Genomic DNA, 57,671 nt, shown 5'->3' on the forward strand with positions numbered 1-57,671 from the left:
ATGCCGAATTCGCCCTCACCTCCACCCACCGCTTCCACCTGGTATCAGTCGTCCAACTCTACAAGGCCCTCGGCGGCGGCTGGGCAACACAGTGAATCGGCTTCTGTAGAAGATGAGACCCGGCCAGGCGGTCAAGGCGGTGAGCTCAGAAATTTGATCGCTTTCGCCGGCCCATCAAATCTATTTTTGTTCGAACAATGCTTGCAGAGCACGGAGGACCTCCGCCTGCAGCCATGGCATAATAGGGGCCGCGTCTGGTCGATAACAGACCGCCTCGTACTCGACCGACTGGTCGAAATTTGATGAACACCGCTGGGACGTGCCGGAGCTTTTTCCAAGGATGAGCATATTGTTTGACGGTCGCCTTGTCCCTTGTCTTAAGTGCCTCCTGATAACCTCGCGGCACATCAAGGCCCCCCAATCCGCGTCACCAACGATAACAAATTTTTATGCTGTTTTCCCTGCTGTTTTCCCCGTACTACCGGTTTTTTTAGCGGATGCGTGCCACCCGTTTGGAAAAGCCGCCCGCTAGTCGCAATGACTGGAAAACCATCCGCTCCTTGCTGCCATACCTTTGGGAGTTCAAAGGCAGGGTAGTGCTCGCGTTGGCGCTGCTCGTCATGGCCAAGCTCGCCAATGTTTCCGTGCCGCTGGTTCTCAAAGAAATCATCGACACACTCGACCAGCCGCGCGCCATGCTGACACTGCCGGTCCTATTGCTGGTAGGTTACGGGGCTTTGCGCCTATGCAGTACGCTCTTTGGCGAATTGCGCGATGCAGTATTTGCCAAAGTAACGCAACGCGCCATCCGCCGGGTGGCCATCCAGGTATTCGGCCATCTGCACGCCCTGTCCCTGCGCTTCCACTTGCAACGCCAGACGGGCGGGGTGTCACGGGACATAGAGCGTGGAACCAGGGGAATCTCGTTCCTGCTCAATTTCATGCTGTTTAATATTCTGCCGACTCTGCTGGAAATCAGCCTGGTGGCGATCATTTTAATCTCTCGATACGACATCTGGTTTTCGGTGATCATCTTCGCTACATTGGCCGCCTATATTGCCCTTACGCTCACCGTGACGGAGTGGCGCATGATTTTCCGGCGCACGATGAACGACATGGACTCGAAAGCGAATACCCAGGCCATTGACAGCCTATTGAACTATGAGACGGTCAAGTACTTTGGCAACGAATCATGGGAAGCGCGACGCTATGACGCGCACATGGAGAAGTGGGAAGCCGCGGCGATACGCAACCAGACTTCCCTCGCAGCGCTGAATTCCGGGCAAAGCGCCATCATTGCGGTAGGCGCCACTTTATTGCTTTGGCTGGCGGCTGATGGGGTGATCGAAGGCACCATGTCGCTGGGCGACCTGGTGCTGGTCAATGCGTTCATGCTCCAGCTATACATGCCGTTGCACTTTCTGGGCTTCGTTTACCGCGAAATAAAACATTCCCTGGCTGACATGGAAAAAATGTTCAGTTTACTCGCGGAGAACGAGGAAATAAAAGACAGACCAGACGCGGCCGAGCTTGTCCTGCGGGATCCGGCCGTCCGTTTCGAACGCGTGAACTTCGGCTACGAGTCCAACCGCCAGATCTTGTATGACGTGAGCTTCGAGATTCCGGCGGGCCGGAATATAGCAGTGGTAGGGCACAGCGGATCGGGCAAGTCGACATTGGCGCGACTGCTTTTCCGCTTCTACGATGTTACCAGCGGCCGCATCCTGATAAGCGGACAGAACATAAGCGAGGTGACACAGAGAAGCTTGCGCGCTGCCATTGGTATCGTTCCCCAGGACTCGGTCCTGTTCAATGACAGCATTTATTACAATATCGCCTACGGGCGCCCTGACGCGACCAGAGAAGAGGTTTTCGAAGCGGCCAGGTCGGCGCATATTTACGATTTCATCGAAAGCCTGCCCGAAAAATATGAAACCATGGTGGGAGAACGCGGATTAAAGCTTTCGGGGGGAGAAAAGCAACGTGTGGCTATTGCACGCGCCATCCTGAAAAAACCGGCAATTCTCATCTTCGATGAAGCCACCTCAGCGCTGGACTCGAAATCGGAAAAACTGATTCAGGCAGAACTGAAGCGCATCGCTTCAACACGCACCACCCTCACAATTGCCCACCGGTTGTCCACAATCGTCGATGCGGACCAGATTCTGGTAATGGACAAGGGGCATATCATCGAACGAGGCGCGCATAGAGAACTTCTTGCGGCGCATGGAACGTACGCCCATATGTGGGAACTGCAGCAGCAGGAAGAACAGACTCAGCTAAAGTTAGAACATGACGTGTTAGTGCCCCAGATTCCGCTGTGAGCCCGCGCCCGAGTCAGAATTTTATCCCTCACCTGGTATCATCGATTGTATTAGCTTGTGAATGGTTTCGGCGTCGACCGGTTTGACCAGATGATGAGCGAAGCCTGCCTTCGTTGTTTTCTCAATATCCTCCTGCCGCCCGTAGCCGCTGTAAGCGATCAGCAGCGTTTTTTTTGTCTCTGGCATCTGCTGAAAATGCTCCGCCAGCGACATGCCATCCGGTTCAGGCGTGCTCAAGTCGAGCAAAGCGACCTGCGGAACAAATGCTACGGCCTCGGCAATGGCTGACGCGGAATCATAGGCTGTCCGCACTTCGTATCCAAACGAGGCCATTATTATGCCCATAGTATCAGCGCTGTCCACATTATCATCAACGATCAGAATACGCCCCTCCCCGGACGCAGGCGCGGATCGCTGGACTTTGGGTCGTTCGGCCCCTATATCAAGGGCGGGAAGCCGAAATGTGAACGTACTGCCCTGGCCCGCACCGGCGCTGAAAGCATCAATCGAACCTCCGTGCAGCGACACGAGCTGAGATACCAGCGACAGGCCGATGCCAAGGCCGCTGCTCGACTTTCGCACTGCGCGCTCCTCCTGCGTAAACAGCTCGAAGATTCTTGCAGCATGCGGGCGGGTATGCCGATTCCGTTGTCCTTCACCTGTAACACCAACTCCTGACCCTCGCGGCGGGCGTCCAGCAAAATTTTGCCCCCTACGTCTGTGAATTTGGCCGCGTTGGTGAGAAGATTTTCGATGATCTGGGTAAGGCGGACAGCGTCGCCCTGAATAAGAAGCGGCGCATCCCCGAGTGACGTAATCAACTCATGCCGCCGTTCATCCATTAACGCTCTCGTCGAATCCACGGCATGACGGATGACCTCTCCCATATCCACGGTTGCCATCCGTAAACTGAGCGTCCCCCGGGTGAGCCGGGCAACATCGAGCAAATCGTCCACCAGATGGGTAATATGATCCACCTGGCGGGTGATCGTCGCCCCAGCCGAAGCAATGCGGGGATCATTGGAGTTAACCAGCTGCAAGGCCTGTGCCGCGTTGCGTATGGGAGACAACGGGTTTCTCAGCTCATGCCCGAGGGTGGCAAGGAATTCATCCTTGCGTCTGTCAGCGTTACGCAGCTTTTCTTCCGCGTCTTTGTGGTATTGAATATCGACACTCGAGCCGACGAAGCCCGTAAGTTGTTCGTCCTCGAAGCGCGGCACACCGACAAAGCGCATCCAGCTATAGCTACCGTCGGCCTTTTGCAATCTCAACTCATGGTCATATCCCTTGCGAGCGGCTTCCGCCGCGGCGCAGGCCCTCAGGTAACCCGGCAGATCGGCCTTGTAAAGGAGCCTGTGCCATTTTACGCCGAGCAAATTTTCTTCACTTTGCCCGGTCTCATCGATGAAACGCCGGCTCACGAATTCCAGCGATGCCTTGAGACCGCTGATCCAGATAAACACGGGTGCAGTATCAGCAAGGGTACGGAAGCGTTTCTCGCTTTCCCGGAGCTCTTGCTCCGCCTGTTTGAGCATATCGACCGGGGCAAAGGTAATCACTACTCCGCTCACATGATCGTGCTCGAGGAAGTAGGGCAAGATCCGGCGCAGGTAAAAATGCCCGTCGCGGGTATGAACTTCGGTTTCGGTTGCTACCCGGGACGACTGAACCTTCCGCGCCAGGGTAACCATATCGCCGGGTTCCAGCGCTGAAGCAAGATCACCAATCGGACGCCCTATATCTGATGGGATGAGATTGAACAACTTGCGGGAGGCAGGCGTGAACCGTTTGATTTTAAGTTCGCTATCGAGAAAAAGAATGGGAAATTCGCTACTTGCCAGCAGATTGGCCAGATCGTCGTTGGCTATCTGGAGTTGTCCGACGGTTCGCTCCAGATCAGAATTGACGCTGCTCAGCTCTTCATTGACCGATTGCAGTTCTTCTTTCGATGTCTCCAGTTCCTCGTTGGCGGACTGAAGCTCCTCGTTCATTGATAACGCCTCTTCATGGGCGATCCGAAGCTCGACATTATTCGCCTCGAGTGCCTGTATGGACGCTTCCAGGTCCAGCCTCGTCATGCGCAGGTCGTCCTCAAGCTGACGCCTTGCCCACGACTCCGTATCGCTGACCGCCTGGTTCGACGCCATGCCCACATTCTCATGCTCGAACGTAATGAGTACCAGACCCCCGCTCTCTTCCCCCGCCTTGATGGCTCTGATACGCAACTGACGCTCGATTCCTTGCGGCCCCGGATTCGGCGGTAGCACGATCTCGCCGGGTTTGTCTTCTTTGCGCACGGAGTGAATGATCGCCCGCAGAGCCATGCGCATCTCGTCGGATACCATCGAGAGTAAATCCCGCGTTGCTGTCCCTTCCGGGTGCCATATGAATTCACGCGTCGGACCATAAAAGTACAACACCTGCCCGTCCCGATCGATCAGAACTGCTGTCGCCGACCGCTGCTTAAGCAGGAGTTCGCGCACCAGTTCAGCATGAGCCACCCGAGGCGCCTGCCCCTCTGCAATGCTGGGCCGTGTGGGGGAGGTCTCAGCAATCAGCGGCAGCTTGACAGGCACCTTGCGCTTCATTGGCAAGGCGCGGTAGATCCGATGCTGCCGGTCCATCGGTGTAAAAAGCTCGTGGCACTCTCCAACTGTTTCGGATTTTCCGAGAAAAAGATATCCCTCCGGATTTAGCGCGAAATGAAACATGCGCAGCAGTTTGTCCTGAACTTCGGGCTTGAGGTAAATCAGGAGATTTCGGCAACTGATCAAGTGCATATGGGAAAATGGCGGGTCGGCGATAATGTTGTGCTGGGAAAACATGACGCGTTCCCGCAGTTCTTTTCGCACTGCGAACCGTCCTGTCTCGGTTCTTACGAAATACCGCGCCAGGAGGTTCGGCTTTAAAACCGTAGTAATGCTTTCCGGATAGCTGCCGCCCCGCGCCGCCTCAAGTGCAGGGTAGTCGAGGTCGGAGCCAATGATATTCACTTTGATGTCCAGCCCCCCCTTGCTTATGAATTCGAGCAAGGCGATGCCCATGCTATACGCTTCTTCACCGCTGGCACAGCCCGCTACCCAGATCCGCAGGGGCTGGCCGGGGCTTAAAGTTTCCACTATCTTTGGTATGACCTCTTGCTCCAGCGCGTTCCATGCCGCGGGTTCGCGAAAGAATTCTGTGACCTTGATCAAAAAATCCTCTCCCAGCGCGAGGACTTCGGGGGGATTTTCTTTAAGGAAGGCTGTATAGGCGTCCAGCGAGGGCAGCCCCAACAATGCCATACGCCGCTTAGTGCGCCGCATTAGCATGCCCTCCTTGTATCCGCGGAAGTCACCTCCGCCTCGGGACGATAAAAGAGAAATAATTTCTTTCAGAACCTGGACTTCTTCCGCTGGCGGTTCGTGAAACGGCGGAGTTTGCCACAGCCGGGATCGACTGATATAACCCTCGAGTGCTTCCCCCATCTTTTCGATTGGTAATACATAATCGACGAGCCCGGTATCAATAGCGCTCGTCGGCATCGACGGGTGTTGCGCGGTTCCAGGGAGTTGGGCGATGACCATACCACCGGCCGCTTTAATGGCTTTTAGGCCGACGGTGCCATCATGGTCAGCCCCCGTTAGTACTATGCAGATGGCCCTGTCCTGCTGTTCTTCGGCAAGCGATATGAAAAGGCGGTCGACTGCCCGCGGGTGTGGGCGAGGCTGGGGCATTAGCTCGAGATGTAAGGTATTGCGTTGCAATATCAGGTAATGATTGGGCGGAATAACGTATACCATGCCCGCCTCGACGGTCATGTCGCTTACCACCTGTACAACGCTCATCGTGGTGCTTTTTGCCAAAATACTCGCCAGTTGGCTCTCGTGATCCGGAGCGAGATGCACCACGACAACGTAAGCCGCCTCGATAGTCGAGGGAAGAGAACGGCACAGAATCTGTAACGCTTCCACCCCTCCCGCAGAAGCACCCACCCCAATAATGGGAAACAGTGGCTGTTCAATTGCTTTGGCGGGGCCTTCCAATAAACCCGCGTCTGGTAGTTCGCTTTCCGTGAACCAGGAATCGGAGCGCGGCGAACCATCATCCCGCGGGGATTTTTCTTCATCGGATCGTGTCATAAATCCAGGTTAACAGCACAAGAGGGTTAGGAAAGCGCCTAGCGGTGCGTGAGGGTTGGCCGCACAAGGGGGTAACGGGGTATGGGACCAGATTACCACTTCGAAATAGGGTCATTCAACCTTTCTAGTGAATGTTTCATCCATCAGGGGTCAAGACGACCGCAAGCCAAACCATTATAATGCCCCGTATTTAACGGATGCCTAAATTGTCCAGCCCTTCCTTCTCCGTTTTTCCGCAATACCTGATGCCAAAGCGGGCCATGACCGCATTGGCCGGGCAAATTGCGAACGCTGATGCCGGTCGAATTACGACTTTCATTATCCGGAGGTTCGTCGAGCATTACGATGTGGATATGGAGGAAGCGGTCAATCCCGATATACACAGCTATCGGACATTTAATGATTTTTTCACGCGCGCATTACGGGCAGAAAAGCGCCCTATCGCTGAGGCCGACTATATATGCCCGGCGGACGGGATAGTAAGCCAGCTTGGCGTCATCTCGGGCGATCAAATTTTCCAGGCGAAAGGCCACAATTATTCCACCACCGCGCTAGTGGGCGGCGATAAGGAACTCGCGGCAAATTTTTACGGGGGGAATTTCGCAACCGTATATTTGAGCCCGAAGGACTACCATCGAGTGCACATGCCGTGCAAGGGCAGACTGATCCGCATGGTGCATGTTCCGGGTTCGTTGTTCTCGGTAAATCCGATCACAGTTCGCGGCGTCCCGGGTCTCTTTGCGCGCAACGAACGCGTGATCTGCGTATTTGAATCAGATGAGGGGCCATTTGTAATCGTCCTTGTGGGCGCAACGATCGTAGGCAGTATATCAACTGTGTGGCATGGCGTCGTAAACCCTCCCCGTTCAGGCGAGGTACGGCAGTGGCAATACGGCTCTGATTCTCAGAATGTGGTGCTTGAGAAAGGTGAAGAAATGGGTCGGTTCCAGCTCGGCTCAACCGTGATAATGTTGTTTCCCAAAAACAAGCTGGTTTTCAATCGGCTTTGGAAACCCGGCCGACCAGTCCGTTTCGGAGAGATGATGGCCTCCAGAATCGGGGTTGAAAGTCCCCAAACTACAAGTAACACTAACGCAGGCGGCTGAACCGCGGGAGCGTGAGGGCTTTTAAGCTAAGCCACGCTATTGAGTTATCTCAGATCGTCCTCGGGGCGGTCTGTGCTCCGACCGCGCCCCGACTAGACTTGGAGATTCATTTTCACGCGGTTTTCAATATGGCTGGATGCGCCTCGACCTCGTCGACGAAATCAGAATTGCTCGGCTCTTCTTGCAAAAGCTGACGACCCATTCGAAGCAATATGTCACGAAACTCGCTGCCTACTTCCGGATGCTTCAGGCCGAACGCTACTGTCGCCTCTAAAAACCCCACCTTGCTTCCGCAATCATAATGCTTGCCTTGATAACGGTAAGCCATCACCTGTTCCAATTTTAGAAGACGCGCGATTCCGTCGGTAAGCTGTATTTCTCCTCCTATACCTGGATCCAGGCTCTCAATGCAATCGAAGATTGTGGGGGAAAGGATATACCGCCCGACGATCGCCATGTTAGAGGGGGCTGCTTCAGGTGAGGGTTTCTCCACTACGCCGCGGATCTTCATACTGCGGCTACTACCATCCTCACCATAGGCGTCGACTATCCCGTAACGGCGAGTCTCTTCCCGCGACACGGTCCGCACCGCCACAAGGCTACTGCGAACTTGCTCATACTGGGAGATCATCTGGGCCAGCACTGGAGGCTGCCCATCCATCAAATCGTCCGGAAGCAGCACCGCGAAGGGTTCGTTGCCCACCAAATGACGCGCACACTGAATAGCATGTCCCAGCCCTCTTGGCTCTTCCTGGCGGACAAAACTAAAACGGACGCCCTTGGGCATCAGCTGCCTCAACATTTTCAACGAGGCATGCTTCCCCTGTGAGGCCAACTCGGTTTCGAGCTCCATTGACCGGTGAAGGTGATCTTCAATGCTCCGCTTGCTGCGATGAGTCACAAAGATGATCTCTTCAATACCGGCTGCCGCCGCTTCATCGACAGCGTATTGAACCAAGGGCCGGTCTACGATGGGCAGCATCTCCTTGGCCACCGCTTTTGTCGCGGGGAGGAAGCGGGTGCCCAGACCGGCCACAGGAAAGACCGCCTTGCGCACCACTTTGGGTGATTTGCGGATGGATGACGTAGTATTGATTGAAACGACTTCTTTTCGGTCTGCAGCTAGAGGTGTGGCGGAATTGCTCATGGGTGATCTCTCCTGATTTGGTCGTACGACTGATAGCCTTGTAATGCGTCGATTTGCGGCGCTGATGCTCTGCAAGAACTGGTTACTCACTAGAGTTGTCGCATATAGGCAACCAGTTCCGCTTTCTCCTCATCCGTCAGCTTGAGCTGTAGCACCAGGTTAAAAAATTCAACGGTATCTTCGAGGGTGAGCAGGCGGCCGTCATGAAGATACGGCGGGCTGTCCTTTATGCCGCGCAATGTAAATGTTTTCATCGGTCCATCTCCTGGCTCGTTCACGAAACGTTCGAGTTTCAGGTCGTGCATTTGATGATCAAGAAACGCCGGGGGCTGGTGACAACTTGAACACTGCCCTTTACCGAAGAAAACCCTCTCGCCTCGCAGTTCCTTTTCCGTGGCTTTGGTGGGGTCGAGCCGTCCTCGGCTGTCCAATTTTGGCGCAGGCGGAAAATCCAGCATATTCTGGAACTGCGCCATATGACTGACGTGAATGCGATCAATCACCGGAAAGCCTTTTTTCATGGCGTGGATTGGATCGCCGTTGAAATACGCAGTGCGGAACTCAAATTCGGTGAAATCTTCCACCGAACGCAAGCTTCGCTTAGAACCATGGATTTGCTGGTTGAACAGCCCGCGCAAGCTGGTTGTGTCCAGGCGAAAACGCCGTTCCTGCGGCCGGATATCGGGGCTGAGGTGAAACTGCCCCGTGGTATGACCGTTCACATGGCAATCAAAACATGTTACACCCAGGCTGGCTTGCGCGCTTTTGCGGTCGTCGGTAGGATTGAATTCCTCCTGCGGCAGGGGCGTAAGCAGCATCTGGAGTCCGTTGAGCTGGACCGGGGTGACAATATCCTTGAAGAGACGGTAGAAATTGTTTATGGATACAACCTCGCCCCGTGAAACGTCGCCGAGTTCAGGACGGTTCTGAAGAAAGATAGCAGGAGGAAATTCCGGCAGGAATGCGTCCGGCAGGTCGAATTCAACATCAAATCGCTCCAGCCGTGGGAACATTTTGGTTTGCATCTGGGGAAAGACCTGGCCGCCGGTGGCCTGCTTCGGGTGCGGTAGAGACGGATAAGGGAATACGTTCTTGCTGCGTATTTCCGCAGGCGACATGGCGGCCAGTCTTTCCCAGCTCAGTCCGGCCGATAGCCGCGCAGTGGGCCCCACCGGCAACGGCTTGCCGCGCGTCATCTTGGCCTCTTTATCCAGCCGGGGAGTCAGGTCATAGCGCCGGAGGAGCAGCTCCTGCTGAGTTTTCATGACCTTGGGGCGGTCGGCGATGTCGGCCTTCATCGTTTCTTCGAAAGTCTGCATCGGCTTCTTTGCATTTAATGGGTCGCGAACGAAATCGAACCCCGATACCTTTCCCTTATCGGGTTGGTTATTGAACGCAGGGGAGGAAGGCAGGGCATTCTGAGCGTCAAATGCGTTCGAACGGTCGTGCTCATTTTTTTTCTGCTCCGGCCGCGTCGCGGGTACCTCACGAACCGTTTGCGCGTTGAGAACCGCGTCGCTGGATGACGTACTCGCTCCCGGAGCGTTCTCGTTCTGGCCGGTTTGACTTAAGGCACTGTTCATTCCCGTGCCAAGGCCAGCCAGCCCCATACTTAGTATCAGGACATTTATTTTTTTCATGGTTTCTCCATATCTGGTCTTGAACACCGCTGCTCCCATGCTAATTACGCCAGACCTTGAGCTTGCGCTCGGTCGGAATGTAGCGAGACGGGGCCGATGTTCCGAATAATCGCACGTACGAGCAAAACCAGTCTGTTCGCAAGCGCACACTTTAGTTTCCCAAACCCGCGTTTCGAACTACTCGTACTGGTTATAGGTGGCGGGGCTTAAACTCGACGTAATGCGAAAGAGACGAAGGCAGCGGGTGGGTGGCTTATTGCACACATCTCTTTAATGCGCTTCCGTCCGCTTGAGATAACTGACCTCCGGACGAGGCGTAAAATTCGAGCAGATGCTCGTACTCCCTCTTTACCACTTGGTAATTCTCGCCCGCGCTGGCCTCGATCTGCCGTCTGTCCGATACCGCGAGATGGCCGCGTCTGCAATTGATGGCGCCGGCCAGCTGAAGCTTTTGCGCAGCCACCGTCACGCTTTCCCTCCGCACTCCCAACATAATCGCGACTTGTTCATGCGTTATATGCAGTTCATTGCCTGACAAGCGATCCAGACTCATCAGCAGGAAATGGCTCAACTGCTCGTCTACGGTATAGTATCTATTAGAGACTGCCAGTTGCTCCGTCTGAACCATTAACGCGAGCGTGAAACGCAAGACAAGACTGCGCAACTCCGCGCACCCGTCGAACTCGCTCTTTATCAAAGCTGTTTTGATGCGAAAAGCGTTGCCCGTACTCTGCACCACTACGCGCCCAGGGCTCGTTTCATCGCCAAAGAGCGCAAAAATGCCCGTCAACCCTTCACTGCCAATGATTCCGGTCTGGGTGGAGGCGCCGTTTTCCATTTCATACAACTGCGCAACAATGCACGACGTGGGGAAATATAAATACCGGATTGGGCGAGCCGGATCATAGACCACGTGACCCGCGGGCATCGACACATAATCGAGAAGAGGCAGCAAGCGCGTGTAGCTCAGAAGAGGCAATGCGGCCAGCACTCTATTCTGCTTTGGACTCTGAGGTGGACTCTGAGGTGGACTTCGAGGCGGACTGTGAGGCGGTGACATTGCTGGACCTAAATATCAGCCGTAGCACATATGCAGTCACCAACGGCGAAAGTGCTTAAATAATGATACTTCCCTCCGGTTCTCCAGAGCCTTCGTTAGCCTTCATTCCCGCGAAAATGAAGATAAGAAGAATTTTAATGAGAATTAGTTTTGCGGTCTGTTCGGGGCTTCACATAAGGGTGCACCAAGCTATGACGCAGAGCAGGCAAAATAGAAAAGACGCGGAATGGTGGGGGCGAAGAAGGCATCGCCCTGTGGCGTAACTGTCGCGAACAGCTGGGGCAGTCGGATGAGATGAGTTCAGACCGGCATGGGTTTTCCGTCAGTGAGTGCCATCCATCCGCGCAGGATGCGGTATGTCACCCAGATTCCCGCGCCCACCAACAGAATATACCCAAGCGGAATGCCGATCACAGTGGCGAAAAGCATGGCGGCGATCACCAGCCAAAGCAAGGTGTACCAGAATGTTCTTATCTGCCAGCCAAAATGCGAATCGAGGTAGGTGCCGCGCACCTCATCGCGCTTTACGTAGTTGATGATCACAGCGATGATGGATGGCCAGCCGGTGAGAAACGCGGTAATGATGAGCGCCGGCCCCAGTATGCCCATTAAGATGCTGAATGCATGCAAGAGATAAATGAAATGCGTTAGACGAACGAGACTGGGCGCGGGGAGGGTAGACACAACTCGTGAGTCGGGTTCGGTCATGTTCGTACTCGTCAATTCGTAACATTTATTACAAAAGCAACACGATCACCCCCGCCGGCGCAAACGGAACTATCTAAGCTGCGAACTGATTATTAACGATGTACGTACTTTTACCGAGCTTTTGGCCCCTCATTGAGTCTTGACATCCGAGAACCCGCCGGGAGCAGCTTCCTCCGCGGGATCGTCGTAAACGTCGGGCGGCGGGTTTCCATCATAGATCAAATGCTTGCGCTGTTGCAGGTAAGCATCGCGCACGAACAGATAGGGCTCCAAGGCGGCTTCGTCACGGATGCGCATGGGACCGGATAGCCTCGCGCGCTTGTCAATGACGCCGAGCACGGAAAGCGGTATGGTAACCGGCGCACCTACACCTGCTGCAAACCAGCCGGCCCAAAACAGGGGATTAGCAACTACAGCGACGGGAATACCAGACACGTCCCGGTCACTGCTGGGCCCGAGCAAAGGGATAAATATATAGGTTTTGGCGTCCATACCCCATACCCCAAGTGTTTGTCCAAAATCCTCGTCGTGGGAGGGCAGACCCATGCGCGAAGCCACATCGAAGAGCCCAGCCACACCGACGGAAGAATTGACCAAAAATCGCAGGGTATCCTCCATCCCCTGCCGCATCTTGCCCTGCAAAAACACGTTCAGAACCACGTTGGGGTAGAGAAGGTTGTCGTAAAAATGACCAATCGAGCGTCGCATGCGATCAGGCACATACTCGATGTAGTAATCCGCTATTGGCTCAAGGATTTTCCGGTCAACGACATCGGTGAATATATAGGACTTACGGTTGACGTTCTCGTAGGGATCAAGCGTCTCGAACGACTCGGCGTTCTTGTCGTTGGCGCGCATGGTGGCGCAACCCGAAAACAGCATTACGCAGAAAAGAAGCAAGGCCGTTGTAAGATAGTTGTTTTTCAACATGGCTCAAGGGAAATGGTGCAGCGGAGCACATCGTCTTACGGCTCGTAAGAGGATGTGCGGAAAATACCTCGATATTACTTGGAGACTATTTAAAGAGTAAAGAGATAATCGCGTCTTGGCAGCAAAATCACCTGCAGATGCTATCTAACAGCCGGCTGGCGATGTGCCGGGGCAGGCCCGTGCTATGGCCCAGTATCAAACCGTGACCGAGTTCATTCGCCTCAATTCCTGTGCCACACTGCTTACAGCATGAATGAAACTCTCCACCTGCGCCGGGGAGTTGCTGTTGCCCAAGCTTACGCGAACCGCACAACGTGCGAGGTCCGGTTCCACCCCCATAGCTTCCAGGACGTGGCTGCGGCCGGGATTCACGCTTGAGCATGCGGCGCCGCTCGCTACCGCGAAACCGGCCTTGTCAAGACGAACGACCAGCGTGTCGCCTTCAATCCCGGGCAAGGCGAAATAACAAGTGTTGGGTAAACGGGAGGCGCCCAGGCCGAAGATTACAGCACCCATCTCCAGCAAGCCCTGCTCCAACCGCCCATGGATTTCCGAAATTCGTGCGGCCATTTCAGCCATTCGTTTTTTCGCCAGGCCGCAGGCAACGCCGAAACCGACAATGGCCGGAACATTTTCCGTGCCCGACCGCATGCCGTGCTCGTGCCCGCCCCCGTGGATGAGCGGCTTGAGCAGGAGCCGTTTATCTATGATCAGCGCCGCGGCGCCCTTGGGTCCGTAAATCTTATGCCCGGAAATCGTCATCGCATGGACCCTGAGCGAAGAAAAATCCACTTGAATTTTTCCTAATGCCTGCACCGCGTCGGTATGTACCCATGCCCCTCGCACCCGGAATTTCTCTGCAATCGCGGCCACATCCTGAATAACGCCGGTCTCGTTGTTCGCTAGCATGATGGATACCAGACCCGGCTGTTCTTCGAGTATAGCCCGGTCAACATCTTCCGTATCCACAAGTCCCAGCTTATCAACGTCCAGGCGGCGTAAATTCCAGCCTCTATCGCGGCCACGCGCAAGATCCTGAGCCGTTCGCATCACGCACGGGTGTTCGATTGAACTTACCACGATGCGCGTCGGCTTTAGGTACCCGGCGGCGCCTTGGATAAACAAGTTGTTGGCCTCGGAGCCGCCACTGGTAAAGATGACTTGTGACGGCTGCACCCCGACCGAATCCGCCACCTGCTCACGCGCAAGATCGACCGCGAGACGCGCCGTCCTGCCGTGCGCATGGCGACTTGAAGGATTGCCGAAATCATTCTGGAAATACGGCATCATCGCCTCCAGCACGGCGTCATCCACCCCGGTTGTCGCGTTGTGATCAAAATATGCGTAAGTCATCGCCCTGTCCACCTGCTGCCGTCGCGCTGTCATCGCGTCTGCTACTCTGGGATAACTATGCAAGCGAAACTTGATTTCTGGTATTTCATACCCTGTCAATCAAGCCAAAGCCGTTTCATCGGGCTTGCATGCTCTCATATCCTGTAATACAGCAATGTCCTGCACCTTGGGGTTCGAAACCAACTGCTCGAGCGTTACCAGCGCAAGATAATCTCTTATTCTGGCATTGAGATTCGCCCATAGGTCGTGAGTCATGCACCGCTGGTCATTTAGACAATTTTCCTTCCCCCCGCACTGAGTCGCATCAATCGGCTCATCCACGGCGAGGATGATGTCTACGACCGACACTTCATTCATCGGTTTTGTCAGGCAATAGCCGCCACCAGGCCCTCTGACACTGCCCACCAGCTTGTTGCGCCGCAACTTGCCGAATAGTTGTTCCAGATAAGATAGCGAAATTTTCTGCCTTTCGCTTATACCCGCCAACGTTACTGGCCCATCGGCACTGTGCAAGGCAAGATCAATCATTGCAGTTACCGCAAAACGTCCCTTGGTCGTCAATCGCATTTTACGCTCCAATAAGTATTCATACCGTGCTCTCGTGAAATATGGCTGGAAAATACCGGATCAGTGGCTTAATACCCGACAAGGCTAGTCAAGTATATAAAGCCCCTCTACGACGGTCAACTATTTTGTTCAGGAAATTGAACTGGATCCGGGCGTAGGGTTAACTTTCTTGTAGCTTCCCGCCTTTATGCGCACTAGACTTGATCGAACTGCCCTTTGCGACAGGCTCGTGGGCTCGCATACGGTTTTCACATGCACCGAGAACCCCGCGCAAAATGTTCACTTCTTCTTTTTCGAGCCGGGCGCGGGCGAACAATCGACGTATCCGCTGCATCAAACGCTTGGGCTCGCGAGGATCGAGAAAGCCGGTGCTAATCGCGACTCGCTCAAGGTGCTGGTAAAGCAGTTCGATCTCTTCGAATGCCGCCGCCGGGCCAATGGATGGAGAAAAAGAGGCAGGCTGCGCCAGCGCCATCCGCAACTCGTACGTCATTACCTGCACTGCGCAGGCGAGGTTTAGCGAGGAGTAGTCTGGATTGGCGGGAATATGCACGACAAGGTGGCATTTGGTGACTTCGGAGGTGGTAAGTCCGGACATTTCCGTGCCGAAAACGACTGCCACCCGGCTTTGCCGCGCGTGACCGATCAATTCCAGCGCCCCGCGGCGAGCATCGAAAACCTCATGGGAAAGATCGCGGGGACGAGCAGTAACCGCCGCTGCGAGGACAGTGCCACTCAAAGCCTGGTCAAGATTTGCGCAAACAGTCGCGCTGTTAAGTATCTCCCACGCGCCGGCAGCTCGCCGTTCCGCTTCCTTGTCGGGGAAAGTCTTGGGATTCACGAGGTAGAGAGAATCCAGGCCCATCGTTTTCATCGCGCGGGCCACGGCACCGATATTGCCCGGATGGCTGGGATGGCTTAACACTATGCGGACTTTATCAAGCGGATAGGAGGGATTCATATTAAAATTCGCACTCCTTTAAAATTTGAAGCCAGCCAATGCATCCTATGCTCACCATTGCGGTAAAAGCCGCACGTCGCGCCGGCGGTATTATCAACCGTGCTGCGCAGAATCTCGATTTGCTGCATGTATCGCGCAAAGCGCACAGCGATTTTGTCAGTGAGGTGGACGGAGCGGCTGAAGAAGCCATTATTGACATCCTGCGCGATGCCTATCCGGATCATGCCATTTTAGCAGAAGAGAGCGGCGCTCAAGGCGATGCGAGCAAGTCGGAGTACCAGTGGATTATCGATCCACTCGACGGCACGACGAATTTTCTTCATGGCTTTCCTCACTATTCGGTCTCGATTGGGCTAATGCACAAAAATCTCCTGACCCAGGCGGTGGTTTACAACCCTTCCGCGAACGAACTATTTACTGCCAGCCGCGGACGTGGGGCATATCTGAACGACCACCGTTTGCGCGTAAGTAAGCGCGACAAACTCGGCGACTGCCTGATCGGCACCGGATTTCCGTTTCGCGATTTCACGCATGCCGAAGCCTACCTGTCCATCTTTAAGGACATCATGCCTAAAGCCGCCGGCATCCGGCGTCCCGGCTCTGCCGCACTGGATCTGGCCTACGTAGCGGCCGGACGTTACGACGGTTTCTGGGAATTCGGGTTATCGCCATGGGATATGGCTGCCGGTTGCCTGCTCATTACCGAGGCTGGAGGCTTGGTGGGCGATATGGAAGGCAATGATACTTACATGCGCAACGGAAACATCGTGGCGGGCAACCCGAGAATCTTCGGCCAGTTGCTGCAAATCATTGCCCCACACTTGACGGAAGTCTTGAAGGCAAGCAGCGAGCAGCATAATTAGTAGCTTCAGGCTCGGCCAAAGCTTGGCCGGGCAGTTTGCCTGGCGGTTCACGATCGGCTCATGAATCGCAAGCAGCGTACACGCGCCTAAAGCGTGGCGGGCGCACCAACTTCCGGGTCAACTGGTGCGGAGACAGAACCGGCAAGACCAAAGAGGAGAAACCAGGTAATGACCACTCAGCCGAATGCGGAACGGCAAAGGCTGAAGAATCAGCGATACCATGCTGAGAACTGGCGCCTGTGGGGACCCTACCTCTCCGAGCGCGCCTGGGGCACCGTTCGGGAAGACTACAGTCCCGATGGCAATGCCTGGGGCTATTTCGATCACGACCAGGCCCGCTCTCGCGCCTATCGCTGGAATGAAGATGGCCTGGGCGGTATTTCGGATGAGTCTCAACGGCTCTGTTTCAGCCTGGGGTTGTGGAACGGCCATGACGCCATCCTTAAAGAACGCGCCTTCGGCTTGACTGGCAAGCAGGGGAACCATGGGGAGGACGTGAAAGAATGCTATTTCTACCTGGACGCCACCCCCTCGCATGCATGGCTGCATTATCTTTACAAATATCCTCAATGCGCCTTCCCCTACGAACGGTTAATGGAAGAAAACGTGCGCCGTTCCCGTCGCGATCCGCCGTTCAGCATGATTGACAGCGGGTCGTTTGCTGAGGGGCGTTACTGGGACATCGAGGTTTTTTACGCAAAGGCATCCACCGAGGAATTATGTATTCAAATCGTGGCCACGAACCGGGGACCTGATGAAACCTCCCTATGGCTATTGCCCCAGTTATGGTTTCGCAATGACTGGTCGTGGCGGGAAAAAAATGCGGAGAAGCCGCTCCTAAATGCCATATTACCGCCGGATGGCGCGGCTTGGGCGGTTGCGGCGGCACACCCGATGCTGGGCCGGTACCATCTCTACGGGGCGCAGCAGGCCGACCTGCTCTATACCGAAAATGAGACCAACAATGAGCGGTTGTGGGGCTTGGCAAACGCGGGGCCTTATGTGAAGGACGCGTTTCATCGCTATCTCGTCAATGGAGAGCGGACTGCAGTCAATCCGCAGCAGCAGGGAACCAAATTTGGCGCCGCTCACAAACTCACCGTCGCGCCGGGTCAAACGGGTGCCATCACATTGGTCTTGTCAGCTCTACCCAAGTCGGAGCCATTTGCTTTTCATGAAGAAATTTTGGCCCAGCGCCTCAGTGAGGCAAATGCTTTTTTTACGTCACTGCTGCCCGAAGCCACGGCTCAGGATCACCGCATTCTCCGCCAATCGCTGGCGGGAATGATCTGGAACAAGCAGTTCTATCATTATGATGTATCCACGTGGCTGAAAGGCGACGAGGCGACGCCGCCATCTTCGAGACAATATGGGCGCAACCACGACTGGCGCCACCTCAATGCCAAGGATGTCATTTCGATGCCCGACGCATGGGAGTATCCCTGGTTCGCTGCGTGGGATCTTGCGTTTCATTGCACTGTTATGGCGCTCATCGACATCGACTTTTCGAAGGATCAGGTTGAGCTGCTGCTACGGGAAAATTATCTGCACCCGGACGGACAGATTCCTGCCTGCGAGTGGGCATTCGGCGACGTGAACCCGCCTCTGCATGCAATGAGTGCGCTCAAGGTGTTCCGGGCGGAGCGGGTGCAGCGCGGCAAGGGCGACACGGCTTTTCTCAAGCGCGTGTTGCACAAGCTCTTGCTTACCCATACCTGGTGGATCAACCGCAACGACGTCACCGGCATGAATGTATTTGAGGGCGGATTTCTCGGGCTTGACAATATCTCGGTGTACAACCGTTCGCAGCCGTTGCCGGCGGGCTACACGCTGAAGCAAGCCGATGCCACCGGCTGGATGGCGATGTTTTCGCTGCAGCTCACCTTGATCGCGCTTGAAATCGCGGTTGATGACCCAGCCTACGAGAGTATCGCAGTCCAATCCTACAGCCAGTTCCTGGCAATCGCCAATACGCTTGCGGGCCATACCGGTGCGGGCGTGCCCATCTGGGACGAGGCCGATGGATTCTTCAAGGATATCGTGGTCCAGCCGGATGGTTCCGCGCGGCGCATCAATGTTTTTTCCTGGGTTGGCATCATTCCCCTGTTCGCATGCGAAGTGGTGGATGCGCGCCTGCTCGCCGGTTGCCCCCGTTTTAATGAACTGCTTTGGAAACACAAGGGCGGCATGTTCGATGGCAGCGTCATATGCGCCTGCCCCGTGGATACCAACGAACGAGGAGAGCATTTGTTGTCACTGGTCACTCCCGCCATGCTGGTGAAAATCCTTGTACGTATTTTCGATGAAGACGAATTCCTTTCGCAGTTTGGCGTACGCAGCGTGTCCAAGCGCCATGCCACGGGGCAAGATCTCGGGCATATCCCAGGCATTGGCAATGCCATCATCCAGTACGTGCCAGGTGAATCCGATTCAGCGCTATTTGGAGGAAATTCCAACTGGCGCGGCCCAGTCTGGATGCCAACAAACTATTTACTGGTTCAGGCAATCGAAAAAATGCATCGTTACCTGGGCGATGCTTTCACCTTTCCCGCGCCTTGCTTGAACGGCTACGAAATTAATCTCAAATACGCATCCACCATGCTAGCCGAGCGGCTCGCAGATATTTTTCGCCGCGACGAAACCGACGTAATACCGAACTTCCCCATTGATAGTCCTCATCAGACCGATCCACACTGGGGCAACCTCCTGCTGTTCCATGAATACTTTCATGGCGAAACCGGCCAGGGTTTAGGCGCAGCGCACCAGACTGGCTGGACCGGGCTGGTGGCCAATTTGGTAATGCGCCGGTATCGGACCGAGATTCCGGAGTACTGGCGAAACCCGGAGGGCAATACGGGGCCCTGATGCCTGAACGAGGGCAGATACGAGCGCTAATACTAGCGTATAGCCGGCTCCGCCACAGCATTTGAAAATGTACAGGAGAGACATCGCCGCGCACACTCCCATGATGCAGCAATACCTGCGCATCAAGGCGCAGCACCCGCACATGCTGATGTTCTACCGCATGGGGGATTTCTACGAGCTTTTTTTCGACGACGCGGAGAAAGCCGCCCGGCTGCTTGACATTACTCTCACCCGGCGGGGCACGTCCGCCGGAGAGCCAATCAAGATGGCAGGCGTGCCTTATCATTCAGCCGATCAGTATCTGGCGAAACTCGTCAGGCTGGGGGAATCGGTGGTGATCTGCGAGCAGATCGGCGACCCGGCAACCGCCAAGGGTCCCGTTGAGCGGCAGGTCACGCGCATCATCACCCCTGGGACGCTGACCGATGCCGCCCTGATGGAAGAAAAACGCGAAAGCGTTATCGTTGCGTTGCACCTGCACGAGTCAATCCTGGGGCTGGCCTGGCTCAATCTGGCGGGTGGCAAATTTTGCGTGATGGAAACCAAACCCGGTAACCTAGCAGGGGAGCTAGAGCGCCTGAAGCCTGCGGAAGTTCTCTTGCCAGATTCACCCGATAGCGTTGACATGCTCAATCGCGACGGCGTGTTCAAGAAAATGTGCCTTAAACGCCTGCCCTTCTGGCAATTCGATGTCGAGGCGGCCGAGCGCATTCTCTCCCGGCAATTCGGCACGCATGATCTTTCGGGTTTCGGTTGCGAGGGTTTGCATGCATCACTGGGCGCTGCAGCCGCGTTGCTTGAATACGCGCGCCTCACGCAGGGTACCAGCCTTGCGCACATTTCCGCACTGCGGGTGGAGCGGGAGAGCGCCTATCTGCGCATGGATGCCGCCACTCGCCGCAATCTCGAAATTTCCGAAACCATACTCGGCGATCCTTCGCCCACCTTGCTAGCGCTGCTCGATACCTGCTCGACCAATATGGGCAGCCGGTTGTTGCAGCACTGGCTGCATCACCCACTTCGCGACCGGGCAGCGATCCAGAACCGGCTGGAGGCCGTGTCGTATTTAATGGGCGAAGCAGGGTCCGGGCCGTATCTCGGTGTGCGTGCTTCCCTTAAACGGGTAGCGGACATTGAGCGCATTACTGCCCGCATCGCGCTGAAATCGACTCGGCCACGAGATCTGTCGGGATTGCGCGAGAGCCTCAAACAGTTGCCTCAAACGGCCGCGATTATTGCCGAAGTCAGGGGTTCCGCCAGCGAACATATCACCATGCTGGCGAAAAAAATGATGCCTGAAGCGGTGCTGCCGGCGTTACTGGAAAAAGCTTTGCGCGAGGAGCCAGCGGTCGTGCTGCGCGAAGGCGGTGTAATTGCTGATGGCTATGATGCGGAACTGGATGAACTGCGCGCGATACAAAACAACTGTGGTGAGTTTCTGCTTCAACTTGAGGAGCAGGAAAAGACGCGATCCGGAATACCCAGCCTAAAAGTGGAATATAACCGACTGCACGGTTTTTATATCGAGGTAACGCACGCCCACAGCGATAAAATTCCAGCCGACTATCGCCGAAGGCAGACACTGAAGAATGCAGAACGCTACATCACCCCCGAGCTCAAGGCCTTCGAGGATAGGGCGCTGTCGGCCCAAGGTCTTGCTCTGGAGCGGGAAAAATACTTATATGGTGAATTGCTGAACCTGCTTACGCCCCACATCGCCCATTTGCAGGAGGTAGCGCAAAGCGCCGCAGAACTTGATGTCCTTGCGACGTTTGCCGAGCGCGCGCTTGCACTGGATTACACCTTGCCGGTATTTACTGATGATACGGTTATTGAAATTGAGGCGGGCCGACATCCTGTAGTAGAAAGACAGGTGGAGAACTTCGTCGCAAACGATTTACGCCTTGGCGCCTGCCATGGCAATCAGGCACGGCAGATGCTCGTCATTACCGGGCCCAATATGGGCGGAAAATCGACGTATATGCGGCAAGCCGCGCTGATTGCACTACTCGCCCATTGCGGTAGTTTCGTTCCTGCAAGGAGCGCCCGTTTCGGCACGCTGGACCGGATTTTTACGCGAATCGGAGCCTCCGATGATCTGGCTGGAGGACGCTCCACCTTCATGCTGGAAATGAACGAGGCCGCCAACATCCTGCACAATGCCACCTCACAAAGCCTGATATTAATGGATGAAGTGGGAAGAGGCACATCCACCTTTGACGGCTTGGCGCTTGCTTTGGCAATTGCCCGGTATCTGCTGGAAACGAACGGAAGTTATACGCTATTTGCGACACACTATTTTGAACTGACCCAGCTTGCCGAGGAGTTCGCGCAAGTGGCCAACGTGCATCTGCGCGCGGTCGAACACAAGCATCATATCGTGTTTCTGCATGCGGTGAATGAGGGCCCCGCGAGCCAAAGCTACGGTCTTCAGGTGGCTGCGCTGGCTGGCGTGCCGGCTCCGGTCATCAAAATGGCGAGACAATATCTTTCAAAACTTGAGAAAGAAACAATTGGAAGGCATCCGCAGAGAGATTTGTTTTCGGATGCCGCGCCGGCTGGCTTTGAAACAGGCAACACTTTGGAAACCCGGGAAACGCGTCCACAGCATCCGGTTCTTACGCTACTGCGCACGGTTATCCCGGACGAGTTGAGCCCGAAGCAAGCGCTGGACACCCTCTACGCCCTAAAAAACGCAGCAGAAAAGGACCCACCGTAGCGGGATTATCTTACCTCTGCATATGTCGGCGACGATTTTTCCGGACGCCCGGGGGGAACTATCAATGCTCGTGCCCATGTGCGCCATGGACATGACCATGTGCCAGTTCTTCAGCTGTGGCTGGGCGTACTTCCGTAACGGTACAGTCGAAACGCAAGGTGATCCCCGCTAACGGGTGATTGCCGTCCACTACCACTTTGTCTTCCGCAATATCCGTCACGGTATAAATCAACGCATCATCTGAACCTTCTTCACCGCCTTCAAACTGCATCCCGACCTCCACATTATCGGGAAAAAGACTGCGAGGCTCCATCCGCACCAACTCGCTGTCGTATTCGCCAAATGTGTTTTCCGGCTCCATTAAAACCGAGCAGCTGTAGCCTACCTCTTGGCTATGCAGCTTTTCCTCGACCATCGGAAAAATGCCGTCATATCCCCCGTGTAAGTAACTGATCGGGGAGCCGGGTTTTTCCATCACCTGGCCGGTCAAATCGGATAATTCATAAGTTAGCGAGACCACGGTATCTTTTTCGATGCGCATATATATTTTATTTAGCTTTTAATGGGTTACAGCGATATAAATAAGGTCGCAAGACTTCCTGCACGCCACCAAGAAGGCTGCAGACCCGCCATTTTAACTTCAGTCCAACTCCTGAAGTGCCAATCACTTGTTAGTGATTATGGTCTAATATTAGTTCCTTTCCAGTTTTTTGCCCCGCTCCAGTGATTTCACCGTGGCCGGAATGCTATTACTTGTCCAGGGCATATGAGCCCGGTTAGCGCACTGACACGGAGTCGATGAAAGAATATCGGATGAGCGGCGGGTGCCGAGAAATTCGCGCGATCATCTACGACCCGCCCGAAGCCCCGAAGTTTGTTATCGATTCCCTAACTGGCGCGAAACTTCGGCGATGTACTTCGGAGATCCCATGAACCCGTAATGCGGCAATGTGTTGCTCGGTCGAATACCCTTTGTGGCGGTCGAATCCGTAATGCGGGAAACGCTCGTGCAACGCCACCATTTCCGCATCGCGGGCGGTTTTGGCCAGAATGGAAGCAGCCGAAATTTCCGGTACCAGGCTATCCCCTTTGACAATGGTGGTGACCGGGCACTTCAGACGAGGGCTTTGGTTTCCATCTACCAGTACCCTGGCGGGAACGAAAGACAAGCTCTCAACGGCACGTTTCATCGCCAGCAAACTTGCCTGAAGAATATTCAGCCGATCGATTTCACGGACCGACGCGACCCCGATCGCCCAGGCAATTGAATTTGCCTTGATCGCGAGGGTCAGCTTGTTGCGCTTATCTTCACTTAATGTTTTCGAGTCGGCCAATCCATCGATCCGGCGGGCCGGGTTGAGTATAACGCAAGCCGCGAAGACCGGGCCGGCTAATGGGCCTCTGCCGGACTCATCCACGCCGCACACCCAGTTGAACTCGTCTGATAGCATGCCTTACGATTCCTTGTTTCCTTACTTTGCTACTTTAAAGGCGGGCTTTCTGGCGGTTTATTCTGCTCACCCTGGCTTTTCGTTCTCATCGTGCACATCAATTCGGCCTCTGTAACAACGCGTCCCTCCACCTCCGCCTGAACCGAATATTTCCAGATCCCGATTCTCTCACGCAGAATCGTGGCCTTGAGGATAAGCTGGTCACCAGGCTGTACGGGCTTCTTAAAGCGCGCGCCATCAATGCCGACAAAATAATAGAGCGAATCGTCATTGGTCGTCATATTGGCGGTCTTGAGTGTCAGGATCGCTGCTGCTTGCGCCAGCGCTTCGATGATCAACACTCCAGGCATGACCGGGTAATGCGGAAAATGGCCTGAAAAGAAGGGCTCGTTCATGGTCACATTCTTGAGAGCGGATATACTTTTTCCTGGTTCACAGGAGATCACCCGATCAACCAGCAAAAAAGGATAGCGGTGGGGGAGATACTTCAGTATTTCATGGATGTCCATCGGGTTCACACTTCCGTTTCTTTTAATATTTAACATACCGGGGTTGCTGTCGCGCCCAGGGCTTTCCGACCAGCGCTGCGCTACTTGTCAGCCAGGGCCTTAATCACTTTTTCGGTAATATCGATGCGCGGACTGCGGTAAACCAGATCTCGTAGGGGCAGTATCAAATCGTATTTTTCTGTTTCCGCGATGACTTGAATCACTTTAGTGGCCGTTAATTGCAAAGTCGCAACTTCGTCGTTCTGTCGCAGGCTCAGGTCTTCGCGCATCTGGCGTTGAGCCCGCTGATATTCCCGGTTGAGTGTCGCAAGGTCGCGCTCCTTGTTGCGGCGTTCGGCCTCGGGCATGCTTTGCCCTTCTTTTTCCAGAAGATCCTGAAGCGTCTTGGCCTGCGCGGCCATCTTCTTAAGTTCCTGGTCTCTTGGAAGAAACTCCTTCTCTATCTTCCTTAGGGCTCTTACCGCAGGCGCTGACTCAGCCAAAACTCTTTCGGTATCGACGACGCCGATCTTGATCTCATCCGCATGTGAAACAGCGGATCCCCAGGTGGACACAAAAATGATGCACGCGGCCATTAATACCCGACGCGAATGTATCTTGTGCTTCAATTTAATCTCCACGTTTTGGTCGCCTAGAATTGCTGCCCGAATTGAAACTGAAACCGCTGTAAATTATCGCCAGGGACGTTATTCAACGGTTGTGCGACGCTGATTTTTAGGGGGCCCATGGGGGAAATCCACGTCACGGCCACGCCCGCGGAATAACGCAGTCCTTCCAGTTCGGGCCTGACACCCCCGGGGCCCCAGACCGTGCCCCCGTCCAGAAACGTGCTCAGGCGAACGGATCGGTCGTTCCTCATGCCGGGCATTGGAAACAGTATCTCAATGCTGCCCACTAAACGTTTATTACCCCCAAGGGTTCTGTTATTCACATCCCGCGGCCCTAACGAGCTAATATTGTAGCCGCGAACGGAAGTATTGCCTCCGGCAAAGAAGTTCTTGAAGAACGGAAGCTCATGTCCACGGTAGCCATCGCCGTACCCCGCTTCTCCATTCAGCATCAGCGTAAAGGTGTCGGTAAGAGGATAATACCATCGAAGGTCGTAGCTCACTTTGTAATAAGTCAGATCGCCCGCCGGCAATCCTGCCTCGGCAAATATACGCTGAGTTGTGCCAGAAGTGGTCCAGATGGCGCTGTCGCGGCCGTCGCGCCGCCAGCTAAGTGTTACTGGAATGTTGATGGTACTGGTGCCGAATTCATTCACAAAATCGATATTTCGTTGCGGGCTGTTCGGGCCGAGCTCGATCTTCGTATTCTCAATTGCGAGCCCCGTCTGAATGCTGTCATTCTCATTCACCGGGATACCGAAACGCAGACCCGCTCCCGCGGTATCGGTATTAAAACTGTTCACCGATACCAGCGAACTCGTGTTGAGTACACGCTTATATATGTCGAACCCAGCGGTGATGCCGTCTTTGGTAAAGTAAGGATCGGTATAAGACAGGGAATAGGTTTTGTTGACCCTGCCGGTGTTGACCATGAGATTGACGAATTTACCGGTGCCAAATATGTTGTCCTGAGCAATCGAACCGCTCAATATCAACCCTTCCATATTGGAATAACCCGCGCCGAACATCACGGCGCCGGTTGGTTTTTCCTTAACCTCAACATTCACGTCAATCTGATCGGTGGTGCCCGGAACCGCCGGCGTTTCAACATTGACGGCATTGAAAAAATTCAATCTGTCTACGCGCACCTTGGAGCGGTTTATCTTGGTCGTTGAATACCAGCCCCCTTCGAATTGACGCATTTCCCGGCGGATGACTTCATCCCGGGTACGCGTATTGCCGGTTATATTGATACGCCTGACGTAAACACGGCGCCCGGGGTCGATAAAAAAAGTGAACGCAACCTCACGTTTTTCCTTGTCGAGTTGCGGTGACGCGTTGATATTGGCGAACGCGTAGCCGTCGTCGCCCAAGCGGTCAGTAATGAGCTTGACGGATTCCGTCAGCTTTTCGCGCGCAAACACCGCGCCCGGCGCAATCTTGATGAGCTTGCGCAATTCCTCTTCCGGCAGCAGCAGTTCACCCGCGAGCTTGACCTCCGATACCTTATATTGTTCGCCTTCGGATATGTTTACGGTGATATAGATATCCTGCATGTCCGGCGTGATGGATACCTGGGTGGAGTCGATATTGAATTCGAGATAGCCACGATTGAGATAATACGATCGCAACGCCTCCAGATCGGCGCCGAGTTTCTGCTTTGAATACTGATCTTCCTTCGTGAACCACGTGAGCAGACCTGGCGTCCTCAATACGAATGCAGTGAGCAGTTCCTTTTCCTTAAACGCCTTGTTCCCGACAATATTGATCTTGCGTATTTTGGCAGTTTTACCTTCATCCACATGGAAATTGATCGCTACCCGATTGCGTTCCATCGGGGTAGTGGTAGTCGTGATTTTCACGGCGTATTTGCCGCGGCTGATATACTGCTGCTTGAGCTCCTGCTCCGCCCTTTCCAGCATTGAGCGGTCGAAAATACGTGATTCGGCCAGACCGGCCTGTTTCAGGCCTTCCTTCAGCTTATCTTTTTCGAATTCCTTTGCGCCGATGATGCTGATCTGCGCAATTGCGGGACGCTCCTCCACCACCACCACCAGGACGCCGTCCTCTGACTCCAGCCGCACGTCCTTGAAAAAACCCGTCGCATAAAGCGCCTTGATTGCGGCTGCAGCTTTTTCATCGTCCAGCGTATCACCCACTTTCACCGGAAGGTAACTGAATACTGTGCCTGCCTCCGTGCGCTGAATTCCATCCACCCGTATGTCTTTGACTACGAATGGCTCGCGTGCCCACGAAGCTGAAGCGCAAACGAGAGACACGAGCGCGACGAGATAGCGAGCTTTCATACTTTAACTGGGGATAAGCCGGACGACGTCGTTATAGATGGCAAAAGCCATCAGGGCAAATAACAGCGCCATCCCCACCTGTTGACCTATCTCGGTGGCTTTTGCAGAAAGCGGACTGCCCTTTACAATTTCGATCACATAATACATCAAATGGCCGCCATCCAGTACCGGAATGGGCAACAGGTTCAGTACGCCCAGACTGATGCTGATGACCGCCAGGAAGCCGAGGTACGATGTTATGCCCATCTGGGCCGATTTGCCGGCATAGTCCGCGATTGTTATCGGCCCGCTAACATTCTTCCACGATGCTTGTCCGACCAGCATCTTCCCCAGCATCTGCAAGGTGAATACCGATGTTTCCCACGTTTTGCTGATTGCCCTGATCACGGCCGCGCCCGGCGTATAGCTGATCTCAACCATCAGTTTTTTGAATTCGGCTTCATCTATTTTCGGGGCGATCCCTATCTTGCCCACCTTCCCGCCATTTTCGGTCGCCGTATCCGGAACAACTTCGACTCCCATCGTCTCATTGTTTCGCCGGATTTTCAGCCTGAGCAATGCCCCAGGATGAGTCCTGATCTCTTGGACCAACTCTTCCCACAACGCGATCTGTTTATCATTGACTTCCAGAATCTCATCCCCCGGATGTAGGCCCGCACGACTCCCGGGGCTTTCCGGCGTAACATGAGCAATGATGGGTTTCATGTCGGGCTGATAAATGCTCAGGCCGACTTTTTTTAAAAAATCACTATCGAGATCGTCGGCATGAATGCCTGTGAAGTCCAGCTGCCGCAGATGGACGTGCCCCTGCGGGTTATGCGTTTCTACCGTCACGGTAGAAGATCGTTCGACCGCATGCGGCAAAAGCAGCCAGCGGGCGTCCTGCCAGGTGGCTACCGGTTCCCCTCCTATCTTCGTAATCGTCTCACCTCGCTCGAAACCCGCAAAGGCGGCGGGCGTCGCCGGCGCTACCGTGCCGATCACCGGCTTCATGGCGGCCATGCCGAGCATGAACAGCACCCAATAGAGCACGATTGCCAGCAAAAAATTGGCAAGCGGTCCAGCGGCGACGATCGCAAATCGCTGCATCACCGGCTTCCGGTTGAAAGACTGCGGCAAATCCTGCGGCGCAACGCTGCCTTCGCGCTCGTCCAGCATCTTGACATACCCTCCAAGCGGAAAGGCAGCGATCACCCATTCCGTCTGGTCTTTTCCCCAACGCTTGGTCAGCAAAGGTCGCCCAAACCCGATGGAAAACCGCAGCACCTTTACGCCGCACCAGCGCGCCACCTGATAGTGCCCAAACTCATGAAATACGATCAGGAGCCCGAGGGTCACAACAAAAGCGAGGACAGTGGAGAAGAAGGTCATTGCAACGTCGGCTGGGTATCGCCACCCCAGGGAAAGCTGGATTTTCGGAAAAGTTGATTTGCCGCCGGGGAGGGCGCAGGGTAAGGACACCGGAAAGACGAAGACAGAAGCCAGGACCAAGCTCCCCCTCGGCGCATGCCCGGGGAACTTGTCATCCGCAAGGAATGGTATGACCGGCTTGTTTGACCCATACCAACAGCCGGTAATTCGAGCTGGTTATGCTAGACACGCCAGCCACTCATGCGCCGCTTCGCGCGCCAGGCGATCGGCCGCCAACACATCATCCAGCGTAGTCATATCTCCGTGGCCCACCGTATGCATGACCTCCTCTATCATCGCCGGGATCGCCGTAAACGGCATGCTGCAGTCAAGAAAAGACTCTACGGCAACTTCGTTGGCCGCATTGAGCACAGCCGGAGCACTTCCGCCCGTCTCCAAGGCTTGATAGGCAAGCCGCAGACAAGGAAAACGCTTGAAGTCAGGCGCCTCGAAGTCAAGCCGACCCACTTTGAACATATCCAGCGGCGTGACGCCGGTTTCAATCCGCTCCGGAAAACCCAGAGCATGTGCGATCGGCGTGCGCATATCGGGATTGCCCAGCTGAGCCAGCACTGAACCATCGACATATTCAACCATCGAGTGAATGATGCTCTGCGGATGAACCACAACCTGAATTTGTTCGGGACCGGCTTCAAACAGCCAATGTGCTTCAATCACCTCCAGACCCTTGTTCATCATCGTGGCCGAATCTACGGAAATCTTCCGCCCCATCACCCAATTGGGATGTGCGCAAGCTTGTCCCGGCGTTACCTCCTCCAGTAAACTCAGCGGTGTTTGCCGGAATGGCCCTCCCGACGCCGTCAATAAAATACGACGTACCCCAACCGCCTTCAAATCCCCGGCGAAACCGTGGGGCAGTGACTGGAAGATGGCATTATGCTCGCTGTCGATCGGCAGTAACGTCGCCTTGTTTTCTTTGACGACATCCATGAAGATGCGTCCAGCCATTACCATCGTTTCCTTGTTTGCAAGCAGGATCTGCTTGCCGCTGCTGGCTGCCGCAAAGGTGGGCCGGATGCCCGCAGCACCGACAATTGCCGCCATGACGGTATCGACATCCGGCAACGATGCGACTTTCTCCAGTGACTCGACCCCGCACAGGACTTCGGTAGGGATACCCGCCGCACGGATCTCGGCTTGAAGCCATCCCGCACTGGCCTCGTCCAGCAACACCGCATAACGCGGCTGAAAACGGAGGCATTGCTCCAGCATTTTGGGAGCGCCCTTATTAGCAGTGAGCGCGACCACGCGGAACCGGTCTGGATGACGTGCAACCACGTCCAGCGTGTTTTCCCCGATGCTGCCGGTAGAGCCAAGGATGGTGAGATTACGGACAGATCTCATAATTCGGACTGTAAAATTAGAAGGGATAAAATGGCAAGGGGCAGAGTCGAAGTAAGCGCATCAATCCGGTCAAGTATACCACCGTGGCCCGGCAAAATATTCCCGCTGTCCTTGACCCCGGCCTGACGTTTCATAAGAGACTCAAACAAATCGCCAACAATTCCCATGACGGCGAGCAGAAGCAACAGCGGCACAAGCAAGCTGGCATGCGCTTCATTTCCCGAACTATTGCTCCATATCAGGGCATAAACCAAGACCGCCGCGAGCGCACCCGCTGCACCCTCCCACGTCTTACCCGGGCTGATCGAGGGCGCGAGCTTGTGTTTTCCCCAGGCGCGCCCGGAAAAATACGCTGCGATATCTGATATCCAGATGGCGGACATGAAGCCGAGCAGAAGAAGCGGATCGATTGCGCGCAACTGGTATAAGGCAAGACTGGTGGGCAATAGCACGAGCCAGCCCATCAAAGCCAGGACGGCCGGATTGCCAACCCGATGCTTCGTCTTCAAAAACCATGGGGCATACAATATCCAGAATGCTAATGAGGTGAAATAAAGCGGTTCCAAGGCGGTGCTGTATGGATTGGTCAGGACCGCGTCCGCCAGTACGAATAGCAATTCTCCGGCCAGAAATATAGTGAATAAAAGATAAATTATGGAGGAATTCAGAGAAAGACGGGCCAGCCTGCTCCATTCCCACGCCCCTGCGGCGGTCAAGGCGAGCAATAGCACCATCCAGAAAACCGCGGATAAATAAAACAGTGCTGCCAGAAACAGACACAACACGATGACGGCGGTGATAATCCTGGCCTGGAGCATGACTATAGCTATAAAGGGGGAAACAGGCCACGTTTGAGCAGTGGCAAGCTAAGCCGTTCTCTTGACGGCCGCTTCTCTGCTGTGTGGGGACTGTACCAGTTGCTCGCTGGTGCGCCCGAATCGGCGCTCGCGCTGCTGATAAGACTGAATGGCAAGGTCGAGTGCATTCGCATCAAAATCCGGCCACAGCGTCTCGGTAAAATAGAGCTCAGTGTAAGCCAGTTGCCACAGAAGAAAATTGCTGATGCGCTTTTCTCCACCGGTCCGAATAAATAGATCGGGTTCGGGCGCGAAGTTCAACGCAGAATGCTGCATTACGTCTTTCTCATCGAAACACGTCGCAAGATCGGGACGCTGCGCGAGCATCTTCCGGACTGCCTGCATGATATCCCACCGCCCCCCATAGTTGGCCGCGACGGTAAGAGTGAAGCGGTCGTTCGCCGCCGTAAGCGCTTCGCCGTTGCGGATGAATTCAACGATTTTGGGCTCGAACTTTGATAAATCGCCGATAACTTTAAAACGGATCCCGTTCTCGTGCAGCTTGCTAACTTCCTGTTCCAGCACATTTATGAATAGCTGCATGAGGAAGGCAACTTCGTCCGGCGGCCTGCGCCAATTTTCACTGCTGAAAGCAAATAATGTCAGGTATTCAACGCCGCGCTCGATACATGCTTTTATCGCGGTGCGAACTGTCTCCACCCCGCGCTTATGCCCTGCCATTCGTGGCATGAAGCGGTTTTTTGCCCAGCGCCCGTTGCCGTCCATGATAATGGCAATGTGGCGGGGAATGATGCGTGACTCGGGTATTTCCCGGGTTGAGCTGGTGAAACTCGTGATAGCGGGCATGAGAGGATATGGTTGAGTTAAGGATGGTTCAGGAATTTTTAGGGAATTTAATCATTCATGAGCATCCGCGCTTCGCAGATCATCTGGCTTTCCCCCCGTATTTTACGGTATTTTGCCCTAGGTTATATTGCCATCAATTCGGCTTCCTTGGTTTGCAGGGTTTTATCTATTTCCGAGATGTAGCGGTCGGTGAGTTTCTGGATTTCTTCCTGACCGCGACGTTCTTCGTCCTCCGCGACCTTCTTCTCCTTGAGCAGTTCCTTCAGATGAGCATTGGCGTCTCGCCGGATATTTCGCATCGCCACCCGCGCATTTTCCGCCTCATGCTTGACAACTTTGGTGAGGTCTCGACGGCGCTCCTCCGTAAGCGGTGGCATCGGCACCCGAATCAACTCTCCTACAGTAACAGGGTTCAATCCGAGATCGGAATTGCGGATAGCTTTTTCAACCGAACCCAGCATCTTCTTTTCCCAAGGGGCAACGGTGATCGTGCGCGCATCGGCCAGATTAACATTGGCAACCTGATGGATGGGCGTGGGCGTACCATAATAATCAATCGTGATATGATCCAACAGTCCGGTATGCGCTCGCCCTGTTCGAACCTTGCCTAAGTCCAGTTTCAATGCCTCAAGGCTCTTTTGCATTTTCTCTTCAGCGGCTTTCTTAATGTCGGCGATCATGATTTTTAGGTCACATAGATAGTGTAAAAGATGCACTGCAAGTCCATGGATTGCTCCAGCGTGGCATATCCCGGTTCAGTCGCGATTTTACAAAAACCTGTCAAACCTCTACGAGGGTTCCCTCATCTTCACCCATTACTACCCGTCTTAACGCTCCGGCCTTGAAAATACTGAATACATTGAGGGGTAGCTTCTGGTCGCGGCATAAGGTTAACGCCGTGGCATCCATGACCTGAAGGTTCTGGGCAATAGCATCGTTAAATGACAGTTTCTTATAGCGTACAGCGTCAGGGTTCTTCTTGGGATCGGCGGTATAGACGCCGTCGACCTTGGTGGCTTTAAGCACGATGTCCACGTTCATTTCCATCCCCCGTAGCGCGGCAGCCGTGTCGGTAGTGAAAAACGGGTTGCCGGTACCTGCGGCAAAGATCACCACCTTACCTGCTTCCAGATACCGGATTGCCTTGCCACGAATGTAAGGTTCGACAACCTGATCAATGCGTAACGCGGACTGTACCCGGCTTACTACCCCGCCACGGCGCATGGCATCCTGTAGCGCAAGGGCATTCATTACGGTAGCAAGCATCCCCATGTAATCGGCTGTAGAACGATCCATCCCGTCGGCAGCGGATACCATCCCTCGAAAGATGTTTCCGCCCCCGATTACTACCGCCACCTGCACACCCATCCCGTTGATGTCAGCTATTTCGGAGACAATCCGCTCGATCACGTGACGGTTGATACCATAGCTGTCGTCGCCCATCAGGGCTTCCCCCGAGAGCTTCAGGAGAATACGCTTATAAGACGCAGTCGTCATGAATTTTTCAATCTGGTTGTGATGCCTTTTCTTCTTTCGCCTGGTTTACCTGGGCCATTACCTCAGCCGCGAAATCGCCACTTTTCCGTTCGATGCCCTCCCCAACAACAAACAGGGTAAAGCCGTTCACTTTTGCAGATTTCGATGCGAGCAATTTCTCCACGGTCTGATCAGGGTTCTTGACGAAGGGTTGACCAAGCAGCGTCACTTCCGCCAAGTATTTTGCGATACGCCCTTCTACCATTTTTGCGACGATATCGGCAGGCTTGCCGCTTTCCTCCGCCTGCGCGGTGTAGATCAGCCGTTCGCGCGCCAGCAATTCAGACGACACCTGATCAGCCGAGACGCAAATCGGCTTGCTCGCAGCAATATGCATGGCAAGATCCTTACCGAGCGTCGGATCACTCCCGGTGTAATCGACCATCACCCCCATTTTGGCCCCATGAAGATATGAAGCCAGGTTGCCCGAGGCCTGATAGCGCACGAACCGTCGCACACTGATGTTTTCACCCAGCTTCATTACCAACGCCTTGCGGAATTCCTCCACATTCTCGCCCCCGGGCAAAGTAGCGCCTGCCAATGCTTCCGTATTCCCCAGGCTTTCCGTCGTTAACAACTCTGCGAGATTACGGGCGAAATTGATGAAATCTTCGTTTCTGGCGACAAAATCCGTTTCACAGTTAACTTCCACCAACGCGCCGCTCTTGCCATCCGGTGCAATATGCGCCGCCACCATGCCCTCTGCGGCTATCCTGCCGGCAGCCTTGCTCGCCTTGGCTCCACTTTTGATCCGCAGCAGGTCCTCCGCCGCTTTCATGTCGCCGCCGGTCTCACTCAACGCCTTTTTGCATTCCATCATGCCCAAGCCGGTGAGGTCGCGTAACTCTTTCACCATCTGTGCGGTGATCTCAGCCATAGTCACTCCAGATTCGATTCAATAAAATAGGCGGCTTCATTTCCGCCGCCTCTGCAAAAAAGGCACTAGCCCAGCCTCCAACTTCCCGGCAGTCGCCAGGAAAGCAGTTGTTAGTTAGCAATTGCTAGTCCGCGCCCTCTTCCACTTCTTCAAATTCGTTTTTAACGATTTCCTGCACCATTTGATTACGCCCTTCCAGAATCGCATCGGCCACGCCACGCACATAAAGCCGTATCGCCTGGCTGGAATCATCATTGCCGGGAATGACATAATCCACCCCATCAGGACTATGGTTGGTATCTACAACTCCGACTATCGGGATGCCAAGTTTGCGAGCCTCCGTGATTGCTCCTTTCTGATAACCGACATCAACCACAAACATGGCATCGGGAAGCCCTTTCATATCCTTGATGCCCCCCAGACTGCGATGGAGTTTTTCCAGCTCACGCTGAATATCCAGCGCTTCTTTTTTTGAAAGCTTGTCCAGCGTACCATCCTGGGCCATCGTCTCCATATCGTGCAGACGCTTCACGGATTGTTTTATCGTTTTGAAATTGGTGAGCATCCCTCCCAGCCATCGCTGATCGACATACGGAGAGCCGCAACGCATCGCTTCCTCGCGTACGATATCGCGGGCCTGCCGCTTGGTTCCCACAAAAAGGATAATGCCTTTGTTGGCCGATAGCTGACGCACATAGCTCATGGCCTCCTGGTACATCGTCAGGGTCTTTTCAAGGTTGATGATATGGATCTTATTGCGATGGCCAAAAATATACTGAGCCATCTTCGGGTTCCAGAAACGGGTTTGATGTCCGAAATGGACGCCCGCTTCCAGCATCTGCCGCATAGTCACTGACATGGTTTCTCCTATAGGGTTAAGCCTCCATCCGCCGCTGCCGCTCTGTTGCGAGCACCCTTTGAAAGACGGATGTGCGAAATTACGCCAGCATTCAAGCTGGCGACTAACTCCCGGATTGCTCGGACCTGTCGAAAACAAGGATCTTCGCGACGCCAGGTTAGCGCGAAATTATACCATTTTTGCCCGGCCTCACTCAATTGAGCTGTATAAAAATAGGCATTTATCCTGCCACAAGCGCCTGGGATGCGAATAAACAGTTCAAGAGCGCAGAAGGAGGAGGATGAGCGGAACCGTGCCAGACCAATCCATTATGTGTGTCAACGAACATACCCCCGGCGATAATTAAGAGAAACTGAAGGCTCTCATGCAGGGGTAAAAATTGAAGAAAAACCGAAGGTTCTCATGCAAGGGTAAAAATCTAGTACACATATTTTCTTCCAACAACTAAAAGGAGCTTACCATGGAAAGAGATACTTCCACGAATACAGCCGAGGATACAAAAGCCGCAGCGGAAAATGTGGCGCATCGCGTCGGTGATGCAGCTCAGAGGGTCGGCAACGCCGCCAAAACGGCCGGGAAACAGGTGGGGGCGGTCGCCAGCGACGAACTGGCGAATCTCAGAGCTGACCTGGACGATCTCATCTCGCGCATTCCCAGTTTATCGGATATTGATCTGGAAAAAGCAAAGGACAATTTGATACAAAAAATTGCCGAAACCAAGGAAACGGCTCGGGATGTTGCCCACGAGGCCCGGGAACAACTGGATCACGGTATCGAATGTACCCGGGATTACGTTAAGGAACGTCCGCTGCAATCGGTGGGCTATGCCGCAGCGATCGGCTTGCTAGTAGGCTTATTGACAGCCCGGCGGTAGGCGGCTCCGTTCGGCCCCAGCATATCAGTGAGAAATCGCCATGTTTGAGACCATTAAAAAAGCCAGGCAGGTGGGAGCAATCGCCTTGGAGCGCGTCGGCGAATATCTGGAGCTGTTGAAGATATCGGCTGAGATTCAGGGGCAGAACCTGAAAAGGCGCATTATCGGCTACGCGGCGGCAGCGCTCTTTGGCGTCTTAAGCTTTTTTTTCCTGGGGCTGGCCGTCATCATTACCTGTTGGGATACGCCCTATCGCGTGATGTCCGCATGGGGCGTGGCTGCTTTCTTTACTTTATTAGCGTTTGTGATATATATGGGAACGCCGAGCCGCGCAGATTCTGTATCAGCTTTTGATACTGTTCGCGACGAATTACAGCAGGACATCAAACTGATGAAAGACATAGTATGAGCAGCGAACTGGAACAAGAAAGAAATGCGCTGCTGGAGCGAATGCACGCCAGCCGCAATAATTACCGGTCCGAGTTGGTTTATACGGAGGAACCGCGGCAAACGGTGACTGTCGACGCGTTCCCCCGAAGCCAGACGTTCAAATTCATTGCTCGGCATCCATACTCCGCCTCGCTGGGGTTGCTTGCCGCTTTGGCGTTCTTGCCGCGTAAGCCGCTACGGAGAGCGGTAAAAGGCGGCATCGCCTTGGCGGCAGGAATGCTGGGCAGCAGTGCGAAAACTTTAGTGATGCGGCAGGTGCTGCCATCGGTAGTGAGTTCCTTAAAGTCGCGCAACCAAATGAAATAAACCGAATAAAACTTCCATTTGCCATTGCGGAGTCAAACAGTCCGACGTCAAAATAAGCGAAATATGATCCTTCCGGTTTTCCAAGGAGAACGATCATGGGTAAATATTTTCTAGCTTGGCTTCTGGGCGTGCCTGCATTTGTACTCGTAATCATTTATCTTCTGATGAACTGACTGACTTCCATGCCATCTTCAACTTTGAACAGAATGATCCTCGCGCTGGCCGCAACGGCTGCCTGCGTACTGTCCGCCCCGGGCTTGGTCCACGCGGAAAAATCGGCGCCCAAGGCGGAGGTAATAAGGGCTCCATTAGAACTTTACGATACCAACGAGGATGGCTATGTGAGCGCAGAGGAAGCTGCGCAGCAGAAGATGCCGGCCCGAACATTTGAAAGTCTGGATGTTGACCGGGATGGGAGATTGAACAAGGATGAGTTTGGCAAAGCGCCGCCCATGCGCTTGGATGAGGAAGTTTCGAAATAATTGGTAGGCCCCCCTGGGTCTCTTCCAGGGGATCAGTGGTTCCCTCGCACTTGCGGTGCAAACTCGCCGCCTAAACTGGCAGAGCGACGATGCCCTAGCATTCGCCCACGCGCCGTTGGGGCATTTCCGCTACAATGGCTGGATGAATCCCACAATCGCACCCGAGGCGTTCGATAACACTGAGCTTAGAAATGCAGTAGGCGAGAGCGGTAATATTTTTCTGGTTGGAATGATGGGGGCGGGAAAAACCACAATCGCCAAACTCGTCGCTGGCCTGCTGGAAAAAACGGTCTACGACTCGGATCGCGAAATTCAAAAACGGACCGGGGTCAGCATTCCGGTTATTTTCGAAATAGAGGGGGAAAGCGGTTTCCGCAAACGCGAAACCGAAATACTATCCGAACTGGTGAAAGGCCGGGACATCGTACTGGCCACTGGAGGAGGAGCAGTGCTGAGCCGGGAAAACCGCGAGATGCTCAGGCGCAATGGCACCGTGATCTATTTGCGCGCAACCATTGATGATTTATGGCGGCGGACACGGCAAGACAAAAACCGCCCCCTCCTGCAAACCCCCGACCCACGAACAAAACTGGCTGAGCTTTACGCGCAACGCGATCCCTTATACCGCGAAACAGCGCATATCGTCGTCGAGAGCGGCAAGCGAAGCGCACGTAATCTGGCGCAACTGCTGGCACAACAATTGGCGGCCTGCTCAGGGTTTCGAGCGGATGACTGAAAATGGAATTCAAGAACTCCCGATCAGTCGTGGGTACGAACATTTCCTTTCCTTCCGGTCTTCGCGCTCATCGTTGTAAAACGATAATTGCCCGCTGAGTCCCACGTCCTCCTCCCCGGACTACCGGATTATTGCCAGTCTTTCAATGAATGAAAACTGATTACTCATCCATTGGCGCCTGACCCGGGAACAACACGTCTGTAAAGCCAAACGTACGAAAATCAGTAATGCGCATAGGATAAAGAATACCTTCCAGGTGGTCGCATTCGTGTTGCACCACGCGGGCGTGGAACCCATCCACACAACGATCTATCGGTTTTCCATACTCATCCGAGCCACGATAGCGTAGCCGGGCAAAGCGGGGAACCATGCCACGCATGCCCGGAACACTGAGACAGCCTTCCCACCCCTGTTCCATGTCGTTGCCGAGCGGCGTAATTACCGGGTTCACCAGCACGGTATAAGGAACCTCCTCGGCCCCCGGATACCGCGGGTTGCGCTTCACACCGAAAATCACTACCTGGAGGCCGATACCAATCTGTGGTGCAGCAAGGCCTGCGCCGTCGAGCGCTTCCATGGTGTCGTGCATGTCAACTATCAGCGCCTCGATCTCGGGAGTGCCGAACTCCTTCACCGTTTTAGCTACCTCAAGCAAGCGGGGATCACCCATTTTTAAGACAGGTTTAATCGGCATCGAATTCCACCACGCGTACGAGTATTTCTTTGACACGAACCATCGCTGTTTGCAGAACAGCATGCGCATCTTCCAGCCGTATTGCGTGTGCGCTTGTTCCACGGCCAGCGGCATCGTTCGCTACCACGGCAATAGTCGCGTAGCACAGACCCAGTTCCTTCGCCAGCGCCGCTTCCGGCATCCCCGTCATACCGACCATATCCACCCCGTCCCGCTCCAGCCGGATAATTTCAGCAGCGGATTCCAAACGCGGACCCTGAGTTGCACCATAAACACCGCCAGCAATCACCTGCTCGTTTGCGCGCTTCGCCGCTTCAAGTAGACGCTCGCGGCTCAACTGGCAGTAGGGCTCTGTGAAGTCTATGTAAGAAACCGGTTTGTCGGTGCCCTCGTAATAGGTGTATTTGCGGCCATGAGTATAATCGATGATCTGATCTGGAATCGCTAGGGTGCCGGGTGTCAAATCCGCGCGAATTCCGCCTACCGATGCGACTGCCACGACTCGGGTCAGGTTCAAGGAATGCAATGCCCACAAGTTCGCGCGATAATTTACTTCGTGAGGCGGTATAGTGTGACCATAGCCGTGGCGCGCGAGAAACACAACGCGTTTGTCACCAATATGGCCAAAAGTCAGCGGGCCCGACGGCTCGCCATACGGCGTTGTCAATATGCGCCGATGCGATATTTCGAGGCAGCTAAGCTGAGTCAGACCGGTACCGCCGATAATTGCAAGCATATTTCCTCAATTGATGAAGATGGAATATTCGACGGGGCCGGCTGCAATCTGGGTTGAACGTCCGAGATCGCCAAGCTGGGGTGAGTTGTGCAATGCAACCGTCCCAATTCCTGCCCAGATTCTGATCCGGATCATCAAATCAGTCTCTGACGGCATAAATCGCGGGCAAGTTCCGCCATGCGCCATGTATATCCATGCCGAAACCAAACGCATAGCGATCCGGTAACTTAACGCCAACAAAGTCTGCCTGCGAGGGCTTGGGCCGGCCGATATCTTTGTCGGCAAAAACAGCGCTGTAAAACGCCTTTGCGCCGTGACTCATGACCTTCTCGCGGACTGCCGCAAGCGTTACCCCTTCATCAAGGATATCGTCCAGTACCAGTACCACCCGGTTCTTCAAATCTTCTGCATGAGGCGAGACTTTCCACGTGATTTTCCCGCCCCGCATCTGGTTGTTATAGCGGCTGACATGGAGATAATCGAAAGTGAGCGGGAACTCCAGTAGCGGCAGCAATTGGCCGGTAAACACCACCGCTCCGCCCATCACGCTTAATATGAGGGGATACTGGTGCGACAGCTCCGCAGTAATATCTACCGCCATACGCTTTACAATTTGGGACACCACGTCAGCAGGTATTATCTGCTCTGCCGCAGCCAAAGCCTTTCTCGCTTCTTCGTAAGACAGCATAAGAATTGGAGTTGGTGGAGGATTCTCAGGCAGAAGGCGTTCTTTGGCATCGCGCATCGAGATAACGCGCGAATTCTCTTCCTACCTCTGGGTGTTCAAGCGCCAGCGCAATCGTCGCCTTGAGGTAGCCTATCTTGCTCCCGCAATCGTAACGCGTACCCGCAAACTCATACGCCAGCGCTGGCTCTTCCTGCAATAGCGAAGCGATGCCATCAGTGAGTTGGATCTCTCCTCCTGCGCCGGGCGTGATTTTTTCCAGGTGTGCAAAAATTTGGGGCGTCAAGACATAGCGCCCGACCACGCCGAGAGTCGAGGGGGCGTTTTCGGGCGCAGGTTTTTCAACGATACCAGTGATGGGGTGCAGACCGTGCATGCCGGGACCACATTCCACGATTCCGTAACTGGCGGTTTCCTCCCGCTCCACATTTTGCACAGCCAGTATCGAACAGCCATTTTGTTCATACATATGGCACATTTGTCCAATGATCGGCTCTTCGCCAACCAGTAAATCATCTGCCAGCAAAACTGCAAAAGGCACATTTCCCACTGCGGGACGTGAGCATAATATTGCGTGTCCCAAACCCAGTGGCGCGGACTGTCGGATATAAATGCAGGAAATATTTTTCGGCAAAATGCTGCGCAGCATCTCGAGCGTATCACTCTTGCCCTTTGCTTCCAATTCGGCCTCCATCTCAAAAGCTTTATCGAAATGGTCTTCAATGGCGCGTTTGTGACGGCCGGTTATGAAAATCAGTTCTGTTATACCCGCAGCAATGGCTTCCTCCACCGCGTACTGTATAAGCGGCTTATCTACGACTGGCATCATTTCCTTTGGGCTCGCCTTGGTTGCCGGCAAAAAACGGGTACCCATGCCCGCGACAGGAAAAACAGCCTTCGTAATCTTGGGCATGAAAAGATTTCTCCAGAGTAGTGCGGACCTAGCGGGGGTCAGCCTGTGATTCTTGTAACAATTGTAATAGCCCAGCTTCGTCGAGAATGGTTATCCCCAGTTCCGCTGCCTTATCGAATTTGCTGCCTGCATCGGCCCCGGCCACCACAAAATCAGTCTTTTTCGAAACACTTCCCGTGACTTTTCCACCCTGGGCTTCGAGTTTCTCCTTCGCCTCGTCACGGGAAAGATTTGGCAAGCTTCCGGTGAGCACGAAGGTTTTGCCTCTGACTTTACCGCTGCCGGGACTCGCACTGGAGCTTGGGCCGGCCTGCTGCATGCCCCCATCCTCATTCTCCTTCCACCGCATCCCGCTCGCGCGCAACTGCTCGATGACTTCGAGGTTGTGTCGCTCCGCAAAAAAATCGGCAATGCTCTGCGCTACGATTGGACCGACATCCGGCACCCGCCGCAAACTTTCCACATCCGCGGCTATTAACGGATCCAACCCGCCGAAATACAGCGCCAGATCCTTGGCAGTGGTTTCCCCCACGTTCCGGATACCTAGCGCAAAGATGAACCGGCCCAGGGTGGTATTTTTACTTTTCTCGATTGCATCAATCACGTTGCCGGCGGACTTGTCCGCCATCCGCGCCAGCGCAGCCAGAGCGGATATACCCAGTTTATAAAGGTCCGCCGGTGTTCGTATCACGGCGTTGTCAACCAGTTGCTCCACCAGTTTGTCTCCCAGACCATGAATATTCATGGCGCGCCGTGAAGCAAAATGCAAAATAGCCTGTTTCCGTTGGGCTGGGCAAAACAATCCGCCTGTACAACGCGTCATCGCCTCTCCCTCCAGGCGTACTGCTTTCGACCCGCACACCGGGCAGTGATCGGGCATCGCGAAGGGTCTGAATGAGGGCGGCCGCTTCTCTTTCTGTACTGCCACCACTTCGGGAATCACATCGCCCGCGCGCCTCACGATCACGCTGTCTCCAATCATGACATCCTTTCGCCTGATCTCGTCCTCGTTGTGCAGCGTGGCGTTGGTCACCGTAACGCCGCCAACAAATACGGGCTTCAGCCGCGCCACGGGAGTCAACGCACCGGTTCTCCCCACCTGAACGTCGATCCCAAGCAATTCCGTTACCGCTTCCTCCGCCGGAAATTTGTGTGCGAGCGCGAAACGCGGAGCACGTGAAACAAACCCGAGTTGGGCCTGCTGGGCCAAATCGTTAACCTTATACACTGTGCCATCAATGGCATACGGCAATTGATCCCGCTTGGCCCATATCTCCCGGTTATAGTTCAGCAACGCTTCGAGGCCGGTTACAGTCCTCCGTTCGAGCACGACTGGCAAACGTAATGACGCAAGATAATCCAATATGTGCCCGTGTTTATCGCGCCGCACGTTTCCGCCTTCACACGCGCCTACACCGTAAGCGAAAAACGCGAGTTTACGAGTGGCTGTAATGCCCGGATCAAGTTGGCGAAGAGCACCCGCGGCTGCATTACGCGGATTAATAAACTCCTTGAGGTTTTTCTGGCGGTGTTGCTGGTTAAGTTTCTCAAAATCGGCCTTCAACATCAGTACTTCGCCGCGTACCTCTAGGAAGGATGGCAACTGCCTGCCATCCGCATCGGCTTTGAGGGCCAACGGAATTGACCGGATAGTACGTAAATTCAGGGTAACATCTTCTCCAACATAACCGTCGCCACGTGTAGCTCCCGTCCTGAATATGCCATTTTCGTAACAGAGACTCACCGCGAGCCCGTCAAATTTGGGTTCTACCGCATATTCCAAGGTGCTGATCCCCAAGGCCTGCCGCACTCGCCGATCGAACGCTTCAACCTCGCCCTCATCAAAAGCATTACCGAGGGAGAGCATGGGGGTACGGTGAACAATCTGCGAAAATGCCTTAAGCGGGGAAGCACCTATTCGGCGGGTGGGGGAATCGGGCGTAACAAGGTTTGGATAGCGTTTTTCCAGCTCTTCCAGTTCTCGGAACAGCTTGTCGAACTCCGCATCGGGAATCGTCGGTGCATCCTGAACATAGTAATTGTAATTATGCAGTTCGATACTGTCGCGCAGTTCCTTTATTCGACGCGCTACTTGTTCGGGGGGTTCGCTCACGCAAACAGCCTCATCGCGACCTTGCTGCCTGCGGGAATATTACGCGCCTGCATCACAGACTGAATCGCGCTGAGTTGCTGCTTGATTTTGCGAATACCATTCTCGGTTAAGGGAACGCGATTGTCATCCACCATTATACCGCCGAGCGCATCCGCAAAAGCTCTGGCAACATGAACCATTTGCCCGAATATAATCTCGCCGTTTGCAACCCGCGACACGTCCAGAAGAAAAGTAATGCCATGAGTCGTCAACGCACGCATGCTGCTGTGAAGGAATGGCGCAGGCTCGAAATTCCCGAGCGAAAACAATGCGACGCCGCTTTCATCGTAATAATGAAACATGCCTTCTGTTCCCAGCTTGAAGCCCGACGACTCCGCCATGACCTGAATTTTTGCGCCCGTAAACACGCTGTTGTCCATGCTGATGATATTGATGCCTATCATCACATCCACTTCTGCACAAAATTCATCCAGGAAAACTGCCCGTGCATGCGCCCCTCGAATATCGGGACAGTCCACTTCCGCCTTCGCACGCATAGCGAGGTTTTTTGCTAAATCGCGAAATTCAGCCAAACTGAGTTCGCTCACGGGTCCGGCGCGGTCGGCGAGCTGGAGGCAGCCGCGCAAAGCGATATAACCACGCGCACCAGTGGTCTCCGCAGAGATATCCTCCCAGCCAGCACCTCTCTCCCGCTGCCCCAGCCAACGCACAGGCTTGTTGAAATCAAACTTCCGCTGCAGTACCTCGGTCAGGCTAGAGTCCGGGAGCACTGTTGCCGCATGGATCTCCACCACATAATCCACTCCCGTATCCGTCCCGCTGAGTGTGTCAACCCCATCGACCTTGTCAACCGGATCGCGACGGGCTGCCGCTGCCACTTGCTCCGATAGCCCAGCCGGTTCCGGTCCCGGATCCGGATCCGGTCTTATACTCTCCAGTCGTGGTTCTGGACGCAAATCCGCCACCGGTTGAGCGACGTCCGTAGGCGGGATAATCGGGTCTGCATGAAATTCGAGCGTGGATTCGTTGCCAAGCTGCGGTTCAATCCGATCCTCTTCTTCGACGGGAGCACCTGCCGCCATACCTGTGCGCAGCAACACATCTTCCGGTTTCTGGCCAAATGCCTTTTCAGCACTGCGACGGAAACGCCGGTGTTGCATCCAGTTGAATAAGACTACTACCATGATGACGACGATGCCAATCGCAATCAAACTGATTTGCAATTCGCTCATTTTGTTTAAATCAACCATACTGTCAGGTCACCATGGCCGCGTCGCTCAACCTGACAGCCTCTTCGATTTCTACAGCCACCACGCGCGATACGCCCTTCTCCTGCATGGTAACCCCGATCAATTGCTGCGCCATCTCCATGGTAATTTTGTTGTGGCTGATGAAGACAAACTGAGTCTGGCGCGACATTTTACGGACAAGGTTACAAAAACGTTCGGTATTGCTGTCATCGAGGGGGGCGTCCACCTCATCCAGAAGGCAAAACGGGGCCGGATTGAGCTGAAACAGAGAGAACACAAACGCCAATGCTGTAAGGGCCTTTTCACCTCCGGAAAGCAGATGAATGGAGCTGTTCTTTTTACCAGGCGGCTGAGCGAAAATTTGTATGCCTGCGTCCAGAATTTCCTCGCCCCTCACGATCAGTTTCGCCTGTCCGCCGCCAAACATGGTGGGAAACATTTCGTCCAGATGGGCATTGACCTTATCCACCGTCTCCAGCAGGCGTTGCCGCGTTTCCCGATCTATCTGCCGGATCGCGGTTTGCAGGGTATCGGACGCTTCCTGTAAATCCTGAGATTGAGAGTCCAAATACGTCTTGCGTAGACGGCACGACTCTAATTCGTCCAGCGCCCCTGCATTCACCACTCCCAGGGCAGCAATCTCCGAATTCATCCGGGTGATCTCAGCCTGCAAGGCGGGAGGCTTCGTTTTTCCCAGCGTCTCTATCAACTCCTGCTCATGCGCGCCAGATTCTTTCAAATGCTCGGCAAATTGATTCTCCGTAATTCTCGCTTCCTGTTCCTTAAGCCGGACTTGGCCGATGGCGTCGCGCAGCGGTTGTATTTTTTGCTCCGAGGTCATGCGCTCCTGCTCAATTTGGCGTAATTCGCCTGCAACCTCTTCAAGCGCATTTCGCACCATTGCCAAGCGTTGCTCGCGCTGTTCGCGCTGCTCCAGCCTTTCCTGGAGAAGGGAACTTAGTTGAGTTTCGTCGAAAGTTATTTGCTCAGCCTGTAATTTCTCCAGGTGAGCCTTGAGCTCAACAATGTTATCGTCGATAAGCCTGATGGAACTGACCACCTCCGCGATTTTATGCTGACAGTTCTTTTCCTGAAATGCCGCTTCCTGCAATTCCCTTCCGGCATTCTGCACAAGCTGCCGTTGTGCATTGAGAAACTGTTCTGCAATCTGCCGCGCTCTTTTTTCCTCGTGCACCTGGCGTTCCAGGACGACGATCTCGGCTCGATACTTCGCCAGTTTTTCTTCCGCATCGAGCTTGCGGGCACCCTCTCCTCGGGCTTGGTGTCCGATTTCATCAAGTTCGCTTTCAATTTGCCGGTATCGCTGGTCAACCCGTTCGGCTAGCTGCTCAAGCTTCAACGCCTGCATCTGCGCATCGTGGTGCTGTTGCTGGAGCTGCACGGTATCGCGGCGCAAGCCCGATACAAGCGATTCAAGCTCGGAGCACCTTTCTTCCACTTCCTGCAGCGAGGATCTTTCAACCGACAGCGCCCCCCCCAGCCCATCCGTTTCCGCCTTGATCTGGCCTATCTCCCGTTGCCGCGCCAGCACACCATGCAGGTGCGAGTCGGGGGCGTAATAGGTGAGACTGTGCGAGGTAATGATGTTGCCTTCACGGGTGACCAGCATTTCAGCTGGAGAAAGCCCTGCGCGTTGCGCAAGACCCGTTTGCACGCTTTCGGCCACAAAAATCCCGCTCAACCATTCGGTGAGCACGGCTCGGAGTTCCGCCCGATCGTATTTCAGATAATGTTGCAAGGGGACCAAGAGCGCTCCCGATTCCGGCAAATTCCTGGCTTGAGCGTGTTGTTCCGCTGGGGCGTGTTGTTCCGCTGCGGCGCCTTGTGCTGCTTGAGCCGGCAGCACGGCCAGCTCGAACAGCGCCCATTTTCCGGGCGGCGGATCGCCCATCCACTCATCGGACTCTTCCAGCTGCCGTAGCTGCACGCTGTTCAGACGCTCGCGCAGCACTGCTTCCAGCGCGTCTTCCCATCCGTTCTCTATCTGAATTCCCTCCCACAAGCGCGGCAAGGAATCAAGACGATGCTTGACCAGCCAGGCACTCAATCTCTCGCTGCCTTCCAGGCGGTGCTGTAACCGCTGCAAAGCGGTAAGCCGGGCTTCGGCCTTGATGATCTGCTGCTCCAGAGCCTGGACCTTGCGATCTAGCGTGTATTTCTCCTCACCCGCGGTTACAAGCAGGCTTTCAGTCTGAGCCAGCATCTCCTTTTTCTGTTCATGGGCAGCCGCCGTGTCTTCTGCGCGCTGGTGCAGACAGGATAATTCATCAGCTCCAGGCTGCGACAAGGTATCGCGCTCGGTAACCAGCCTTATGCGGCGCGCTTCAAGCTGGCTAAAGTTTTTTTCTGCGTGGGCCCTGTGACTTTCTTCCAGTTGCCCCGCCTGCTCAGTCAGCAGCAGTCTGCGCTGCGTTTCGGTTAGTTTTTCCTGGCATGCGCGAAAGGCCGCTTCGGCCTCCGGTAACTTTTCATTTTCTGCCGCAGCTTTCTTTTTGCCGGCCTCCCGGGACAGGGTTGTATGATCAAGCTCCTCACGCCAGCGTGTTAAACTGTCGGCGGCATCCCCCGCTTGCCTTACCTTGTGTTCAAGCTGGGTCCCTACTATCGCGATTTGCTGCCCGATTCGCTGGCGGTTTTCGCGCAGGTGCCGTATCTGCTGTTCGATATGCGCCACATCTGCGTTGACCGCATAAAGCTCGCCCTGCGCCTCATGCACCCGGTCGCTGGTGGCATAATGCGAAGCGCGTTTTTCCTCAAGACATTTTTCAATGCCGCGCAAAGCGGCGATTTCCGCTTCGAGACCCATCTGAAGTGATCGGTACTCCTTTTCCGCAAGGGTACGCCGCATGGCCGCTTCCTGCTTGCGGGCACACCATAGCAGATTCTGAGCCGTGCGCAGCCGGCCTGTCAGGTCCTGGAAACGGGCAGCGACCTCGGCCTGTTGTTCCAGGCGGACCAACTGCTTTCCCAATTCGTGGCAAATATCGGTTAACCGAAGAAGGTTTTCGCGAGTATCGGCAAGACGCAACTCAGTCTCCCGGCGGCGTTCGCGGTATTTGGAAATTCCGGCGGCTTCTTCGAGATATACGCGCAGTTCCTCAGGTTTGGCTTCGATAATGCGCGAGATCATTCCTTGCTCGATTATGGCATAGCCGCGACCACCGACGCCCGTACCAAGAAAAATGTCCGCAATATCGCGCCTGCGCACATGAATGTTATTGATGTGGTAGGTTGACTCGCCATCCCGCCGAAGGACCCGTTTGATGCAAATTTCCGCGTAGCTCGACCACTGCCCGGCCGCTTTGCCAAAACTGTTGTCGAATATCAGCTCCACACTGGCGCGCCCGATCGGTTTCCGATTCACGGAGCCGTTGAAAATCACATCCTGCATAGACTCGCCGCGCAACGCAGACGCCCTCGACTCTCCCAGAACCCATCGCACTGCATCGATGACGTTGGACTTACCGCAACCGTTAGGCCCCACGACGCCGACAAGATCGCCCGGAAGCGGGATGTCAGTGGGATCGACAAATGACTTGAAACCAGCGAGTTTGATATGGGAGAGACGCAATTTGTCGTTTGCAAACAGTTATAATGTGCAACCTGGAAAAACGGCCCCTTAAATCACTCAGTCACCTGATCGTTTCTGAAGAGGCGTGCCGGTGGATGTACCTGCGGGCAGACCATTCTAACCGATTTGACCGAGATAAGAGAATGCCAAGTAGCCCTACAAAAACCTTGGAAACTTTTCCGAACCCGACACCGAAGCGGGATTATCAGATACACATGGAAATTCCCGAGTTCACTTGCCTGTGCCCAAAGACGGGACAGCCGGATTTCGCCACCCTGATTCTTGATTACATTCCTGACAAGAAATGCGTCGAGCTCAAGAGTCTCAAGCTCTACATCTGGTCCTATCGCAATGAAGGAGCATTTCACGAAGCGGTGACGAACCTCATCGTCGACCACCTTGTCACCGTTTTGAAACCGAGATACCTGCGCCTCATGGCAAAGTTTAATGTGCGTGGCGGCATTTTCACCAATGTCGTGGTGGATCACCGAAAGGCGGGATGGGAACCACTTCCGGCGGTGTATCTCGCGAAGTTCGAGAACCCGTCGGCTACGCGAGGATGAGAGCAGGATTTATTAATAAAACTCAGCTATATATGGGCTTTCCCAATTCTAACGCACGTCGGTAAAATGGCATCTTAGCCTAAGCCTAGTGGTGCCATTAATTGCATAATGGCACCACATTTGCGTTGTACAGTTCAGGTTGTTGTAAAAAAAGGTTATCGGAAAGCCTCTGCCTGATAACCCCGACATTAAAAAAATTAGAACAAATATGTCGATTGCCCTAAACAGCACTCCCCCGTCGATTTACGCTCTGATCATCAGCGTGGCACTCATGTCGGCGGACATCGCCTTTTCGGCTGGGTCCGGCCCACCTGCCCATCCAGCGATACCGAATAATGGATTGAAACTGCCAGAAAACGATTCCCTCGTCGAGCTCGGTCACGGCATGATCGATTTGGAAATGAACAATAGTCATTCTGACGTTCACACACCTCCAACGGACCTGTGGGATCGAATACGAGGCGGCTTCACCATGGCTGAACTAGATAATGAGGAAGTACGGCGTATCGAGGATTTCTACGCCAGCCATCCAAAGTCTCTGGAATACATTATCGAACGGAGCAAACGCTATCTCTTTCATATCGTCGAGGAGGTAGAGCGACGTGGCATGCCTGCCGAAATGGCACTGCTGCCGATTATCGAAAGCGCTTTTGATCCCATGGCCTATTCCACTCGTCAGGCAGCGGGAATATGGCAGCTGATCCCATCCACGGGAAGGATTTACGGTCTGAGACAGAACTGGTGGTACGATGGACGCAGGGACATCGTTGCAGCTACCCGTGCTGCGCTCGACTATTTACAGAAACTTCATGCGATGTTCGGCGAGTGGGAATTGGCACTGGCCTCATATAACTGGGGCGAGGGAGCGGTAGGTCGCGCGTTGGAAAAGAATCGCAACAAGGGACTCGCAACGGATTTCCGCAGCATGAAGCTTCCCCCTGAAACCCGGAACTATATTCCGCGTCTGATCGCGATAAAAAATATAATCTCCAACCCCGCGGCATTCGGCATTGAGCTTGGATCCCTACCCAACCAGCCCTACTTCGAGCAGGTTTCGGCAGAACGTCATATAGATGTAAGGCTCGCGGCATGGCTGGCGGATATTTCGGTGGATGAGTTCAAGGCGCTGAATCCGGCGCACAATCGGCCCGTTATTCACAGCGACGGACTGGACACCCTGCTGCTCCCTGTGGATAAAGTTGAGATATTTGCTGAGAATTTGAGAAACCACGGTGAGCCACTCGTGTCCTGGCAAGGCTATCTGGCAAGAGATGGCGATACCGCGGCAACGATTTCGAAACGGTATGGAATCAGCTTGCGAAAGCTAAGAGAAGTAAATGACATGGGTAGACAAGGCACCGTCACGCCAGGTCAGACTTTGCTGGTCCCCCGTAACGGGAACGCCGGAGGGACCGATATCTCGATAATCGGCAATAAACCGGCAACACAAAGGTCACGCGAGCGCTATTTTTTCCATCTGGTGCGGGCGGATGACACGCTGCATGAAATCGCTAAACGCTACGAAGTAACCGTAGAGCAAATCAAGGCATGGAATGGAAACCTAAAACACCTGGTCGCAGGACAGAAACTCATCCTCAAGCCCCGCGCCTCTGCCGGGATAGCACCCTCTGTGCCCTCAGGCAGCGGCACCTCCCAAAAAAAACGTACGTAGCCGCCGCCTAATTCCCCTTCGAATTCAGGTTTGAAACTCCCGGTTCCCGGCGGAAATCATGATCATCAGGTAAAGCGCGAAAAGCTGGCTGAACCACGATTCCGATAACCCGCCGCATACATTCCCAAGAGCCCAAACACCACCAGGGCTAATGTGGCCGGTTCCGGAACGGTACGAACTTCGCTGGGGGGAACGGCATTCTCGGTTCCGCCGCCACCACTACCTGGACCTGGGACACCACTGCCATTCTCCCCTCCGGGCCCACTGCCGGGGCCTCCACCACCAGCTTCTCCGGCTCCCCCGGTTCCACCTCCAACGGTTCCACCACTACCGGTTCCGCCACCACCGGGACTGCCGCCGCCAACTCCTCCGGGAATACTGCTGCCGCTTGGACCGGAAACGCCCCCTCCGCTTGTCACAATCCCACCTCTACCGATGCGGGTGCCGCTGAAGCCGGGGCCGGCTAAACCGGTATCCGGGCATAAGCTCTCGTGCCAACCGTGTTTATTCGACTGCTCATTGTGCAAATGCAGGCAGGCGTCGCGCGCCCCTCGCCGTACACCGCCTGCTACCACGGGTGGCGCAGCGTCCGCCATTTCCGACGAATGTTCGCTGGAGGGTTCCCATACGGCTGTGACGATCCCCAGCATGGCGAGGAAGTCGATAATTTCATTCTCCTCGTTGCTTACCCGTGTCATTTGATCCGCGTCGTCAGCATCGTCTGGCAGCAAACCAAATGCAGGAAAGCTCGCCAGATTCCCGTCGGGCCATTGCAAGCCAGGGGCCGAAGGAAAGTCAAAAAGCAGAGCGAACCCATCTGGAGAGTTGCCCATCGACAAAAGCTTAGCCTCACTGTCTTGCCCTCCTGTATGTAAACTAACCAGTAAAAGCACGATCATCTGATCGGTTTTCGAGACAACTCCAGGGATGGAATCAATTCCGGTGTTATCCGCGCTCTTACCCTGAGCAAGCGTGATCTTGCTGTAATCGATGGCGATGGCGTGAGCACTTATCGAGAGTAGCAGTAATAGCAAAACCGCTCCAGACCGTAATAAAAATGCAGGCATCTTCATGATGTGCTTGGCCTTACGTATACCAATCCCTTGATGGAGGAAAGGCTCGAGCTAAACTCAACCTTGTAGTCGGATTGTTGCGCATCGGCGAGGAGTCAGATTCAGCTATTCAGCTAGCGGCTGTATTACGTGATGTGCCCATCGTAGCAACTTTAGCAACCGGTACAATTGGACCTTGGTACACCGTGACCAATGGACGAGCCAGCGGCGAAGTTTTTATGTTAGCTTTGGAAACCTTGGGAGTTTGCGGATTGTTGCCGCAAGACCAGTACGGCAGAGAAGCCATCACAGAAGGGATCAGTTGATGCAAAACTCGCGAGGAAAAAATAACCAGGGGTTGGTTATCTAGCAGGTGCGGAGAAGAAATACTCGCCCCCAAGTCCTGGGCCCACGCATTTAGCGAGGAGAAACGTTGGACTTGGTTTTCGATCTAAGGAATTAAACTGCCTGTGCTTTATACGATACACTTGGGCAACTCAGGTGCAGTTAGCGTCTTAAGAGAGTTCAGCACAGCCGCTGAGCCTCTGCCGGCGGGGATACGCCTCGCTCAAGGTTCTTCATCACTTCATGGGCTCCATGATCCTTGTCCCTGGGATCCTTGGCCCTGCGCCCCCGGTACCCATTATGTCAGTTGCCCCATTCTGCCGCTTTGATAATCGGAGATTGCCTGTCTGATCTCTTCGGGACTATTCATGACAAACGGACCGCTCCCGCTAATCGGCTCGTCAATCGGTTCACCAGAAAGCAGCAGCATGGACGCATCTTGCGAGTTTTCTATACTGATGTGGTCGCCAGCTCGCCCGAATAGGCCAACCTCCCCGCGACCGACCTCTTCTCCGCCGGTTATGCTAACCGACCCTTTGAGCACTACTGCAATCGTTGTGTAACCCTCGGGTACTGGCAGAGATAATGGGGTAGCGGTCCCTATTTGCACATCCCACACATTGATAGGCGTAAATGTCTGCGCCGGTCCTTTTACGCCCTGGCATTCGCCCGCAATCACCCGCGCGTGTCCTTTTCCGCCCGGAAGAATCACCGTGGGTATCGCACGGTTTTTAATGGTCTGGTAACGCGGCGGGGACATTTTGTCCTTTGCAGGTAGATTAACCCACAGTTGCACCATCTCAAGCACTCCGCCCTGCTGAGCGAAGTTTCGTCCGTGAAATTCCTCATGAATAATGCCTGAGGCTGCAGTCATCCATTGCACGTCGCCAGGGCCAATTTTCCCGCCGCGGCCAGAACTGTCACGATGTTCGACTTCGCCGCTATACACGATCGTTACTGTCTCAAAACCTCGATGTGGGTGGGGCCCTACACCTAGGGATTTTTGTGTCGCGGGAAATTCAGTTGGACCAGCATAGTCAAGAAGCAAAAAGGGGCTGGTCGTCGGCCCCAGGTCCGGATAGGCGAAAAGCGTCCGTACCGGAAAGCCGTCACCCACCCAGTGTTGACCTGCGCCGCGCAGGACGCGTGTCATAGTTTTAGGTGCTGCTCCAACTGTATCGTTCGGTGGCATGACATGGCTCCAGATTCGTGACTACTGATACTAATTAATAGCCGATTTCGAAAACACGTTCAACACAACCACCCCAGCAATGATCAGACCCAGCCCAACGATGGCGGGACCATCGAGGGATTGCCCGAGAACAAGCCAGGCAATCAGCGTAATAAGCACAATTCCTCCCCCAGACCAGATTGCGTACGCGATCCCTACCGGCATCGTCTTCAAGGTGAGGGATAAGAAGAAGAACGCGGCGGAATAACCAGCGATGACAAGCAGTGATGGCCATAGCTGTGTGAAGCCAGCGCTCGACTTCAACGCTGAGGTAGCAACCACCTCGCTGATAATGGCGATTGAAAGAAATAGCCAATGACTCAAATCTTGGTTCCCCCTGCGGCGCCTACATTATAGTAAGGAATACGTCGCCGCGGGAGTTGATCCACCTCGGACCCACCGCACTGTGCCCTACCGTACTGACGTTAGCGCATTTCCTTCCAATACTAATTGTCCTCGACGATTTCAAGGGGGAATCGTGGCTCAAGTCGTCCGTTTAATATAAAAAGGGGGAAGCGTGCGGCTTCTTTTAATCTTCGCGATTACGTTGTCTTGTATTTCCGTTGTCAGGGCTGAGATACCTAATGACTCATATATCGCGGGTTATGCTGCGGGTGTCTTAAAACATAGTTTCAAAATCGATCACCCTTCGTTAAAGGTGCTACATGGGATCATTACCCTTCCGGCGGACAAGATACCGACAGAAGAACGCGCGAAGGTGTTACAGGCTCTCTCGGAGATACCCGGCGTTACCGCGGTAAAAGTTGAGGCAAGTACCCCGCCACCATCCATAGCCGCTGCCCCCGCGCCAGATAAAGTGCCGGATGAAGCAATCACCGAGGAAGGTGCACCGGCCAAAGGTGCGATTCTTCTCCCGACCGGGATGTTACCGGAAGGACATTTGTTCAAACCCCTCCTGGCCGATCCCCGATGGGCCCATTTCTCCGCTGCCTACCGCAATTATGTCGGCAACAACATTGATGGGAATAATAACGGGTCGGTGAGTTTCGGTGAAACAATACCATTCTACCGTGCCAATTTAGGCAAATACTCTGCCCAGTGGGAAGCGGGACTCCAGGCCGCAGTCTTTAGCGATTTCAATCTTGGGGCACCTTCGTCCGATCTCATCAATTCCGACTTTATTGCCTCTGCATACGCAAGTGTTAGAGCAGGCCAGGTGTCCGCTTTTGCCCGTGTCTATCACCAAAGTTCGCACCTTGGCGACGAGTTTCTGCTGCGAAGGCTGACCGACGTGGAGCGCATCAATCTTAGCTATGAAGGAGCGGATCTCAGGCTGTCCTATGAGCTTCCGTATGGGTTGCGGGTATATGGCGGCGGAGGGGGGATCTTCCACAAGCAGCCTTCTACGCTTAAGCCGTGGATGATTCAGTACGGCATGGAGTTCAGAAGTCCGTGGCGGATCGAAGTCCTGTCAATACGCCCGGTTGCCGCGGTGGACATAAAAAACCACGAACAAAATAACTGGAATGCCGATGTTTCAGCAAGAGCCGGGATTCAGTTGGACCGGTTTCAATCTTTCGGCCGAAGACTTCAGTTCCTCGTCGAATATTTCCACGGCAATTCTCCTACCGGCCAATTTTTGAGACAGCGAGTCGACTATTTGGGAATTGGGGCGCACTATCACTTTTAAGATGATCCACCTCAACGGCGTCGTGTAAATCTCGAGGCACATGCACCTCAACCATAAGCGAACTTAATCGCCTTCGGGTGAGCTGCCGAGGTTGCCCCTCTGATGGACAGTACGATCGACATATTCCCGGGGGTAGACCCTACCGTACGTGATGAGCTGGCTTCAACCTTCCGTTGTGGTCTTATTCTGCGATCCACCGGCGCGTACACTAGGGAACCTCTGAATATCTCCCGGACGGACGCGACGGCGGCTTCGCGGGATGTGATGCGCGGAAGGCGACAGCGCAAACGGCGAAAACGTGAATGGCTCATCCAATAATTTGCCCTTTCGCTAGCAGCCTGACAAAGCCACTCACCTACAGAACTCCGTCCCAGCGGGTTGCTGGTAGAATCGGGTGGTAACGGCGTGATATCAAACTCCCTGGCATCGAAGCTTAAACCGCGACGTGCGTAAGACGTAGGCGCCTTGTGAGTTCCGGAGGCGTTTTCAGGGGTGCCCTAGAAGCCATACAGGATTGTTATTTCCAGCACATGCCCAACACCATCTCCCGCGGCTTCCCGCCAAGTGCTTTCGATACCCTGACTAGTTACGGCATCCATCCCGTGCTGGCGCGGGTCTATGCGGCCCGAGGTATCGAAGAACCCGGGCAACTTGAGGTGGACTGGTCCCGATTGGTCCCATTCGGGCGCCTGAAAAATATTTGCCAGATGGCGAGATTTATCGCAGACGCGATCGCCGCGCGCAAGCGCATGCTGATAGTCGCGGACTATGATTCGGATGGTGCCACCGCTTGTGCCGTTGGCATACGCGGGCTGAGAAAGTTCGGCGCAATCGTAGATTATCTCGTCCCCGATCGCTTTGAATATGGATATGGCCTCACCCCAGAGATCGTTCGGCTCGCAAGCGCTGTAAACCGTCCAGATATATTGATTACAGTTGACAACGGTATCGCGAGCGTGGAGGGCGTAGCTGAAGCCAGGCGGCTCGGCATGGAGGTCTTGGTTACCGATCATCATCTGCCAGGAGATGAGCTGCCCGATGCCGCCTTGATTGTGAATCCTAACCAGCCGGGGTGCGATTTTCCCAGCAAGCACCTCGCTGGCGTAGGCGTAATATTTTATCTAATGCTCGCGTTGCGGGCAGAATTGCGCGCGAGAGCGGCATTTGCCTCCGAAAAAGAGCCTAATCTTGCCGAATTGCTTGATCTCGTAGCGCTCGGCACTGTAGCGGATGTGGTGAGACTCGATAATAACAATCGCATACTCGTGCATTACGGATTACGGCGTATTCGCGGCGGGCGAGCCTGCCCAGGGATTAATGCTCTGCTGCAAGTTGCCCAGCGAGATTTCAGCCGCGCATCCGCCTATGACCTGGGTTTTGCGCTGGGCCCAAGATTGAATGCCGCGGGACGGCTTGAGAATATGTCGCTCGGCATTGACTGCCTCGTCACGGACGACGAATCCGATGCTTTGGAAATTGCTCATCAACTTGACTCGCTTAACCGCAAACGTCAGGAGATCGAAGCGAACATGCACGATAGCGCTCGAGTCTTGCTGGGGGATGAGCTGCCGGTTGGGCACTTGGCAGACGGGGAAATTCAGCCGCGGAATATCCATAGCCTGAGTCTATTCGATCCCGGCTGGCATCAGGGCGTAATCGGCATACTGGCCTCGCGTATTAAGGACAAATATTACCGTCCTGTCATCGCATTTGCGCCCGGCAGCAATGGTGAGATAAAAGGATCAGGCAGATCCATTCCAGGATTTCATTTAAGAGACGCGCTGGACCTAATCTCCAAACGCTATCCCGGCCTTTTGCTCAAATTCGGGGGACATGCCGCTGCAGCCGGCCTTACTTTACATGCGCGCGACTTTGAAAAATTTCGTGATGTGTTCGAGCAGACAGCACAGGGGTTGCTCGCGCCCGCCGATCTCAAGCATGTGATCGAAACCGATGGTGACCTGGACGAGTCCGAACTCAATCTCGAACTGGCCGTGCAACTTACCCAACAAGTATGGGGACAAGGTTTCGCGCAGCCCACCTTCAGTACCTGCTTCTGCGTAGTGGATCAGCGCGTAGTCGGTAAGAGACATCTGAAACTAAAGCTTAGCAAATCCAGTAACAAAACTGGGGCCCACACTTCAGAAAAGCGGGGACGCCTGTATGATGCCATATTGTTTTCCTCAACGATTACGCTACCTGAGGTAATACATGCCGTCTACCGATTGCAAGTGAATGAGTTCAACGGCAATTCCACCCTGCAATTTATTGTGGACCACTGGTCTCAGGCGGATGCTTAAGGAGGCTCTTAACAAGTCCTCCGTGGAACCCGTTGCTTTGGCTTCAACTGCAATATATAACGTGTTTCTCGCTTATGGAACGCAGGCAAACCTGATGCGGGTACTGCCACATAATTTCGGTCTTTTCAGAGGGCAACCACAAATCCGAGGGTTTGCTGCCCGTTTACCATAGTATCGCAGGAAGATGTCTTTCAAGCTGACCGTCCCCCCACCCGGCTCCACGATCCGATATGGCCATTTTGATGGCTCTGGTGATTCGCTCGCACTTGCGCAACTGGCGCAACAGGCAAAACCCATTGTTATCATTACCGCAAACGCGCTCGATGCGCAGCGGCTCCTGGAAGAAATTCCCTTCTTCGCACCGGAATTAAGCACTCGCCTGCTGCCGGATTGGGAAACACTGCCCTACGACACCTTCTCCCCTCATCAAGACCTGATATCCGACCGGCTTGCCACGCTTTATCAGCTTATGAGCGGGACTTGTGACATCCTCATCGTTCCCGTCACTACGGCCCTATACCGCATGCCGCCCCCGGAGTATCTCGCTGCGCATACTTTCTTTCTCAAGCGGGGTGATACCCTCAATCTGGCGACGCTGCGGCGTCAAATGACTTTGGCCGGCTACAGCCACGTTACCCAGGTGCTGTCGCCCGGCGAATATAGCATTCGAGGTGGCCTGGTCGACCTATTCCCGATGGGAAGTCCGCTGCCCTATCGCATCGACCTGCTGGATAACGACATCGAGACTATCCGTACGTTTGATGTGGATACCCAGAGAAGTGTTTATCCGGTCAGTGAGATCCGTTTATTGCCGGCGCGCGAGTTTCCCCTCGACGAGGAAGGCCGCACCCGGTTCCGTGGCAGCTTCCGCGAAAAGTTTGAGGGTGATCCATCCAAAAGCCGTGTCTATAGAGACATCAGCAAAGGTGGAACCCCGGCGGGCATCGAATATTACCTGCCACTATTTTTTGATCACACAGCGACGCTGTTCGACTATTTACCGCCGACCATGCTGCTATGCCTGCACCGTGAGATTTACCCTGCGGTGGAAAACTTCTGGAATGACACGCAGACGCG

The 57,671-nt window shown here is 54.4% G+C and carries 47 protein-coding genes and 1 pseudogene (1 of these 48 running past the window's edge); 15 read left to right on the forward strand and 33 right to left on the reverse strand.

Annotation, left to right across the window (positions count from 1 at the left end):
* Window positions 1-497 precede the first annotated feature (497 nt).
* Complete coding sequence (locus tag C8R31_RS15275) at window positions 498-2,324, forward strand: ABC transporter ATP-binding protein/permease (RefSeq protein WP_107695010.1); 1,827 nt, start codon at window positions 498-500, stop codon at window positions 2,322-2,324.
* Window positions 2,325-2,345: 21 nt separating this feature from the next.
* On the opposite strand, the gene C8R31_RS16630 is transcribed toward C8R31_RS15275, so the two are convergent.
* Together C8R31_RS16630 and C8R31_RS15285 are read right to left on the reverse strand one after the other, a co-directional pair.
* Window positions 2,346-2,852, reverse strand: a complete 507-nt coding sequence (locus C8R31_RS16630) for a response regulator (RefSeq protein ID WP_258192734.1) — start codon at window positions 2,850-2,852, stop codon at window positions 2,346-2,348.
* A pseudogene (locus C8R31_RS15285) lies at window positions 2,832-6,445 on the reverse strand (CheR family methyltransferase); the annotation flags it as partial. The pseudogene C8R31_RS15285 and the gene C8R31_RS16630, both read right to left, overlap by 21 nt.
* 245 nt (window positions 6,446-6,690) lie before the next feature.
* Between C8R31_RS15285 and asd the strand changes: the two are divergent.
* Window positions 6,691-7,551, forward strand: a complete 861-nt coding sequence (asd, locus tag C8R31_RS15290; protein WP_258192735.1) for an archaetidylserine decarboxylase — start codon at window positions 6,691-6,693, stop codon at window positions 7,549-7,551.
* 112 nt (window positions 7,552-7,663) lie between these two features.
* Here asd and galU (C8R31_RS15295) read toward each other — a convergent pair whose 3' ends face one another.
* The 8 genes from galU (C8R31_RS15295) to C8R31_RS15330 form a co-directional block, all read right to left on the reverse strand.
* A complete protein-coding gene (gene galU, locus C8R31_RS15295) occupies window positions 7,664-8,698 on the reverse strand; it encodes a UTP--glucose-1-phosphate uridylyltransferase GalU (RefSeq protein WP_107695017.1) in 1,035 nt (344 codons plus the stop codon).
* 89 nt (window positions 8,699-8,787) lie between these two features.
* Window positions 8,788-10,338: a cytochrome B6 gene (locus C8R31_RS15300; RefSeq protein WP_107695096.1), complete on the reverse strand. Its 1,551-nt coding sequence runs from the start codon at window positions 10,336-10,338 to the stop codon at window positions 8,788-8,790.
* Window positions 10,339-10,591: 253 nt separating this feature from the next.
* The gene (locus tag C8R31_RS15305; protein WP_258192736.1) at window positions 10,592-11,329 is read right to left on the reverse strand and encodes a Crp/Fnr family transcriptional regulator; all 738 of its coding nucleotides are present in this window, start codon (window positions 11,327-11,329) and stop codon (window positions 10,592-10,594) included.
* Between the two features lie 369 nt (window positions 11,330-11,698).
* Entirely contained in the window at window positions 11,699-12,106 is a 408-nt protein-coding gene (locus C8R31_RS15310; RefSeq protein WP_107695020.1) for a hypothetical protein, read from the reverse strand.
* 129 nt (window positions 12,107-12,235) lie between these two features.
* On the reverse strand, window positions 12,236-13,036 hold the full coding sequence (locus tag C8R31_RS15315) for a VacJ family lipoprotein (RefSeq protein WP_258192737.1): 801 nt from the start codon (window positions 13,034-13,036) through the stop codon (window positions 12,236-12,238).
* Between the two features lie 195 nt (window positions 13,037-13,231).
* On the reverse strand, window positions 13,232-14,389 hold the full coding sequence (locus C8R31_RS15320) for a cysteine desulfurase family protein (RefSeq protein ID WP_107695098.1): 1,158 nt from the start codon (window positions 14,387-14,389) through the stop codon (window positions 13,232-13,234).
* Window positions 14,390-14,488: 99 nt separating this feature from the next.
* A complete protein-coding gene (iscR, locus tag C8R31_RS15325) occupies window positions 14,489-14,956 on the reverse strand; it encodes a Fe-S cluster assembly transcriptional regulator IscR (protein WP_107695022.1) in 468 nt (155 codons plus the stop codon).
* Between the two features lie 160 nt (window positions 14,957-15,116).
* A complete protein-coding gene (locus tag C8R31_RS15330; RefSeq protein WP_107695023.1) occupies window positions 15,117-15,917 on the reverse strand; it encodes an RNA methyltransferase in 801 nt (266 codons plus the stop codon).
* A 38-nt stretch (window positions 15,918-15,955) separates the two neighbouring features.
* On the opposite strand from C8R31_RS15330, the gene C8R31_RS15335 reads away from it, so the two are divergent.
* From C8R31_RS15335 to mutS, 3 genes are all read left to right on the forward strand, one after another.
* A complete protein-coding gene (locus C8R31_RS15335) occupies window positions 15,956-16,780 on the forward strand; it encodes an inositol monophosphatase family protein (protein WP_107695025.1) in 825 nt (274 codons plus the stop codon).
* A gap of 168 nt (window positions 16,781-16,948) precedes the next feature.
* The gene (locus C8R31_RS15340; protein WP_107695026.1) at window positions 16,949-19,645 is read left to right on the forward strand and encodes a glucosidase; all 2,697 of its coding nucleotides are present in this window, start codon (window positions 16,949-16,951) and stop codon (window positions 19,643-19,645) included.
* 67 nt (window positions 19,646-19,712) lie between these two features.
* Window positions 19,713-22,364, forward strand: coding sequence for a DNA mismatch repair protein MutS (gene mutS / locus C8R31_RS15345; RefSeq protein ID WP_181320663.1), 2,652 nt, complete (start codon window positions 19,713-19,715; stop codon window positions 22,362-22,364).
* 61 nt (window positions 22,365-22,425) lie between these two features.
* Here the strand turns inward: mutS and C8R31_RS15350 are convergent, their stop codons facing one another.
* The 13 genes from C8R31_RS15350 to rpsB form a co-directional block, all read right to left on the reverse strand.
* Window positions 22,426-22,905, reverse strand: a complete 480-nt coding sequence (locus C8R31_RS15350; RefSeq protein ID WP_107695029.1) for a peptidylprolyl isomerase — start codon at window positions 22,903-22,905, stop codon at window positions 22,426-22,428.
* Window positions 22,906-23,212: 307 nt separating this feature from the next.
* On the reverse strand, window positions 23,213-23,815 hold the full coding sequence (gene rnhB, locus C8R31_RS15355; RefSeq protein ID WP_107695031.1) for a ribonuclease HII: 603 nt from the start codon (window positions 23,813-23,815) through the stop codon (window positions 23,213-23,215).
* 29 nt (window positions 23,816-23,844) lie between these two features.
* A complete protein-coding gene (gene fabZ, locus C8R31_RS15360; RefSeq protein ID WP_107695099.1) occupies window positions 23,845-24,324 on the reverse strand; it encodes a 3-hydroxyacyl-ACP dehydratase FabZ in 480 nt (159 codons plus the stop codon).
* Window positions 24,325-24,404: 80 nt separating this feature from the next.
* Entirely contained in the window at window positions 24,405-24,932 is a 528-nt protein-coding gene (locus C8R31_RS15365) for an OmpH family outer membrane protein (protein ID WP_107695033.1), read from the reverse strand.
* Between the two features lie 23 nt (window positions 24,933-24,955).
* Window positions 24,956-27,238: an outer membrane protein assembly factor BamA gene (gene bamA / locus C8R31_RS15370; protein ID WP_107695035.1), complete on the reverse strand. Its 2,283-nt coding sequence runs from the start codon at window positions 27,236-27,238 to the stop codon at window positions 24,956-24,958.
* Window positions 27,239-27,241: 3 nt separating this feature from the next.
* Window positions 27,242-28,609, reverse strand: coding sequence for an RIP metalloprotease RseP (gene rseP / locus C8R31_RS15375; RefSeq protein ID WP_107695036.1), 1,368 nt, complete (start codon window positions 28,607-28,609; stop codon window positions 27,242-27,244).
* A gap of 216 nt (window positions 28,610-28,825) precedes the next feature.
* Entirely contained in the window at window positions 28,826-30,013 is a 1,188-nt protein-coding gene (gene ispC / locus C8R31_RS15380) for a 1-deoxy-D-xylulose-5-phosphate reductoisomerase (RefSeq protein ID WP_107695038.1), read from the reverse strand.
* Window positions 30,010-30,831 (reverse strand): phosphatidate cytidylyltransferase, encoded by an 822-nt coding sequence (locus tag C8R31_RS15385; protein ID WP_107695040.1) that lies wholly within the window; start codon window positions 30,829-30,831, stop codon window positions 30,010-30,012. Before C8R31_RS15385 ends, ispC begins: the two co-directional genes overlap by 4 nt.
* Window positions 30,832-30,879: 48 nt before the next feature.
* Window positions 30,880-31,677 carry a polyprenyl diphosphate synthase gene (gene uppS / locus C8R31_RS15390; RefSeq protein WP_107695041.1) on the reverse strand — a complete coding sequence of 266 codons (798 nt, stop codon included), beginning with the start codon at window positions 31,675-31,677 and terminating at the stop codon, window positions 30,880-30,882.
* 122 nt (window positions 31,678-31,799) lie between these two features.
* A complete protein-coding gene (gene frr / locus C8R31_RS15395; protein ID WP_107695043.1) occupies window positions 31,800-32,357 on the reverse strand; it encodes a ribosome recycling factor in 558 nt (185 codons plus the stop codon).
* 100 nt (window positions 32,358-32,457) lie between these two features.
* Window positions 32,458-33,174 (reverse strand): UMP kinase, encoded by a 717-nt coding sequence (gene pyrH / locus C8R31_RS15400; RefSeq protein WP_107695045.1) that lies wholly within the window; start codon window positions 33,172-33,174, stop codon window positions 32,458-32,460.
* 7 nt (window positions 33,175-33,181) lie between these two features.
* Window positions 33,182-34,090 carry a translation elongation factor Ts gene (tsf, locus tag C8R31_RS15405; RefSeq protein WP_107695046.1) on the reverse strand — a complete coding sequence of 303 codons (909 nt, stop codon included), beginning with the start codon at window positions 34,088-34,090 and terminating at the stop codon, window positions 33,182-33,184.
* A gap of 124 nt (window positions 34,091-34,214) precedes the next feature.
* Window positions 34,215-34,949, reverse strand: coding sequence for a 30S ribosomal protein S2 (gene rpsB, locus C8R31_RS15410; protein WP_107695048.1), 735 nt, complete (start codon window positions 34,947-34,949; stop codon window positions 34,215-34,217).
* 460 nt (window positions 34,950-35,409) lie between these two features.
* On the opposite strand from rpsB, the gene C8R31_RS15415 reads away from it, so the two are divergent.
* The 5 genes from C8R31_RS15415 (at window position 35,410) to C8R31_RS15435 (ending at window position 37,797) form a co-directional block, all read left to right on the forward strand.
* Window positions 35,410-35,823 (forward strand): YqjD family protein, encoded by a 414-nt coding sequence (locus C8R31_RS15415; RefSeq protein WP_107695050.1) that lies wholly within the window; start codon window positions 35,410-35,412, stop codon window positions 35,821-35,823.
* Between the two features lie 40 nt (window positions 35,824-35,863).
* Window positions 35,864-36,232 carry a phage holin family protein gene (locus C8R31_RS15420; RefSeq protein ID WP_107695052.1) on the forward strand — a complete coding sequence of 123 codons (369 nt, stop codon included), beginning with the start codon at window positions 35,864-35,866 and terminating at the stop codon, window positions 36,230-36,232.
* On the forward strand, window positions 36,229-36,579 hold the full coding sequence (locus tag C8R31_RS15425) for a hypothetical protein (RefSeq protein WP_107695053.1): 351 nt from the start codon (window positions 36,229-36,231) through the stop codon (window positions 36,577-36,579). The genes C8R31_RS15420 and C8R31_RS15425 overlap by 4 nt, the downstream gene beginning before the upstream one ends.
* Window positions 36,580-36,761: 182 nt before the next feature.
* Complete coding sequence (locus tag C8R31_RS15430) at window positions 36,762-37,061, forward strand: EF-hand domain-containing protein (RefSeq protein WP_107695055.1); 300 nt, start codon at window positions 36,762-36,764, stop codon at window positions 37,059-37,061.
* Between the two features lie 142 nt (window positions 37,062-37,203).
* Complete coding sequence (locus C8R31_RS15435) at window positions 37,204-37,797, forward strand: shikimate kinase (protein ID WP_107695100.1); 594 nt, start codon at window positions 37,204-37,206, stop codon at window positions 37,795-37,797.
* Window positions 37,798-37,957: 160 nt separating this feature from the next.
* Here the strand turns inward: C8R31_RS15435 and def are convergent, their stop codons facing one another.
* The 7 genes from def to smc form a co-directional block, all read right to left on the reverse strand.
* A complete protein-coding gene (gene def, locus C8R31_RS15440; protein WP_107695057.1) occupies window positions 37,958-38,491 on the reverse strand; it encodes a peptide deformylase in 534 nt (177 codons plus the stop codon).
* Window positions 38,481-39,227: an S-methyl-5'-thioinosine phosphorylase gene (locus tag C8R31_RS15445; RefSeq protein ID WP_107695058.1), complete on the reverse strand. Its 747-nt coding sequence runs from the start codon at window positions 39,225-39,227 to the stop codon at window positions 38,481-38,483. Before C8R31_RS15445 ends, def begins: the two co-directional genes overlap by 11 nt.
* Before the next feature lie 139 nt (window positions 39,228-39,366).
* Window positions 39,367-39,915, reverse strand: a complete 549-nt coding sequence (locus C8R31_RS15450; protein ID WP_107695101.1) for a hypoxanthine-guanine phosphoribosyltransferase — start codon at window positions 39,913-39,915, stop codon at window positions 39,367-39,369.
* A 25-nt stretch (window positions 39,916-39,940) separates the two neighbouring features.
* Window positions 39,941-40,825, reverse strand: a complete 885-nt coding sequence (gene galU / locus C8R31_RS15455) for a UTP--glucose-1-phosphate uridylyltransferase GalU (protein ID WP_107695060.1) — start codon at window positions 40,823-40,825, stop codon at window positions 39,941-39,943.
* A 28-nt stretch (window positions 40,826-40,853) separates the two neighbouring features.
* Complete coding sequence (gene ligA, locus C8R31_RS15460; protein WP_107695062.1) at window positions 40,854-42,938, reverse strand: NAD-dependent DNA ligase LigA; 2,085 nt, start codon at window positions 42,936-42,938, stop codon at window positions 40,854-40,856.
* A complete protein-coding gene (locus C8R31_RS15465; RefSeq protein ID WP_107695102.1) occupies window positions 42,935-44,170 on the reverse strand; it encodes a cell division protein ZipA C-terminal FtsZ-binding domain-containing protein in 1,236 nt (411 codons plus the stop codon). The genes ligA and C8R31_RS15465 overlap by 4 nt, the downstream gene beginning before the upstream one ends.
* A 22-nt stretch (window positions 44,171-44,192) precedes the next feature.
* On the reverse strand, window positions 44,193-47,780 hold the full coding sequence (smc, locus tag C8R31_RS15470; RefSeq protein WP_107695063.1) for a chromosome segregation protein SMC: 3,588 nt from the start codon (window positions 47,778-47,780) through the stop codon (window positions 44,193-44,195).
* A gap of 143 nt (window positions 47,781-47,923) precedes the next feature.
* On the opposite strand from smc, the gene queF reads away from it, so the two are divergent.
* Together queF and C8R31_RS15480 are read left to right on the forward strand one after the other, a co-directional pair.
* Window positions 47,924-48,343 carry a preQ(1) synthase gene (gene queF, locus C8R31_RS15475; RefSeq protein WP_219907541.1) on the forward strand — a complete coding sequence of 140 codons (420 nt, stop codon included), beginning with the start codon at window positions 47,924-47,926 and terminating at the stop codon, window positions 48,341-48,343.
* A gap of 208 nt (window positions 48,344-48,551) precedes the next feature.
* Window positions 48,552-50,015 carry a transglycosylase SLT domain-containing protein gene (locus tag C8R31_RS15480; protein ID WP_107695065.1) on the forward strand — a complete coding sequence of 488 codons (1,464 nt, stop codon included), beginning with the start codon at window positions 48,552-48,554 and terminating at the stop codon, window positions 50,013-50,015.
* 65 nt (window positions 50,016-50,080) lie between these two features.
* Here C8R31_RS15480 and C8R31_RS15485 read toward each other — a convergent pair whose 3' ends face one another.
* The 3 genes from C8R31_RS15485 to C8R31_RS15495 all read right to left on the reverse strand — a co-directional run bounded on the left by C8R31_RS15485 (window position 50,081) and on the right by C8R31_RS15495 (window position 52,967).
* Window positions 50,081-51,049, reverse strand: coding sequence for a PEP-CTERM sorting domain-containing protein (locus C8R31_RS15485; RefSeq protein WP_181320665.1), 969 nt, complete (start codon window positions 51,047-51,049; stop codon window positions 50,081-50,083).
* Between the two features lie 661 nt (window positions 51,050-51,710).
* Window positions 51,711-52,565: a pirin family protein gene (locus C8R31_RS15490; RefSeq protein ID WP_107695068.1), complete on the reverse strand. Its 855-nt coding sequence runs from the start codon at window positions 52,563-52,565 to the stop codon at window positions 51,711-51,713.
* A gap of 69 nt (window positions 52,566-52,634) precedes the next feature.
* The gene (locus tag C8R31_RS15495; RefSeq protein ID WP_107695069.1) at window positions 52,635-52,967 is read right to left on the reverse strand and encodes a multidrug efflux SMR transporter; all 333 of its coding nucleotides are present in this window, start codon (window positions 52,965-52,967) and stop codon (window positions 52,635-52,637) included.
* Between the two features lie 193 nt (window positions 52,968-53,160).
* Here C8R31_RS15495 and C8R31_RS15500 point away from each other — a divergent pair, with 193 nt between their 5' ends.
* From C8R31_RS15500 to mfd, 3 genes are all read left to right on the forward strand, one after another.
* Window positions 53,161-54,294 (forward strand): DUF1207 domain-containing protein, encoded by a 1,134-nt coding sequence (locus C8R31_RS15500; RefSeq protein ID WP_107695070.1) that lies wholly within the window; start codon window positions 53,161-53,163, stop codon window positions 54,292-54,294.
* Between the two features lie 530 nt (window positions 54,295-54,824).
* Window positions 54,825-56,594 carry a single-stranded-DNA-specific exonuclease RecJ gene (gene recJ, locus C8R31_RS15505; RefSeq protein ID WP_107695071.1) on the forward strand — a complete coding sequence of 590 codons (1,770 nt, stop codon included), beginning with the start codon at window positions 54,825-54,827 and terminating at the stop codon, window positions 56,592-56,594.
* A gap of 184 nt (window positions 56,595-56,778) precedes the next feature.
* Window positions 56,779-57,671, forward strand: partial view of a transcription-repair coupling factor gene (gene mfd, locus C8R31_RS15510; RefSeq protein ID WP_107695072.1) — the 5' end (the start) only. 2,560 nt of this gene lie beyond the right edge of the window; 893 of the gene's 3,453 nt are visible here — the first part of the coding sequence; the start codon lies at window positions 56,779-56,781; the stop codon falls past the right edge of the window.

The organism is Nitrosospira sp. Nsp2, from assembly GCF_003050965.1.
Classification (GTDB): Bacteria; Pseudomonadota; Gammaproteobacteria; order Burkholderiales; family Nitrosomonadaceae; genus Nitrosospira.

Coding starts and splice junctions, on each gene's coding strand:
- C8R31_RS15275 (WP_107695010.1), top strand. CDS start 498: ATGCGTGCCACCCGTTTGGAAAAGCCGCCCGCTAGTCGCAATGACTGG.
- asd (WP_258192735.1), top strand. CDS start 6,691: ATGCCAAAGCGGGCCATGACCGCATTGGCCGGGCAAATTGCGAACGCT.
- galU (WP_107695017.1), bottom strand. CDS start 8,698: ATGAGCAATTCCGCCACACCTCTAGCTGCAGACCGAAAAGAAGTCGTT.
- C8R31_RS15300 (WP_107695096.1), bottom strand. CDS start 10,338: ATGAAAAAAATAAATGTCCTGATACTAAGTATGGGGCTGGCTGGCCTT.
- C8R31_RS15310 (WP_107695020.1), bottom strand. CDS start 12,106: ATGACCGAACCCGACTCACGAGTTGTGTCTACCCTCCCCGCGCCCAGT.
- C8R31_RS15315 (WP_258192737.1), bottom strand. CDS start 13,036: ATGTTGAAAAACAACTATCTTACAACGGCCTTGCTTCTTTTCTGCGTA.
- C8R31_RS15320 (WP_107695098.1), bottom strand. CDS start 14,389: ATGACTTACGCATATTTTGATCACAACGCGACAACCGGGGTGGATGAC.
- iscR (WP_107695022.1), bottom strand. CDS start 14,956: ATGCGATTGACGACCAAGGGACGTTTTGCGGTAACTGCAATGATTGAT.
- C8R31_RS15330 (WP_107695023.1), bottom strand. CDS start 15,917: ATGAATCCCTCCTATCCGCTTGATAAAGTCCGCATAGTGTTAAGCCAT.
- C8R31_RS15335 (WP_107695025.1), top strand. CDS start 15,956: ATGCATCCTATGCTCACCATTGCGGTAAAAGCCGCACGTCGCGCCGGC.
- C8R31_RS15340 (WP_107695026.1), top strand. CDS start 16,949: ATGACCACTCAGCCGAATGCGGAACGGCAAAGGCTGAAGAATCAGCGA.
- mutS (WP_181320663.1), top strand. CDS start 19,713: ATGTACAGGAGAGACATCGCCGCGCACACTCCCATGATGCAGCAATAC.
- C8R31_RS15350 (WP_107695029.1), bottom strand. CDS start 22,905: ATGCGCATCGAAAAAGATACCGTGGTCTCGCTAACTTATGAATTATCC.
- rnhB (WP_107695031.1), bottom strand. CDS start 23,815: ATGCTATCAGACGAGTTCAACTGGGTGTGCGGCGTGGATGAGTCCGGC.
- fabZ (WP_107695099.1), bottom strand. CDS start 24,324: ATGGACATCCATGAAATACTGAAGTATCTCCCCCACCGCTATCCTTTT.
- bamA (WP_107695035.1), bottom strand. CDS start 27,238: ATGAAAGCTCGCTATCTCGTCGCGCTCGTGTCTCTCGTTTGCGCTTCA.
- rseP (WP_107695036.1), bottom strand. CDS start 28,609: ATGACCTTCTTCTCCACTGTCCTCGCTTTTGTTGTGACCCTCGGGCTC.
- ispC (WP_107695038.1), bottom strand. CDS start 30,013: ATGAGATCTGTCCGTAATCTCACCATCCTTGGCTCTACCGGCAGCATC.
- C8R31_RS15385 (WP_107695040.1), bottom strand. CDS start 30,831: ATGCTCCAGGCCAGGATTATCACCGCCGTCATCGTGTTGTGTCTGTTT.
- uppS (WP_107695041.1), bottom strand. CDS start 31,677: ATGCCCGCTATCACGAGTTTCACCAGCTCAACCCGGGAAATACCCGAG.
- frr (WP_107695043.1), bottom strand. CDS start 32,357: ATGATCGCCGACATTAAGAAAGCCGCTGAAGAGAAAATGCAAAAGAGC.
- pyrH (WP_107695045.1), bottom strand. CDS start 33,174: ATGACGACTGCGTCTTATAAGCGTATTCTCCTGAAGCTCTCGGGGGAA.
- tsf (WP_107695046.1), bottom strand. CDS start 34,090: ATGGCTGAGATCACCGCACAGATGGTGAAAGAGTTACGCGACCTCACC.
- rpsB (WP_107695048.1), bottom strand. CDS start 34,949: ATGTCAGTGACTATGCGGCAGATGCTGGAAGCGGGCGTCCATTTCGGA.
- C8R31_RS15415 (WP_107695050.1), top strand. CDS start 35,410: ATGGAAAGAGATACTTCCACGAATACAGCCGAGGATACAAAAGCCGCA.
- C8R31_RS15420 (WP_107695052.1), top strand. CDS start 35,864: ATGTTTGAGACCATTAAAAAAGCCAGGCAGGTGGGAGCAATCGCCTTG.
- C8R31_RS15425 (WP_107695053.1), top strand. CDS start 36,229: ATGAGCAGCGAACTGGAACAAGAAAGAAATGCGCTGCTGGAGCGAATG.
- C8R31_RS15430 (WP_107695055.1), top strand. CDS start 36,762: ATGCCATCTTCAACTTTGAACAGAATGATCCTCGCGCTGGCCGCAACG.
- C8R31_RS15435 (WP_107695100.1), top strand. CDS start 37,204: ATGAATCCCACAATCGCACCCGAGGCGTTCGATAACACTGAGCTTAGA.
- def (WP_107695057.1), bottom strand. CDS start 38,491: ATGCCGATTAAACCTGTCTTAAAAATGGGTGATCCCCGCTTGCTTGAG.
- C8R31_RS15445 (WP_107695058.1), bottom strand. CDS start 39,227: ATGCTTGCAATTATCGGCGGTACCGGTCTGACTCAGCTTAGCTGCCTC.
- C8R31_RS15450 (WP_107695101.1), bottom strand. CDS start 39,915: ATGCTGTCTTACGAAGAAGCGAGAAAGGCTTTGGCTGCGGCAGAGCAG.
- galU (WP_107695060.1), bottom strand. CDS start 40,825: ATGCCCAAGATTACGAAGGCTGTTTTTCCTGTCGCGGGCATGGGTACC.
- C8R31_RS15465 (WP_107695102.1), bottom strand. CDS start 44,170: ATGAGCGAATTGCAAATCAGTTTGATTGCGATTGGCATCGTCGTCATC.
- queF (WP_219907541.1), top strand. CDS start 47,924: ATGCCAAGTAGCCCTACAAAAACCTTGGAAACTTTTCCGAACCCGACA.
- C8R31_RS15480 (WP_107695065.1), top strand. CDS start 48,552: ATGTCGATTGCCCTAAACAGCACTCCCCCGTCGATTTACGCTCTGATC.
- C8R31_RS15490 (WP_107695068.1), bottom strand. CDS start 52,565: ATGACACGCGTCCTGCGCGGCGCAGGTCAACACTGGGTGGGTGACGGC.
- recJ (WP_107695071.1), top strand. CDS start 54,825: ATGCCCAACACCATCTCCCGCGGCTTCCCGCCAAGTGCTTTCGATACC.